Genomic DNA, 56,134 nt, shown 5'->3' on the forward strand with positions numbered 1-56,134 from the left:
TGTAGCTTCGCAATTTTTTTTGCAAATTTTCGCATGATTTTTGGCAAAAAAGCAGACTCATATTTTCGAGCCTGCTTTTCTCTATTTTACTGGTTTTCTTCTTGATGTGCAAGGTGTTCAGCCACTGGTATTTGATAACTTTCAGGAATACCCTCAATTTCTCTTTTCCCAGCTTTAATGAGAAAACTGTAAATTTTTACCATATATTGTTTAATCATCTTTATTCCCTCCTTTATTTAGATTCTAAAGTTGCAACTTTCTCCTCAAGAACTAGAACTCTCTCGAACAAATCAGCCATTCCTTCGTACAACTCTGAAAGCATTTGTATTTGTTTTTCTTCTTCTTCTTGCCTTATTTCCATAATAGATTTTCTATTTATCATTTTCATTACTCAAAAGCACCTCCAAATCCTCTAATTGAAACCTCATTTTCATTATCTGGATTTTTATCAATAGTGATTTTGATATTGACTCCCCATTTTTCGGCAGTTTTTACTTCGTTAGTAAAGTTAAAATGTCTATTTTGTGCCACTTGAGAAGTTATATCTTCCCATGTGGGGATTTCATCAAAACCATTATTACAAGCTTCAACTGTTGCTGTAGCACCTTCGATATTCCATGAAGGCGTAACAAGTATTTTACTCGCTTTAGCGTCTGTCTCAAAAGGTTCTTTAAGAGCAAGTTTTATCTTTGTTTCGCTTTTCATAAAATTGAAGTTTCTTATAGAAGTAGAACCATTGGAGTCAGTAGCTTCAACTTTAAGTGTATGGGAGCCATTTGTAAGCTTTAGCCATTCTTCTTTTGGTATTGTAACAGTGTTTGAAGCCCCTAAAGTAGCCACAAAGCTCTTGATTACTATATCGTCTATTTTTTCTGTGATTACTACGGTATCACCTTCAGCATCAGTCACGATATAATCCCTTGTCATAGGAGCCGCTATCTCTCCAAGTTCTTCATCTGTTCCAGAAATTAAGGGTGCTGTGTTTGTTCTTCTGAAGGTGTAAGTCCTATAAGATACCCCTCCATTGCCATCATCAGCCTCAATTGTAACTGTATTAGAGGATAGAAGAGGCAAAGCATATAAAGTGTCATTGTCTATATCTATTGTTATATCCTGACCCTTTGGAGCGTTACTTAAAATTCTTATGATATCACCATTAAGCTTTTCTTTAACTGTAATTGAGTCATTATCACTGTCTGTTACTTGATAAACAACTTGAAAACCAATATTTTTGTCACCAAGATTTTGGTCTTGACCGCTTATAGTTGGAGCTGCATTTGTTCTTTTGAAAGTGTAAGTCCTTGTTGCTGAAGCTCCTTTTCCATCTGATACCTCAATTGATACAGTGTGAGTTCCAAGGCTCAACGAATCAATATCAACATCAATGGTATACTGGAAATTTCTTTGTGCTGGACTAATAACTTTTTGTTCAACTCCGTCAAGTTTTTCCCTAATCGTCAATACATCCTCAGAATCAGTGTCATTGACTTGGTACGTTATTTGAAAGTCTGAATTTTTATCCCCAAAGTTGGTGTCTGAGCCAGAAAGCAGAGGGGCAGAGTTCAGAATTTCAAGGACGGGACGCCAGCCGAGGTCACCGGTACGACCCGACGCAGTACCGTAGAACCACCACCGAGCCGAACTGCCGCCACGAATAGCACGATAGGACGTGTTGGAAGAATAAACCTCTTGACACCAAGTATATACTCCCATCCAATTCCAAAATTGATTATGCGTACTATTTTTATCCGTCATATCTCTTGTAGTATCTAAATCGCTAGAAGTAGGAGAGGGAAGCCCTGAAATTGATTCTTCCCTAGTAATAAATCTATCCCATTCGTTATCTATTGGTGTTCCTCCTGCATAATAATTATCATTCCTTTTGTTGCTTCCACCAGTCAAAAGCCTTACTTTGCACTGCTGTCCATCTATAGTTATTGTTTTCCCAGTAATATAGTTCTCACTATTGAGGTCATTCCATGAAACATTCACAAGAATTACCCTGTCACAAATAAGGAGAGTTTTGTCTCCGTCCTTAATTTTAACCCACTTCAGTTTTTTAGCAGAGTCAGAGGGAGTATCTCCTAAAGTCCATTTTGACATATCAATTAATGACTCAAAATCGGAGATGTCGCCAACGCCAATACCGCTGACTGGCTCACTGCTTATTCTCCATGGTTTAGAGGGTCTGTTTTGAGCTATGCCATTTTTATAAAGAGCTCCCAGTTCAACAACTCCTAAATATTCTGCCAAAGTATTCACCTTCCTTTTCAATTTTTACATAAGGATATTTCTTAAATATCTTTTTACAAAGATTAAAGCTATTTGAATGTCTTGCGTGTCCAAGCCAACTATTAACAGCTTGAACAACTTCCTTTTCAGTCATTTTTCCATTTCTCAGCTTTTTATCCATTGCCTTGATTCTTCTTTTCATAGCTCTTTTAGACTGATTTCTAAGAAGCTTGTGAGTAGTCCATATCTTGTAACCATACGCATTTACACCTTGACTTATAGGAAAAATTTTAGTCTTTCTATTAGTTTCAAGGTCAAGCTTTTCCTTCAGGAACCACTTAATCTTTCCAAGATACTCCTGAGCTTCATGTTTTGTTTTTGTAACAATGATAATGTCATCCATATATCTCGTATACCACTTGATTCCCAAGTATCGCTTTGCGAACTGGTCTACCTCATTGAGGTAAATGTTAGCAAAATCCTGACTCGTAACATTCCCAAGCGGAATGCCTTTTTCTCCTTCTGGAGAAGAATCTATGATTTTATCCAAGAGCCAAAGCATATCAGTATCTTTGATTTTCTTCCTCAAGATATTTTTCAGGATATCTCTATTGATTGAATAAAAGAACTTTCTGACATCCATTTTAAGAACCCATCCATCTCCATATTTCCACTTGCAAAGCCTCATGTTGTGCTGCACATTTTCAACAGCCTTATGAGTTCCTCTTCCTTCTAAACATGCATATGACGTATTAATAAATACTGGCATGTAAACCTCTTGAAGTATGTTATGGACTGCAAATTGGACTATCTTATCTTTGATTCTTGGGGCACTCACCATTCTTTCTTTTGGCTCATATACTTTAAATCTAATGTATGAGCCCATTTCATACCTCTTGTGTTTCAGCTCTCGCCAGAGCCTGACTAAGTTTCTTTCTCTGCACATATCAAAGAGAATAGTATCTTTTCTAAATTTGCGACAACCTTTCTTGGTGTTCTTATAGCTAACTTCAAGGTTTTTATAATCAATTACTTTATTAAATAACTTCGTCATTATGGCATCCTCTTTCTAGGCTTGGCAAAAATGACTTGTTCATGTGTTTACACCTGAAGGTGAAGGATTGGCTCTCCCCTGAAATTCTAGGGTCATGCTGGTGAATCCGTAAACGCACCAGTCAAACGGTATTTACAGGGCGGGACGCCAGCCGATGTCATCGTTACGATTCGACGCAGTATTGTAGTTCCACCTCCGAGCCGAATTGTTGCCACGAATAGCACGATAGGACGTCAAACAGAGCCAACCCTGCATATATTAAGCTTTCTTCATTAAGCCGCCAGTAATTCTTCCAAGCTCTGATATTTTATCTTGTAGCTCCATAGCTTTCTTTTTGCTGATATACTTTTGTTCTCTGGCTATACCGAATAATACAAGAAGCAGCTTAAGGTCTGCATCCACTTCATGTAAATATTTAAGTCTATATTTCTTTAAAGCATTTGCCATCATAACATTTCGTATAACTCTGTAACAAGCTTGCTTTATCTCTTGACATAAACAAAACTTTTCAGCCTTTGGAAACCTTTGTAATACTGGATAGATAGAATTTAAAAAGACCTCAGCTTTTTTCTGTAATATTAAAGGCTGCATGATTGTAAACACCTTTTTTCTCTAATGTTTTCTATAGCTGCAATATCGCCATAGTAGTTGCATCCATAGTCAGTTATTTCAATAGATGCCACTTTATCAGTCCCAGCCACTATACCCTTTATCCTGATAGTATCATTCTTGCAATTATCACATATAGGAAGCAGCTCCTGAAATAAGTTTGATATAATACAGCTTAGCTCACTCTTGCTGCAAGCAACTTTATACATAAATCTTTTTTTCAACTGGGTCATATATTCCATTTTCAATCTCTACGCTATCCAGATTATCAAAGTTTTCAAAGAATACATTATTTGTTAAATTATTCAGCGAAGCATTTTTTAAAATTGCAACCTCTACAGCAAGACTTGTTATGTTGTTAGAATTATTAATTGTTTCATCTGTTACATTGTATATACCATCCTCAATGTGATTCATCCTTCTAGCACTTATTGGAGTGCCTTCTTGAATTACTTCTTCTGTATCAATATCAACAATATGATCTTTCCAATAATTTTTATCATACCTATCCATCTTCTATCCCTCCACTTCTACAAACCTATACTTAAAAACAGTATATAAGCCTTTTTGGGAAGGCTTAATAAAAACTCTAGATGCATGAGCTATAGCATCGCCATCTATATCAATAAGTTTTATATTATCAATTTCACCTTCTACAGAATCATCAAGATACACATATATCTTGACAGTATTATCATCTATAGATGATTTGAAAATATCAATTTGTTTTTCATCTCCATTCAACTCATAGGTAGCATGAGATAGAGAATTTATAAATCTTTGGGCCTGCTTCCTGATACCTATATTAGTCAACGTCTTCATTAAAATCACTTCCTTCACATCTCGCTATACCGCATAAGGGGTATTCGCTCAAACCATCTTTATTGTAATTATCTATTTCTAGATAGCTTTCAAATATTTTAGCAATGGTTTGTTTATCTGGATAAACCCCTGACAAAATTTGATTACACCTTATATATTCAATTATTCTTGTTTGTAAGTTTTCAAAAGTTTTAAACCCTGATTTAAAATCACAATATTGAGCATATATTTCCTTTATATACTTTTCATTAGAAGCATTTGTAAAGCCTGCTTTTGGATATTTTACTTGAACATTCTTGCTAAAGGATTCTACATTTAACATGCTATTAAACGCTTTACCTTGATTGTTAGGTTGTGGCCACATTCCGCATGATATTGTATTGCATAAAGGTAATCTTGAATATCCAGACCGGAAGCTTGATCCAATTCTTATATTTGAACTTTCTTCTATCCCGTAGGATGGTAAACTACTTGCGGATTTAACCTTCATAATTTCTTTATTTATGACACCGATATCATCTATATCGCTAGCCTTAACGCTTCCAAGATAAATAATAAACTCAGCCCATCTTTCAGGATCGTGTACGTAAAAGGGTTCTATATAGGATTGTTCATAACCAAGAGCTTTTAAAGTTAGTAAAATAGCTTTCTTGCTTCCTGCCATAATAGCTATTTCCCATTTTGCCAATAGCCTTTTTTTGTAACTCTCATCGGTTTCCCCTGCAAACCTTTTTAATTTTCTTCCTTCTCCATGTTTATCAAGAGCCTTTCCAGAAGCGGTGTAAATAAGAGCCTGTCTTCTTATTAGAAATATTTTTTCTTTTACTTGGTCTAAAACATTCCCTAATACTTTAAATAGTTTATATGCATCACTTTCACTAGGTTCTGATAATTTTAATGGTCTGTGAGCTAGATACCATAAATATTCAGTAAACTTCATGATTAACTACTCTCCTTGACCACATTTACCGTAACATCCCTTAGTATAATAAGATTTTTAATCTCCAAAGATACGTCCTCCAAGGGATTATTAACTATCACATTAATTACATTTTCTATACTCATAAGTTTATGGCTTATCTTAGCTCTATATAGTTTGTTTCCTGAATTCTCATCATTTATGGTAAATAAACTTTTTATAATATTTTCTGCTTCTAATTTTATTTGTGTTTCATCTCCATATATATCATCTATATAAACAGTTACATCAATATCCTGATAAATCGCTTCAGGCCCATAAACCAAGACATCATCATATGGTCCTTTAATCTCTTCAATCTTTTCTCTAACTGATTGAAGAAGTGCTTCAGTGGGAAGGCCTGCAACTCCAGTAACAATTATATCGATGGTTCCTTGTCCCCTTGGATGCTGGTCATCAACAAATACAGTAAGTACCCCATTAACATTATTTACATAAGACCTATAGGTGTCTCCAATAGGAAAGGCAGCAAGTTCAGCCCAAGTGTTTTCACATCTTTTCCTTAAGGAATCATCACTCTCTTCATCAGTTCCTTCCTTGATTAGCCAATTGATTTCATTGGTTATATAATCAATGCCTGGAATATGCTGAACCGAATATTTTATCATACCAGAAGACACGTTATATATAGACCCAGGGAATTCAGCTTTAACAGGAATATATGCCTTTAGATCATCCGCTTGCATAACTACAGTTTTCGTCGATATAAACCGTAGAATTTTATCATTTTGGTAGACATCAGTTTTAAATATAGTTCCTTTAGGAATCTGTTTAGACATCCCATCACTTGTGTTTCTGCCTACTGTTATGCTTCCCTCAGTTTTGATTGCTTGTTTTCTTTCCTTCCCAAATTCCCTTGCCTTTAAATCCAGCCAAACGCCTTTAGCATCTGGTAAAAAAACCATAGATACTACTTGTAACAGCAACTTGTAGAGTTCATTTACCGACTTAAGAAATATCATTTCCAATGCTTTAAATATCTTGCCAGCTCTAAAATTCTTAATCTTAAAATCATTGGCATCAAGCTCTTTTTCTACTTGATTGCTCATTTCATCTAGGTTAGGTATAGGAAGAATTGAATTAAGATCCTTTTCATCCATTACACGTTCACCACCTCAACATTAACTCTATCTGCCACAGTGAGTGCTAACTCAATTTCTTTATCCAAAATCCTAAATTTTACACTTGTTGTAATTGCTTTTAAATCCCAATTAGAAATATTTACTTTTATAGAGTCAGGACTTATAAATTCATTCCTTGAAAGCTTAGTTTTTATTCTTTGGGTAAATTCCAGTCTATTTATTTCATTGTTTTGTTTTTGTATAAATTCTAAAAGCCCATAACCATATTCTTTGTCATAGAAAAGATCGCCAGGCTGTGTATTCATTTCATTTCTAATTTCCTGAATTAGGCAATCATATTCAGTTACAATTTCAGCATCACCATCAGGAGCCCTAACAAAATTCCCTTGATCATCAATTAAGATGTCAGACCCAATTAATTCTTCAATTGTACTCACAGTCAATCAACCTTTCCATCTACATAAGGCATACCTAAATCATTGTAATAAAATCCGACTCTTACCACATCCCCAACCATGTAACTATTTCTCACTTTTACTTTTGGTATTTCAGGGTACTCATCATTAGCCTTTCCATACTTATCAAGGAGCCTTATATCAACAAAAACTTCATAAGATTTTGTGACAACTGCTTTTACTGGATAATGGATAGAATAAAGGTCAGGATGTTTCTCCTTTAAAAACTTTCTAATTGTTCTAACGATTAAATTGTATAGATCCATTTTTCCTCCATGCTCTATATGAAATAAATCTCAGTCCTTGGAAAGCCTTTTTCGTTAACAGAATAATGCACTCTATAGACTTCAAAAATCCCCGATATACTTGGGTGGGTTACATTAATTTTGTGAGAATGCCTTACAAAAGGAGCTGATATCGTTTCAAAAACCCAAAATCCATTTTTGAAAGTCATATTAATAATGTTTTCGCCATATATAAACTCGTAAATTTCATCTTGATCTGGAATTTCTCCCCAGTAAAATATTTTATCTAAAAAGAAGAATCTTTCATTTATTCCCCATATTCTATTTACTTCACCCATCAGTTCAACAATATTTTTTCGTGCAACTACAAGCGTAGGCTTTTTTACAAAGGTTTGAGATTTTATTTTATAGTTTTTTATTCCAGCCTTATCTAGGCCATATTGTATTATTTCTTGAGGGGATACATTTAGAAAAGTTTCTGTAATTCGTGTCTCCTCAAGCTTTATCATTTCATCCTTTGCCACAATTTCGTTATCTAATGTCATCCCAGTATTTACAGTTCTTTTCACATAACCATCAAATATAGCTTCATTATTTCCGGAATATCCTAAATAAATTTTCACATCATCCATTTTGTTAAAACTTACTTTATCAACAAATTCTTTCGTAAACCTTACCTTCGCCCAGTCAAAATGCTTCTCCTTTGATGAAAAGACATCAAAAGTTACACCAGTATCAAAAAAGTATGAACCTATCTTAACACTTACAGTGGGGTAAAAGAACTCTTCATTTAACATAGTAAGGCCTCCAAACAATATCATCATCTATAGCTGCTGTTGCTTTGCTTTTATCTATTGGGCTGTTTCTTTCCTCTAAATAGGTTTCGTACTCATTAATAAGATTTAATTTAGGGCTAATACTAGACTCATTATTATTTGATACTGAAGATGTTTTTGTTGATCTTATAGTAATAGGAATGTATTCCCAAAACTCGCATACAACCTTTATGATATTGCTATTATTATCTTCCCTTGAGGTAAGCTTTTTGAAGATAACCCTGGTAATGCCTCTAGTATTCAAATGCTTGTTGAATATTTCATAGACCTTCGGTTTTTCTTGTCCAGGTCTTTTAAAAATGTTTTGAATCCTTGAAAGCTGCTCAAACTCATCCTCCTGGTTATTAGGTCTAAGTCCTATGACAAGCTTTATTTTTGCATCCTCATAGCCCGTGGCCTGCTTTGGCTTGACTGACTTTCCCTTAACATCAACCTCATCAACCTTTACATCTGAATCTATTTCTAGCTTTTGAAAGATTCCAGGGAGGATTACACCTCCAACCTTAACAATATCAGTATCTACTATAATCATTAAATATCATCTCCATCATCATCTGTATCAGACTCAACTTGATCCTCAAGCTCCTTGATAATATCCATCAACTGGGCGATATCCTTGATATTTTCCACCTTCAGTTCAAGCTTTTCTATAATTATTTTCTTATCATCTTCCTTGTAATAAATTTTTTCTCTGCTTTGGCTATCCTTTTCCTTGATAATTTCCTTTAAATCAATCTTCTCAATCCTTCGATCCCTTCCAAAAGAAGCCTTTTCAAATTGGGGCATTGCTGGATTTATCATTCCTGCAAAGGCAAGCTCTGTTGTTCTTTTTAATATAGGAGCTTCAATTTCCATTCCCGCTGATAAAGTCTGAAATATTTTTCTACCACTAAGAGTAAGCTGAGACAAGGGGCCCTCCTTTGCATCGGAAAAGGGGAGAAGATTTCTTATTTTTGCAAGCCCCTTCTTAACAGCGTTTATAGGAGCCATAACTCCATCGGTAATCCCTTTTCCTAAAGTCTCCATTATCTTTTTTCCTGACTCCTTAAAGATGTTAAGCTTCTGAAGAACAGCTTCTTTAATTTTTATTGGAAGCCCCCTAAACAAGCTTGTAAGGTTGCTAAAAAGGTTGTTAAAGAAGGAAATTATCTTATCCCAATTCCTGATTATAAGAGCCGGAATACCTATAACTGGAAATATAGCTGAAAGTAGTAAAACAAACCCTTGAGGAAGACTGTCCACCTTTTCTTTAACCCAGCCAAAGGCATTTCCTATTAAATTTAAAGCTCCGTTAAATACTCCTGAAACAAAGCTTGATACCTTATCAAAATGTTTCCAAAGTAGATATAAAGCAGCAATAAGGGCGATAACCCCAATCACAATCCATGTAATAGGGTTTGCTAATAGGGCTGTTGTAAAAGACCACACGCTTCCTATCAAACCCGGAAGAGCCTTAGCTCCTGCTATTACAGCCTGCTTAGTCATGTTGAAGATGCCTAGAGCAAAGTTTTTAATCCCTACACCAGCAGTCTTAACCATTTCCAGTCCCATTTTAGCAACCCTCAGGGTGAGGCTGCCTACTCCTTTGGCGGCTTTTAACGTATTAGAGCCTAATTTACCAATAACGCCTTTAAATATTACCATGTTTTTAATCGCAGTAGTAACTACCATTCCTCCTATGCCGAAAACTGCAAGCATTCCTCCGAATATGGTAATCAATATACCTACAGCTAAAACTACCTTCATAATAATAGAGGTAAGTTCCTTGTTTTTATTTACCCACTTGGTTATATTTTCTATGTGCTGACTTCCAGTTTTTATAAGGCTTAGGACAGTTGGTATAAGGGACTTGCCCATCTCTTCTTTAAGATTGTGGGCCTGCTGCTTCAAAAGCTCATATTGGCTTCCAGGGTCTTTGTTCATAACTCCCGCCATTTCCTCGGCTATTTCAGTTCCCTTACCCATTGATTTATGCATATCTACAATATTTCTTTGAAGATCCCCAGTTTTGTTGTAAAGGAGATCAACAAGGGCCACAGCTTCTTGTCTTCCAAAGGCCTTTTGAAGCTCCAACTTTTCAGCAGCATCCATGGTTTCTCCAAACTTGCCCTTTAAGGTTTCTAATATTTCAGGAAGGGATAAAAGCTCATTATTTGTATCCACAAAGGTAAGGCCTAATTCCTTGCCGGCCTTTGCAGCATTTTTTATAAAGGAATTGTACTTTGTGCCAGCTTCACTGCCCGACATTGTAGCTTGGAGCATCCCCATAATTGCAAGCTGCTCCTCTAGGGGTACCTTGGCAGTGGTCGCCGATGCCCCCAGGGTTTCTATTGCCTGGGCCATTTGTGATCCAGTTGTCTTAAACTGCTTTACTGATCTTGATATGCCCGCTGAAAACATTTCTCCAAATTCTATATCGCTCATATTTGAATAAAAGTCCTTATACACACCGTATCCAGTGGCAAATAAGGAGGTCATTTCATCAACCGATGACTTTGTAGCCTTTGCTGTAAGGCCTGAGAGCTTTGTGTACTGAGCAACTCCTTCATCTGCAAGGGAGGAAATTCCTGATTTGATATCATAGGCGGAGCTAATGAATTCAGCCTTTGTGGTTCCAGACCAGGTGTTGGAAAATTCTACAGCAGCCTTTTCAAGGGCTTCCATGTTTTCAATTCCTACAGATGAAAGCTCCCCAAGGGCTTTTTGTGTTTCAAAGGTGGCTTCAACGGGGGATAAGACCCCCTTTGTTATCCCGACTCCGGCAGCACTGACTATAGCTCCGGTCTGGGCTGTCTCAGCATAGCTTCGTCTTAAATTGTCAAGTCGTTTTGTTGTTGAATCTACCGCTGAGTTAATTTGCCTTGATGGCCCGGTAAGGTTATCTATCATATTTACAAAGACTGAAAGCTTAAAAATAGTATCTAGGCCACCCATTTTCCCACCACCTTATTGTTAAATTTTGCTAAATAGGGTATACTAAAAATATAATAAGTTTTTATAGGAGGTTAAAGATATGCTTACCTTTACTCTATATCTGCTTTTAGGAATATTATGTATTTGCGTCGGGGTTATAGTTCCTTTTTTTATCTTGATGGCAATTTTTTGTACTCCATATTGGTTTTATCTTGGCATGTATAAAGAACAACATAATCTATCAAAGGATTTCAGAAAAACTAATTCTGTCTTCAAAGAAATAAAATATGCTGCTATATTCTATGGACAGATAATTCGATTCAAGAAACCGACATTTGATTAATAGTCGGTTTCTTTTATTCTTCTTCACCGAATACATCTGATATAGCGTTTGCTATTATATTTTCTTCTATTTCCTGAAGACATTTAGCCTTGGCAACCCCTTTTAAAAACTCATCTATATCCATATCTTTTATTTCTCTTACGCCTAGGAATCTATAGAGCAGAAGACCCCCATAGGAAATAAAGTTTTCCTTTATTTCACATATCTTCTGATCTATAATATCTTCAAATTTGTGATATCACTTAGTCCCATCAGTCTAAGATATTCCTTGGCAATAGATGAAGCTGCTGCTGGAAATTCCTCTAGGATTTTTTCTAACCTTTCTCTATCTTCATCAATTATTCCTGATATTACTAGATTCTTAAATGCTTGAGCAGGCTTTTTAGAAGCATCCTTGATAAACCTGTTGTAGGTTAGAACACTTGGCTTTTTGAATATGAATTCAACTTCTTTATCTTCACCATCTTCATCAACTACAGTAGTGGTTATAAGGTATATCTTTCCGTGCTTAGCCTTTAATTCATCAATTCTATTTTTATCCATTTTAATTTCCTCCTTTTGCAATTTTATTTGCGAATTTTTATATAGCCTTAACGCCATTTCTTACTATTACACCGGATACAAGTAAATCCAAATCAACCTTTAGACTTTTATCTCCCTGGGCTGCTTTATTGGATGTTTTTGTTATTGATACCTGGGGCAGTACATCGGTTTGAGTAGGGTAGTTATCGTTAGCATAGGATACTACTATTTTAGGTATTTCAAGCATATATAAAGAAATCTTCTTTTTGTTGCAGTATGCTAAAAGAATGTTAAATTCTTCTCTGGATAAGGATATTTTGGCAGTGGGCTTATAGTTTCCAGTTCCATAGCCCTTAGGCTTAGATCCTTTTCCATATTGCAGCTCCTTTTCAAGTTCATCATCATAGCTTATTTCCAAAAGCTCTATGTTTAAGCCTGTCAGATGTATATCTACATCTGACCAATCGTATCTTTTTCCATTTACCTTCATGTTTCCACCTCATTCCTATTTAAATGGGTTTTCCATTCCAAACTCAATTTCAATTTCCCTCATTATAGCCATGGGAACTGCCTTTACCTTCACCTTGAGTTTTGATGTACCTAGTACGTTTTGCCCCTTTGGAATAATGACTTCCCCAGATGCAATTTCTTTATCATCTGTCATGTTTTCAAGGGGAATTTGAAGAAATTCCTTAAGTAGATTGATGCTTCCTTCTATATTTATAGGATCAAGCTGCATTTGGATGTTAAAAAGGGCTTGTTTTCTTATTTCCCTTACAGCTTTATTTATAGTTCTGACAGTTTCTGCATATTGATAATCAGAGCCATCGGGAGCAAACATTCTTCCGTTAGTTACGTAAAAGCCCTCAAGACCTATATATCTTCTAAAGGTTACGAATTTTGCTTGATCAAGAATAGATATATAAGGCTCTATTCCTTCTGGTAAAAGCTTTATAACATTATTTAAGGGAAACTCTGAAACCTCTCCAATGGATTGAGAGACATTGGATTTTGAGTATAATCCAGCAACATCCCCAGCCCCATTGCTGTTTCGTATTTTCCCATCCAGTGAAACTATTTCAGCCCTTGCAGCAACTACTTGAAGTCTATAGTTATTTACGCTATTCCTTGCAGTAATAAGGCTTTCCACGTATTCGCTTATAGATTCTTCCTTTTTTTTATTTCTTGCCTCACATATTATGAATACTGGCTTAAAGTAAGTGCTAAATAAAATATCAGCTTGAGTTGCCACAGCCGCCCACATAGGGGCATCTGATTCCCCAACTATATGGATGTATTCAAATTCAAAAACTGCATCCTCAGTAGTAGATATAGCATCTAAAACTTCTTGATTTGACATTTTGGGAGCAGTTGTTTTGAAGCTGTATACATCTCCTATCTTAAAGGAGTTTTCTGGATCAGCAGCTTCAGTAAAGGTTATTTTGATTCCAGTGTTTTCTATAGTTACTTCTCCATCTGTAGGGATAGTTTTTTCGCCAGTGAAGCTGTTTCCACCATCAATTGAATATCTATAGGTGGCTCCGTTTAAACCTCCATCTTTTAAGACTTCAATAATTATTTCATAGCTGTTTTTCGGTGTGCCAGATACAGTATAGGTCGCCTCACCTGTACCACTATGTATTACATCGCCAATGCTTCCTGCCTCAGTTCCTTGTGTAGGAATACAATAAATGGTAGATGCTCCAGTCCCTATACTATCCATTACAGCGTCTGCTAGGGGGCTGTGGCCAAGTACATCCTTTATTTCATTAACCTTCATTGAACTATTTATTACTATAAGCTTGTTTTTTTCGGCCTTTGATACACCGATTTTGACATGTATGCCATCACCGCCAGCAGATGATATTCCAAGGCCACCATCGGCAATTTTAATCTTCACATCATTCAATGACATCTTTATTCACCGCCTTTATCAATAGAAGATTCTAGAAATTTCTTAGCTGCATCAAGAAACTCTTTTTCACTTACTTTTTTCCCATCGGCCCATTTTTTATAGATTTTAAGACCTATATAAACTGGCTGGGATATTTTATGCTTTTTCTTTAATTCTTCAATTGAAGTCAAATTAGTTTTAGCTTTCACAGAATCACTTCCTTTATGTTCCAATTTCAGTACCGGTTATTTCTATTTCATTAATCTTTACAAATGGTACATCTACATAAACGCCACCTATAAATTCGATGAGAATTTGTACAGCTATTTTGCTTTTTAGTATGCTGTCCTTTTCATCTACCCAATAGCTTTTTAAAATATTTATTTCCACATAGTTTCCATTCCCATCATCAATTCCAGCACCTATACCCTTTAAAAATTCACTAAATATTGCTTCGCATTTTTCTTCGCTGTAGTCTCCTATTATTACTGTCATTTGTGTTTTTCTGGTAAGTTTTTTGATTCTTTTAACCTTAGTTCCATTTTCTAAGGTATACATTTTTTTTGACCCGTCCTTTTGAAATTTCTCATCTTCAAACAAAACAGCTCCAATATGAACAGCTCCTGAAGCTTTAAGCTCCTTCATACTTCTATAGACTTTTCTTTTAATGCCAGCACTTACAAGTTTCTTTTCAAGGTAATCCTTGTATTTGCTAATCATCTATATGATCCCTTACTTTCTCTTCTAAAGTTGCCTTTATTTCTGCCATATCTTCTTTAGATATGCCAAGGAATTCTCTTTTAGGCATATTGACATTGACTTCCTTTTTAGTTATCCATTTACCATTTATTTTGAATCTAAGACCTTTTTTGTTTTTAGCCCTTATGGTGAATTTGCCTCCTAATTGATGGGTTCCAGCATAAATCTTGTTTGTACCTACAGCAAAACCTTCAGGAGTTGCTTTACTTTTAATTGAATTTTTAAGCTCAGATTCATCTGTAAGAGTTTGGCCTCCTTCTTCCTTTGCCCTTATAGAGGGCTGCCATCTCTTTCCCTTTGGATCCTTTTCATCTTTAAATCTTTGCTTTGTACTAGACAGTAGGGCTTCTCCTAAAATAGTATTTAGTCCTTGGTAATCAAAATCTTCTAAGTTTTTAATCGTATTTATAAGCCCATCAATATTTCCTTCAAGTTTTATTCCTGGCATTTTACATTCCTTTCATACTACTTCTTGAAAAGAGCCTTTTATTTGAATTAATTTTAAAGCCACTTGCAGCTCTTTTTTCTGGTCTTTGGATACCAATGTCAATTAATCCTTTGGCAACATTTTCAAGGAATTTTACAGCACTTTTATATCTAATAAGCAGTATGTTTTCTCTTTCATCTTCATCAATTCCAATCCTTGAATAAACATTGTAAACAGCTATATCCTTTGAAAACTTGTTTATTATTTTGGGAGTAGGGGAGGGAAGGGGAGTGGAGTACCTTTTATTAAGGTATCCATCAATTTCCCCATCAGCATCCTTTATTGCTTCATTAATTATTTCACTTATCTTTATTTCACGCTGAGCTTCATCCTCAATATATTCATCTCCAATGATGGAATTAACAGCATCATCCTTAATCATTTCTCGTACTTCACCCATGCTAGAATAGCCCATTTAATCACATCCTATAATGGTTTGTCTTCTTCACCAGTAGAACCAAAGGCAAGCTGCCACAATCCATAGCCAGCATTATCCCTGGAGTCAGCTCCATAGATATACTTTTTATTCATAAATACATTGGTGTCACTTTCTTTGGTCATTGATACAAATTTAGGCTTCTTTCTCTGCTGGAATATCGTTGGCCTTACTGGCCTTGATACATCTAGTAGGAACCAAGCAGTAGGATTGATTGAAAGTTCAGGAGCAATTAAAAGCTCAGCTGATCCTTTATATATATTTGTTGTGCCTTCAATTTGCTCAGAATATAATATTCTTCTAGCTTGGCTCTCAAGCTGTGGTGGCACCACTAAAAGATTTGGAGTTACCTTTAAAGGTTTCCCTCGGTCGTCCTTAAAACTCATCATTGAAGCTCTGGCATCGCCATAGGTTTCAAGAGTAAGCTTATATGTGCTTTTGTTACTTTGAGAACCGCTTTTACCTTCCTTATGATCATCAGCAAAAAAAGCTTTCTTATCGTAACATTTGTTAGTAAATCCATTTATTAATAAGGGAAAAACCAGCTCATCAGGATGCATAGCAGCAGAATTACCCATCTCTTGAATTATTGGTCTGTATACTCCGATGCTGTCATCTTCAATGTCATTTCTATCTACTGATACAGTTACTTCAAAATCCTTGTTCTTGATTTCATAATCGTAGGCTGATAAATTTTGAATAACTCTATCGCTTATCCACTCCTTCATGCGTGGAACCTTTCCAAGCCATTTATAGCTTTCCTTGGCTGTACTAGATGGAATCACAGTGGCAATTTTTGTATATAATGGCTTCGCATTTTCAAAAGCCTTGTTATAAATCACCCTGAAATTTGTGTATATACTTTGTAAAACCTGTTGATTAACAAGCATTTTTCATTCCTCCTAAATTATAAATTTATTCTATTTCAACCCATACGCCATAGGTATCAACTGCAATTACTTTTCCTGCTATAGACCTTGAAGAAGATCCATCCGATGATGATACTGTCTCATCATCAACAATATAGCAGTTTGAAAGCACATGAGACTGTAAAACTGGATCATTTTGATCATTCTCAAACCTAAAGCAGCCCCTTTTAACTTTTACAGTGGCATCTCCATCTTGCCCTTCGGTATTATCAACATATTCTTCAGCCCTTCCTGCTGCTGTGAGTCCCACGCTTTCTGACCCTGGAACAGCATATCCTGAGGCTAAGGTTATAAGTGACCCTTCAAATATTCTGATTCCTGCCTTTACTGGAAGTACCAAGCAGCTTACTTGTCTTTCTGGAGTATTTCTTCCTGCTGCAAGTGCCATTATTTATCATCCTTTCCATACTTTTCAATGTCCTCTTGGCTGACTCCAAGCATTTTGTTGACACTTATCTCTTCAGCACTACTTTTTATTTTTGTTTTATCGTCATCGCCTCCACCAATTTCATCAAGGGGAACTACCTGTGGGGCTGTATCGATAAACTTTTTGAATCCAGAAGGATCTTTAAGGGCTATTTCTTCAGCCCATTCTTTTTGTGCCGGTGTGATCTTTCCTGTGCTTAAAGCCATCTTTACTAATTCATCACTTTCATTTTTTTCAATCTTTTCCTTCAGCTTGTTGAACTCACTAACTGAAACATACCCAGCAGGATTTTTCAATGCAATGATTTTGCCTTTTACATCATCAAGAGTGGATCCTTCATTAAGATCTAAAGCTTCAAGGACTTCCTTGCTTGCAATTGTTTCTGTTTCTTCCTTTTCATTTGAAGCTTCGCTAAGCTTTTTAATAGCTTCAAATATTTGTTCTTCTGTTGAATCTTCTGATAATCCTAATAGCTGTGCTAATTTCTTTAAAAATTCCATTTCTTTATTTCCTCCTTCTAGATCAATATCTAAACTATTTATAATAGGCTCCATGCCATCTATAGCCGGAGTATTGGTCAGTGCAATAGAGTGTAGCACCGTGGCTCTATCATCGGTTTTCCTCTTAAAAATCACTGGAGAAAGATATCTATATTCCTTATTAGCAAGGTACCCTTTAGCCTTATCAGTCCACTTCACCCTTGCCATAATACCTTTTTCTGTGTACTCTATATCCTTTACCCAACCAGCAGCAGGAGCTTGAACTCCTTCAAGGGTTTGATGCTCATAATCCACTACAACATCAATCTTTCTATCCTTGAAATAGTTGTACATACACTTAAAGCTTTCTTTATCAACCTTAAAGGGCCCTTTTCTAGACTTAACTAGCCCCAATGGAAGTATTTTGATTTTTTCAGGAATCCCATCTATATCTATACTATTTGCTATTATGAAAAAACCTCTGTTTTTCATTTTCATCTATAATCACCTGTAAATTATATTTTTGTATAGCGTTACAACCCCGTTACCTTGCGTTATTTTGCGTTACCAGTATAGGAAAGGTGTATTACTATTATTTGGTAACTTTTTCTTTAAATAAGGGCCTTTAAACGGATGATTTATGTATATTTCTATTTCTATTTGGAAATACTATCAAGTTACGCTTAAATTTATTAGTATTTTCAACCGTTACAAGCTTTTATCCATTCTTTTTTTATAGGCCTTTTCTAAAGCCATAGGATATTTTGAAAGTTCAGGCTCAAAAACTGTTTTTGCTGGATTAGTCTCAAAACCTTTATCGGGGATTAGGTTTCTTAAAACACCACCCTTAGGCTCTACCATAACTGGAATTTCAGTTTCAATCTTAAGACCTTTCAATTCAACCTGTCTTTTAGATAATGTTGATACACTACATCTGCATCTATAGCCATTTGGAGGATACCATGTGTCCCATATTTCATGATCAGCGGGATACACTTTTCCATCCATTGCTAAATGTGTAGGTCTGCTTCTTCTGTCATTTACCGCATCATATATCCAGTAGGGCCTCGCCTTTAAAGTTTCAGGCTTTGTCATCTGCTTATAGTGGCCAACATTATATGCAGTCTGAATATTTGTTCTGAAGATATTATCTGCTTGATAGGGGGTTATTCCCTCATAACCCTTCCTAGCAAGAAAATCATTCATCCTGTTTTTAAATTCCCCTGAAGTTATTCCATCCTTAAGGGCTTTCACTAATTCATCCTTAAACTTTTTGAGAATTTCTAAGGATGTATAACCTGATACAGTAAAGGCTTTTGTTTTATAATCTTCTTTTATCGAATAGAATTCCCCTGAAGTTACTGGTATCTTCTCTTTAAAATATTCTATAGCTTCTTCAAAGTTCAGGGGCTTATTAATTATCTTTTGGATGTTCAGCATTCTCTCTCATCCTTCCAAGAATATCAGCTGCAAACATTACCCTGTGAAGAAGCTCCTCGAGCTCTTGATTATCCATTTCCTTATATAGCTTCTCAACAATTTTAAAATCTTCTAATTTCTTTTTCATGCCCTCAAGGGAATCAGATTCATCCATAAGCTTTTCTAGGGGCTTAAATATTTCCCTAAATATTTTGATGCTTTCTATAGTGGCACCATCTGCGAGGGCATCAATTTTTTTTTGATATTCTACAGATATGGGATTTTTATTAACCTTAGTTTTATTAGCTATTATTTGACCAGGAATTTCTTTCATAGCTAAACTATTATTAGGCTTTGCTATTATCTGTCCTGGCTCTGGCTTAGGTATCCCAAATTTTTCATATATATGCTCTATGGATATTGGAAGCCCTATATCATTTATCAGTTTCGCATAGGTGTTTGCATTTTTTTCTTGATCCTCTGGAGGTTCGCAGTGAAATTTAATATAGGGTAAGCGTTCTGCTGTACCAAAATTAAATAAACAAAGAGGCTTTATTAAATCTCTTTTTAAGGTTTGAGCTAAAGCCTTGCAGTCAGCCTCTATAAGATCTTGTCGTACCTCTCCGTGGGTTTTGGATGCAGCATAGGAGCCACTACTTCCAACTTCACTTGTCAGTGTTTGCCCTAGTATAGCCTTTGACATTTCAGCATTACAAAATTTAGCCAATCTTTCATAAATGTCCGCAGAAGCTGTTTTATTTGATTCGATAAATTCTATAAGTGTGCTATCTGGGATTATTCCAGCAGCATCACTGCCAAGCATCATAAGAGCTTCCATCAGAGCGTTTTTGTCTTCTTCAGTTGTTGAAGAATTATATTTACCTAGTCTAAGGGGCATCCCAAAGACTTCGCAAAAAGCAACCCAATCCTTTATGTCATAGTTCTTAAATAGATACATCCATGCTGCAACTCTTAAAATTCCCGCCTTACTCGGATGACCAGAACGGGCTTTATATCTATGAATTATAAATTTATTTTTAGGAAGCTTTATTCCGCTGGGTTCTTTATCGGTTCTGACCTTCATTGCGTCATGTTCATCCCAGAAGAATTTTTTTTGATGTCTCCACTTTATCTCATCAACCAATACATTGTTATTCTTAAGTTTCCACATTATTTCACCAACAGCAAAGCCTTTGCCTATTGCATCAAGCAGATCTATAAATACATCCTCTAGTGACTCTATATTCGATATAGCATCTGTAATGAATTCGGCAATCTTTTTGTCTCTCTCATCATCAGAGAAGGGGAGTATATCATAATCTATGCCAATTACTGCGTTTTTCCTTGTCTGAAGCTGTGAGAATAAATGCAAGTCTTTACCTTCAATTTCTTCAAATAGCTCCATTTGTCTATAGACATCACCAGTATCAGCTTCTTTAAATATTTGAGCTAATCTAACTGGAGTAAGACCATCTGAAGGGTATTCACTGTATTTATCGTAAATTCCAGCCACTGCTATTTCTCTTTGTATTGGTTTTTTAGAGCTTATTCTTTTTCCGTATTGATCTAATATCATATTTGCACCTCTAATAAGCACCTTTTTTGAATCTTAAAGCTCTTTTAATAACTGTTTTATAATCAGTTTTAGTTATTCCAGATATTTTTTCAGCTAACTTAATACACATTTCCAAGCCATCTGGGCCATCATCATTGGCTCCCATTGGATACTCCTTAAGTTGTTTAAGAAGGGTTTTAAGTCTTGGATTGAATTTTACATATTTGTTTTTAATATATGGTTGTATGCTTCGTATTCTCATATCTTTATTAGATACACTTTGTATTTCTTCTATCGGGAAATATTCCCCCGATTTAGCACTTTCCTTTGCAAGGACATCCTTAAAAAAGTGTTGGAATTGATTTGTTTCAACTCCAAATTTGGTATATCCTTTACCAAAGTCACGTTTATATCTTTTTTGACTTTCTATAGCATCACTTATGATTACATCAGGATGTCTTTTTTCTATACTCGCTTCAAATACATACATGTATCCAGTTCTTATGTTCTTGGCTATGGCTATAATAGCTGAAGTATCACTTCTTTTGTTTTTGCCTAAGGATGGATCTATACATCCAACTATTATAAAATCTTTGTCTGAAAAATCTATCTCGACTTCGTTATAGTAATCAAACCATTCATCATTGAATATTTTATTATCAGGATCAATAGGTTCGTTTTGAATTTCAGAATTAAAGCTTGCTTCACCCTCTGAAATTTTCATGATCATAAGATCATAATAGCTAAGTTTTTCTTCCCAGAGTACCTGAACTCCCTCAAGCATTTCTTCTTTATTAGCTTTAAAGAACTGTTTAGCATCTTTTTTTCTGTTGGGATTTTCTAGGTTTACATAGATTTTTTCCCATTCATCCCAAAGGCTTTGATTTTTAGCAAAGGATAAAACACCCTTGTATTTTATACATTCATATTCTGGGTTTTCTAATACCTTTGCTAGTAAACTGTCGTAGTGGAGAAGGGTTCCAATGTAAACTATATCTGTATAAGTATCTCCAGCTTTAGATACTGCTTTGTAATACCAATTAGCCAGTTTCCTTCTTTGTTCTGGTGTATTTACATTTTCATCATTTTCTATATCGTCCAGAATAATTAAATCTGGTCTCCAATTTCTATTTTTACGTCCTCTGATTTTTTTGCCAGATCCTATTGCTTCGACTTTTATGTTTGTTTTTGTTTTAAAATGACTGTCAGTCCATTTCTTGCCCTTGAGATTGCCAAAGTCTTCTAGGATAAGGGGGTTTTCTTCAAGTTCTATTTTTATATCCCCAAGAAATCCTTCGGCCTGCTCGCTTGAATCTGAAAGTATTATAATGTAATGCTTATACTCGTAAAGTATGGCATGTATTGAGTTTTTAAATGTAAATGTGGTTGATTTTGCATGACCCCTTGGAGCTGCTATCCCATGTTTACAGCCTTTAGCCCTAGATATTTTTTTCTTGGACTTGGTAGATAGGGGATTATTTTTTTTCAAAACTCCAGTAAGCCATATGTCATTTAGCTCTCTGTGGAACTTTGGGCAAGTTCTTGTAAAATAGTGGCTTAAATAAGCTCTGCCAAAATATTCAAGGTCTATTGCCCCTAGTTTCTTTCTAAGTCCATCTTTTCCTTCTAAGGGTTCGCCTCTTTGATATGCCCTTAAAAGCTTTTGTCTATAGTCCCTAAAACTATCATTAATCACTGTGTATTCTAAAAAAAGCTTTCTTTGGTCTTCTTCAAAATTAATAGCTTCTATATTCTCTTCAATATCTAGTTTCCTTATATAATCATCAATATTAATCATCGCTTATCATCCTAGCTTTAGCTTTTTCAAGAAGCTTTTTAAGCTCTCCAGCAAGCAGTGCATCTCCTTTGATGACTGTCCATATATCTTCTTCTAATTTTTCAAAGGCTAAATCTATTCTTTGTTTCATATCTTGTTTGACTTTTTCCTTGTAAACTTTTGTCCTGCTAAGAGCCACAATTAACCTTCCCGCCTTATCTAAAGGCATTGCATCGAATTCTTCCTGGGCTGTGGCAAGTTTTTCTGTAAGCCCACCCATGAGCATTTGCATTGTCGCTTCAGTATAATCTACATCAGGGTTATTTTTAACTACATTTACCAAAGCCTTCGCTTGCTCTTGGGCCTCAATAAGTCTTTTTGTTGCATTATTGGTTCTAAGGGCGTACCTTCCAACCGCTGACTTTGATATGTCATAACCTTGTTCCTTTAGGAATTGAGATATTTCAAGGTATGTGTATCTTGTATCGGAGATTTGTTCATTTACTTTTTCTTTTAGATTTTCAGGAAGCTCATCAATCTTAGATCTTATTCTAGTTCGCTTTCTTTGCTTTGCCACTAAATATCAACCCCTGGATCATTAGTAGTTCCTTCTACAAGGTCTACTCCTTTCGATGTAAGTTTTATCATTGCATCATTCATGTAAGCTGTATAGGATGTGATTTTTTCATCGGTATATTCAATATACTTTTTCTCATGCAAGTAATCTAAATAGCCGGATATGTCAGGGGAAATTATAATAGCATCCCTCATCATTAGGTTTACAAGTTGTCTGCATAATAGTCGATTGTGATGTCCCTTTACTAAAGATCGAATTATATATCCTCTTATAGCTTTGTTTTTGTCAGCGATTTGCTTTTCCTGTTCAATCATTTTTTTGCCCTCCTTTGCTGATTGTGAAATCAAGTATTTTGTCTAATTTTCTATCTATACCTGTCATTTTTTTATCTACTGCATTCATGGCTGCCGCATGATCCTCCCTTGTTGTGTAAATGAAGGGTAAATCACTTTTTAAATTATTGAATTCCTTATTCATTAGGTCAACTCTTTCCATGAGATCATTTTCTATGTTTTCAATTTTAGATTCGTTTTTCTCTATTTTCTTGTTTAAGTCAGTTAGGGTTTTTTTTAGGAAAAATATTATTATCCCAACACCAGCTGTAGTTACACCTTGTAAAAAGGTATTAAAGGTCATGGGGTACCTCTTTTAAATCTTTAACTTTCTTTACTTTTTCTTCAATAGTATTCAATATATATGTTTCTGCATCTCCAAGTGTACTTTCTAAGGCATCTAAGTATTCTGGTTCAAGGATGTCTATTATCTCGTTATATGCAACTACAGCTAAGTCTTCAAGTTTTTCTTTGTCGATTTTCCCTCCCTTTACCAACTGCCTTAGATTTTTTGCACTGACTTCTTCAATTTTATTTACTGTCTTAAAAGCCACATCTTCAAGTCTATCAAGGGCAGTCCAAAGAATATCTCTTTGCTTTTCCTCTTCTATTCTTTGCGTTTCTATTTTTACTTTTTTTGTTGCTCTTTGGATGTACAATGTTGCATAGGCACCCCCTAAAGTAACCAGTCCTAACACCACATTCAATAATACATTTGTTATAGTTCCTTGCATTTCACTTAACATTCCTTTCACCCCTTAATTTTGGAAAATAAAAAAATCATAGCACAAGGAATAATCTTCCTTATACTATGATTCTATTGGTTTTTCTCAAAATAGTCGTCCAAAACTATTTGTCAAATTATTTAATCAAACATACTTATTTGGCCTTTAAGGGGCTTGTTTCTAATTTGTTTCATTTTTTCTTTGCAAATCTGCCTAATACGTTCTTCAGATAACATGTATTGCTTGGCTAACTCTCTTTGATTATACCCATTAAATTTTTCTCTTATTTCCTTATCTCTGCGATCTAGCACCAGGGATTTAATTATTGGAAAATATATTCTACTTCCTCCAAAAATCTTCGCAAGCTTTATTGTATTTTCCAGTCCAATTTCATCAACAATGCTAGAATATGGCTCTCCAAGGTCATTAATTTGTATTTGGTTTATTAGTTTTTTATTCAATGACCCCACCACCTTTACAATACATCAAATTGATTTATTTTTCAAGCCTTTCTATTCTTTCTAAAATTCTACATATCACCGCTGCCATTTCATCCCATGTAACTTCTTCGCTGCTATCATGACTGCTGTCGATGATTTTTTTTTGAGAAAGCTCATTTATATATATCTCTCCCCAACGTTCGGTCCAGGGATTTTTAAATTCTATATCAAAGTATTCACAAGCAGTTTTCCCTATCGCTAAGGCACACTTTTTTTGAAACTCAAGTGATTTTAATAGGTTTTCCCTTTCATGCTTATTTGTAAAATACCCATGTTCCATAAGGATAAAAGGGCAATTAGTTCTTCTGACTATATGGAAATCAGTCCATGTTCTAGGAATGCATGCCCGAATCCCTCTGCTTTTGTTTGGTAGTGTTTCATCGGCATATTTAAGCCACTTCAATGCAAGAACTTTTCCTTTTGGTGAAGTGTGCCAGTAAAAGGCATGATGTCCAGCAACATCTTCGTCGGAGGCTGCATCTGCATGAATGCTGAAGCCGATATCACATTTTTCTTTATTTATATTACTGCTCCTTATTTTTAAAGGAACTTCTTTTGAGTCAAAGGGCTGTGATAGGTATACCTCAAATCCATTATGCTCAAGTATTTCCTTAGCGAGTTTCCCTACTTCATTGTTAAAACTAAACTCTGCAAAATCTCCTATACCTTTGCTTGGGGGGTAAGTGTCTATTCCATGTCCCACATCAATAGCTATTTTCATTTTATATCTCCTTCCTATAGTTTTATTATAGGTGCAATTATCTTTTCATACATGTCCATAGGTTTATACTTGGTTTCTCCTTTATCTTTTAAATCTTGGTGGAATTTCTTTATTTCAAGTGCCAATTTTAAAGCTTTCAAGACACCCACCTGCTCAGGTGATACCTTTGGCTTTACTTCAGATTCAACCATCGGTAGCATCCAGCTAATAGCTTCAAACAAGTGAGGTATATCTGAGTAGGCTTTGAAATCTTTTTGAAATTCTTCAACAGTTTCTTTGGCAAATTTGCTTCGGTTGAGTCTCGGCTTTGTTGGAGGAATCGCTCCTTCTTCTCTTAGTTTTTTGCGAATTTTAGCCCGTTCATTTTTTTCTTTTTGAGTCATTTTTTTATACTTTTTCTTTTTTGCCATATATCCACCTTCTTAATTTTGTTAAATTTCTTTGTTTAACTTCTCTAATAAGTGTTTAGCTTTTTTAAGCTGTTGGTGTCTTCGATGTTTCAGTTTCTCTTTCACAGCATTTATAAGCATATTGCAGTCATAGTAGGTTGACCAAAAATTGATTTCGAAATTTTTATCTAAAAAGTAACTGCAATTCATGGAATTAGGTCTTCCATCAACCACAACATTCTCGTTTTCGCATACACATTGATTTTCAAAATGCCAATTACATTTTTGATTATCACATCTCATTTTTCTACCCTCTTTCTTAGGCTTTTTAATTGCTATACCTTAATCCTCCTAAGTCTGTTGTAGTTTTTAAAGCACAAACCGTACAAACGCCAGCCACATTCTTGTTTTTCAATACTTTTCTTGCAATATCACTTTCCCAACAGGATTTACCACATATAGGGCATGTAACAAGTTTCCAATCATCACGTGGATTAGTATTATCTTTTAGAGGTAGACAAATATATCTTTCAATTCTTTTGACTTCGCCTGATTCTTCGGCTAGGGCGTGCTTCAAAATAAGATCACTTGACCATTTGCTAGTGCTGGAAAAATTCCTTGTATTTTTGTAATCGGTTCTAATTATTCGGGGCTTTCTTTTTCTTATAAAGCTTTCTATTGCATATCCAATACCTGTCCTAAAAACTTTAACATATGCATCTTTACCTTTTCTTACCCAGATTAATTCCTTCATACAAAACCTCCTAGCTTTGTTTTTTATCCTTACAAACACCATCTTCGCTTATATAAACAACTTCCAAAGTGCAAAATCCATTTTTATTGTTTTTGCAATTTCTTTTGTCACACCTTGTAACTCTCATTCTTTGCCTCCTTGTCTATCTAAAACTTTTTTAAGGCCTTCTATAAGATTTGAGGCCTGATCAAACTTAAGCCACTGAAGCTTTTCGACTTTATAAAATTTTCTTGTAAATCCTAGCAGTCTTTTAGGATTGTCATTCCAGCCCAGCTGCTTTTCAAGGGCTCGTATTTTTCTTATTTGTTTGTCTGTGGCCATACCTGGTCTAGCTCTCGCTTTTTCCTTCATATTGATTAACACAGCTATAACTCTGTTAAGTTGTCTTGTTGTAAGCTCTCTCATGCTATCCTTACCAGTTTCTCTTATTATGATGGAGTAAAGGGTTTCATCATCCAAGCCTAGCTCCTTTGATTTAGCAAGACCCCAGATACTTCTAATCTGAGGTCTACTTTTTTTAGTCCTTGCCATATTATCACGTCCTACGCCTTGAGCTTTTCTTTGTCAACTTCGTACCAGAATACATCTTCTACCTTTTTGCTCGCTCCAATCTTCGCTATATCTGCATCAGTATATTTCTTAAGCACATCCTTGTTTACGCTTTCCTTGATCTTGATGCAATCTACCATGCCAAAACTTTTAAGATTTCTTATAATGTTGTCAACCTTTCTTAAAACAATCTTTGTGCTTTTCCTAAATCCAGTTTTGCCAAAATTCAGGAACTTTGTTTTACCCTTTAGGTCAGCTCTGTTGGATTCAACAAAATTCTTAACCTGCTTTTCAAGGGTTTTAATACTCTCTTTGTAGGGTTTTGCATCCATTTCTGCTTCAAGCTTTACATCTGAAATCCTTCGATTCATTTCACCCTGGATCTTTTCAATCTCAATTTCACATTCAGCTATTTCTTTGAGATTTAAATTTACATCATCCCAGCTTTTAAGAACTGGTTCATCTGGTATTCTTACTCTTGCCATTTTCTCATCCCCCTTTAGCTTCATTTAATTTTCTATGCTTGGAAATATTGCACGTCCATTTTCGCAGTGTATGTATATATCATAGTTTGTATAGTTTTCATAAGCTTCTTCTAGCTTCATTTTGTCAAGATCCTTCTTGACCTCGTAATTCTTACTTATAAAATTAAGAACTATTTCAATAGCTTCTCTCTTACTTTCAACGCCTGCTTCAAAGGAGTTGAAGGCAAGATTCAATGTTTCGGTTAGGCCCATTAAACCGCCTCCTTCTTGTTTTTCAAGGTCACATTTTCTATAACTACGTTTTCCCTTTCCCAATATTTTCTTATGTTGCAGTATCCTTCACCTGTTTCAAGGTTCACTTCAACCAATGGATCTTTAAACTCAAGTCTTTTGTCTTTGCTGAGACTTGAGTTTATTATAAATAAGCCTTTATCAAGATCATATGCCATTTAGATTTCCTCCCTTTAATAAAGAAGCTTATAATTTTTAGCATCTTTTACTATATCCCTAGTGATTTCTCCATCTTCAGCAGATTCAAGACATAATTCTAGTATTTCAATAAAGTTTCCAAGTCCTCCATGTTTAACATCAATAGCCAGTGCAACAAGCAGATTCTCGGCTTCTTTAGTTACTTTATATTGCTTTAAAAGACTTCTGACCTCTTTTTCTTTAATGCCTATAAGCTTCATCATGTATTTTCTACGGTAAAGCTGGGCTAAATTGTCTTTTCCATTTCCTCTTGTTAATATGTCTTCAAGCTCATGGGTGCCACATAAAATTATAGGCACCTTAGTGTTATCCCATATTTTTCTAAGTATTTCAAATTTGTCTACATCCCATTTTTTGAGATATTCTGCCTCATCAATTATGAACATAAGCTTTTTATTCTTCAATGCCCTTATGAGCTGCTGAATCCTTTTATAATTTGAGCCTCGTTTAAGCTCTATGCCACACTCTTCAGCCATTATTTCAAGAAGATCCTTCATCCTCATGCTTGAAAAGGCTTCTATATATACAGCACCTGGCGTTCTCTCAACATACTCTTTAACAGCTGTTGTCTTGCCAGTACCAGGATATCCAATTATCACTCCCATTTTCCTTCTCATTCTCATATCTTCGCAAAAGCCGAGTATTCCTTTGAATTCTGTAGTAGGGAAGAGCTGTATTTCTTGGCTGTATTCAACAGCTTCGCTAGCCTTGTAATATCCAGTCAAAAAGCTTCTAAGCTTTTTTTCTAGTTCATCGCTTGTTTTTCCATGATTTACAAATTGGGATACTAAGGACCTACTTACTCCTATTTGCTCTGCAATTTCCGAAAATGGTATCCCTTCAACTTCTTTGATTCTTTTTATCTGTTCAATTATTTCTTCTTTGTTTGCATTGAAAATGTCACTTTCTGGTTGAAGTTTTAAAACTGTATTCATAAAATTTCCTCCCTTTGCAAATTAAATTGCGAATTTCTATATAACATTTGGACGTTTAAGTACCGATTCACCGGTTTTAATAAATCTTTTCTTTGCAGGGTTTTTCTTGTTTTCTTTATTTTCATCTTTTTTAAGGGCTTTTAGCTCTTTATCATAATCCTTCATAGCCTTCTCATATTCCAACACAGTTATATTTCCCTTTAGGCCTTCAACTATTTCTCCTGTCAGGGTATTAGCACTTGATTTTTTAGGCTTAGGCTTACTTTTACCTGTAAGCTCTGCAATTCTTTCTTTAACTTCTCGTTCTTGTTTTCTTTGATTCGATACATGGTTAGATACTTTTTCTTCATCTTCAAATACCATTTTAAGCTTTTCCTTTACTGAAGCTGCACAGATATATTTTCCTTCATGGGTTACGATAATAACGTCTTTATTCTCTCTATTGAATTTTATTTTGACCCACTGACCAATTAAATGTTTTAGCTCAATATTCCAATAAATCTTGTTATCAAACCTTATACCTTGAGTAGATATCTTACGTTTTTCACTTTCCATTTTGCATATACCAAGGACTGCCCAGCTAGGTTTGTCGTATCTTGCTTTTTCCTTCTCCATATAAAGCTCCATTGGCGTTTTTCCTCCATAGCCGCCATGGGGTGTATTATGATATTCTTTTAAGACTATATTTACAAACCATTCCTTCAACTCGTCTAAAGTCCACAGTTTATTATGCTTTATCAGCCTTTTTAAATCCTTTGCAAAGGTTTCAGGTCTTTCTTCAGGATCAGTTCCGCACCACCCTGGTATTTCTCTAACATATTTGTCAGAAAAAGTGCCAAAGAACCTTTCGACGGGCTTCACCCAGCCGTGATAGGCTTTAGCGTGTATATTGCCAACCTTTAGCTGTTTTAATAATCCTTCTGTTTCTAGGTTATATTCTATAGCGTTAGCATATTTTTTCTCTATTATTTTCCCGCCCTCGAAGGCATGGGATCTATAATCCTTACCATTATCGGTATACACTACCTTTGGAACTCCCCAAAAGGGAAAGTCCTTTTTTTCTTGTATGCCATATATAAAGGCTTCAGCTATGGTTCTACTATTTGGCTGCATCGTGATGCACCACCCCACCATGCACCCTGTGGCTATATCGTACCAAGCGGTAAGCCAGGGTCTAGCCACATTGCCATCTTTATCAACCGCAAAGGCGTTGAATCTATAATGATCTCCAAACCAACACTCGTTTACAATTTCTGGCTTTTTTCTATCAGCTTTATGCATAAAGTTTGCTTCCCAATATTTTTTGCCACGTCTTGCATAGGCCACTATTTCTTCAGGTATGGAATTCAAAATTCTACTTGCAGACTTAGAACATTTTGAATACTTCATTCCCTTTTTATTTTCTTTCTTGCAAGTTTCTATAACATAGCCCTGGGCCTCAAGTTTTTTTCTAAGTTTTGACCCTTGATTAAATCTACATTTATCGCATGCTTCACTTCCAAGCCTTTCAGCTTCCTTAACCATTTTTTCATAGGAGGCTGTCTTGGTTCTTCTTATAGGTGTTAGGTAATAGGATTTCATTAGCATTTCTGCTTCTAGACAAAAGCTCATGCTTTTACCTTTGTTGCTTTTTTCCTTTTTCATAAGGCCAGCCAAACCATTTTTTTCATAATCCTTTATCCAGTTGTAAAGGGTTCTAAAGCCTATTTCATTTTCCTTTGCCAGCTTTTTTCTAAGCTTTGTAACATTTTCATCAATACTTAAAGCTCTTTGCACAAGCTCGTATTTTTTAAGCAGTTTATGCATCCCTTCTTCGCCATGCTTTTCTCTATATGAAGCCAAATCAGCATCTATATTGATTTCCTCTGTGCATCCTATTTCCCTTGCCCCACTTATTTTTTCAAAATATTTTATTTGGGCTTCGGGTGGAAGGGAAGAGAGGTCTACTAAATATATCTTTAGGTTTTTTTCATTTATTACTTCTTTAACTTCAATCCTTCCAAGGCTTATTCTCCTCCTAATTGTGCTTTCGTCTACGCCGCAAATTTCAGCAGCGTTTTGTGTTGATATCCAATGCTTCACTCTATCCCTCCTTAGAAATTTATGATATAATGAGGGGAGAGAATATATCTAAAAGGCTTTTAGAGAGTCGCTTTGGGGTGCTCCCTTTTTATTTGCCCTTAGGATATATTCTTCTTTCGTTTTATGCTGTTTTCTCAGCTTCACTTGAATTTCCCTCAGTAAGACTTGTATATTTCTTTGCACATTCTTCTCTTTCATGCATGATTTTCATTTTAAGATCCTTTATGGCACTGATTTTACTGCTCATTTCAAGGAGGGTATTCCTTATTTCCTTAAGAAGCTTTTCTTCCTTTTCTTCTATTAGCTTAAAGGTTTCTCCCAGCTCTCTTTCCTTGCTTGCCAAAAACTTTATTTCCATTTCCTTATCCATGTCCAGTGAGCTTATTTTATTCAGATAGTCAGCTATATCTCTAATTTGACTTTCAAAGCTAAATCCAGTCATTTTCCCCAATTATACTACCTCCTTAAGATTTTCTATTTTGGTTTCAAGCTTAAGTATGCTTCCTATTTCATCTAAATATTTAAGTCCTTGTTTTTCTCCTCTTAGTACATCTGCTAAATAGCTTTCACTTACTCCTAAGTCATTAGCAAGCTCTTTTTGAGTCATATTTAGCTCTATTAATCTTTTTTTAACCTTGATACCAAAGCTTGTAAGTTTTCTTTTGCACTTCATGATGTCGCCCCCTTATTGTTACAAAAGTGATATGTTTTCTTTAGTTTTTATTGCTTTTTATTGTGCATTTCTTATTACTAATACAACAGCTGGTCCCCATTCCTTTATATGTTTATTGTCTCCTCTAAATTTAAATTGCTGTTCCTTTTTCATTTTTGCTATGGTTACATGCTTTCTGGATTGCAGCTCCTTGATAAGCTCAGTTGTTTTGTAATCCTTTAGCTTTTTACCAAAACCAAGCATAGTTTTATCGTCCTCCTTTTTATCTTTTGGCTTCTTAAAGGCTTTGGCCTTGCAGAGAAATGTTTTCCCTTCATATACATTGATAAAGCTATTGTCCTGGGAAGTCATCACATAAACTTGCTCCCCTATATATGTCTTTAGTAAATCATTCCAATACATCTTGCCTTTGTACCTGATCCCTTTATAAGTGACATTTCTTCTATCCATGCAATTCCTCCAATAAATATATTTACCTTTTCCTTTCTCTAGTGTTAAAATATAGATGCGAGTATTTTCCTAACACTTAAAAAAGGAGGTGAGCTTGTGGATGATGTTCAAGTTTGCAGAGAAATTTTGAAATTATTAAACCAATTTGCCAATGAACATGGGCTTAATCGATATGGATTTGGCCCTAAGTACTTCTTAGAAAATTTAAATATTCCAGAAAATCAATTGAAAGTAAATATTGATTTTTTAGAAGAAGAAGGCTATATTAAACTTCTCAAAGCTTTAGGTTCACATTTTAAAGCAGCACGACTAACAAGTCGTGGAAAAAAATTGTTTATGAATCCTTCTGAGTTTAATAGAGCTTTTCCAGCAACATCTATTACTTATATAAATGGCAACAACAATATCACAGGTAATAATGTGAGTGTAAATAATAGCTTTAATAAAATAGACAAAGCAATTGAAGCATCTGATTTAGATGATAATTTAAAAAATGAAATCAAAGATTTAGTAATCGATTTAATTAACGACATAAATAGTAAGAAGTTAGACGATAACAAACTTAAAAATTTTTTCTCAAATATTATTGCCAAAACAAGTCAAAAAGCTGTTCCTGAAATTGCCACAAGCATTATAAAGAGTTTATTAGCTTATTTTAATATTTCTTCCTAGAATATTGCTGAATCTTCTGCATATAATTTATATTTTTCAAGATTTTTTAAAATTTTTTCTATCTTAAATTTGCAGTCTTCAACTTCAAGATACAGTCTTGGCACACTTTCAATCTTGCAGTAAGATTCAGTCTCTTTTTTCTCCAATCTTATAATTCGTGATTCTAGCTCTGCTCTAAGCTTTGAAGCAAGTCTTTTATATTCTAACAATTCACTTTTCAAAACAAATTTATCAGTATTAATAGAGTCTTCTCCTCCAGCTGTTTCATTCATGACATTATAGAAGATATCTAAGGCTTCGTCATAGGCCAATCCATAACTATCCCCAAAAGACTTTATTGTATAAAAAACTTCTTTTCTCAAAGCTTCTTTAGTAAGTGTCATCTGACTTACCACCTTTCTTTATTTACTTTTCAAAGAACAATTCTCTGACACATGGGGAATTCATAAGACCCAGTACGGTTTTTACTGTTTTTACCGCCAAACATAACCAGTATTTTGTAATTACCTTCCTATAGTGTTAAAATATAGTTGTTAACACTTTTAAAACACCACAGAAAGGGGGATTTCACTATGCCAACAACTGGCGAAAAACCAGGTATAGGTACATATACTTGTACAAATTGTGGACAAACTGTTCACTTAGATGACAACTCTGATACTTTGCCACCATGTCCTAGCTGTGACGGTACTGACTTTAGATAGTAGTTCTCCGTCACAAATTCTTTAATCGCTTCATCTGTGTAGCCAAAGACTTTACCTAAAACCCAATGATCAAAAACTGTCTTTGGCTTCTCAGGTAAGCTCTTAATAACTTCCACTAAATACTCATCTTTGTATATCCATAAAGTAGCCCATTCATCAGTCAAGCATTTAGCATAGGTTCTTAAATTAAAACTTTCTTCAATATACTTTGCAGCAGCAGTAATTTGAGATGTTTTTATTGGAATTATAGCTGCTGGCTTACCTCGCATTACCATGTAACAATATGCAATTATTTCTCCTTTTAGCAAATCGTTTAAACTTTTCAAAACATCACCTTTGCCATCCTAATCCCTAACCAATTTTGATACAGGCTCCTACTGTCTCATATCCCTATGGGCTGGTTCTAGGATTAAACGATTGTTTATTTTTATCAGCAGCACCACCGACAATGAACTTGTCCTTGAAGAGAATGCTATGTATAGATAATTCCGATGGAGGGAATTATTAGATTAGAGTTTTTTATATGTCAAATTATTTTTGACACAATACATATGTTTGGTTAACTACACCTATGAAATTATGATAAACTTAAGGTGTAGAAATTCACTTGATAATTATATTATATGTTCATATAAGAACATTGTCAATAGTATTATGTTCTTATACGAGAAAAAATATTAAAATATTTCTTATAAGAACATATTTTGGTTCTTATAAGAACTTAAAGGAAAGGAGATTTCATTTGAACACTCTTGGAGATAGATTGAAATACCTTAGAAAACTTCATAATATTAAGCAGCAAGATTTATCCAATGCAACTAATATTTCAAGAAGTAATATAAGTAAAATAGAAAACAATTCATTGAGCCCTACAGCGACTGCAATTATAGCACTTTCAAATTTTTTTAGAGTGTCAACGGATTGGCTTTTAATCGGAAAAGAAGATACGTTTAATAAGGCTAAAGAGGGTAGTGCAGAATATTTTATAGAAAACTATACAATAGATGGTAAGCCAGCTGATCCTTCAAATATATTTAATCCCCAAAGGAAAACTTTATTAAAGCAAATATGGGAAACTTTTGTTACTCTAATTAAAGAAGAGTCAAATGTAAATATGAATAAAAATACCCCAGACCAAACATATGGCGTATTTGCTATAAAAAATGATTTTCCCGATCTTTACAAAGAAATAAAAGCTATCAAAGAATTAGGAGCAGTAGATAATATATATATAAAAGAAATAGTGGAACTTTTAAAAGAGTTACCTCCATCTGAGCTGAAGGAAATTAAAAATTACGTAAATTATAGGCTTCAAAGTTACAATGAAGCGAATAAAAAGGGAGAGTCATCGACTTTCACGCATGGCGAAGAAACCGCTACTCTAGATGATGCTACAGCTTGATTTTTTTATCCTCAAAAAGTGAAGAACTTCACTAATATTTTTTATCTTGCAATAGTGAAGTTCTTCACTAAATAAACATAAAAAAAACAAGCACCGGTTTGATATGCTCAAAATGATAAATGTTAATTGTCATTTGATATCAGGTTCTTGTAAAAATTGTGGTTATTTTCCAAATTTAAATCTTGAATTATTTCCACTTTTTTATTTAAATTTAATGCACGCTTAAAAAAATTCTTTCAATCTATAAAACTCAGTATTTTCAATACTTATACCTATGCACGCTTAACCCTTAAAAAATGCACGCTTAAAATTCCAATTTTTATGATATACTATAGCCAAGGTAAAAAACTTGTTAACACACTTTAACGCTGATTAGTTCTAATACTGACGGTACACGTTACAAAGCGTTTTATTGTAACGTTAAATTCGTTAACAGCAGCATGTCTCGTTCAAAAACTGCCGATCAGCTAGATGGTTTTGCAATTATTCGTGTCCATCGCCTCTTAAATCCTATCTCTAGCTAAATCGTTCTTTCTCTTGTAATCCCAATATATCCCACGGTTTATTATTTTATCTTTTCCCTTCGGGGGTTTTGCAGTTTAACTTGTCTCTCTACAATCTCCATGGTTGTATATTGTTACCTGATGGAGCCCAATTAGCCGCTGTCAATAATTGCATAATAGTATCTTCACTTATTTCTTCTGAAGTATATGCTCGTACACTCCTACGTTCTAATATACATGACATTACTTGATTCATTTTAACTCACCTTTCCATATTTATATTTTATGTAGTTTTTACACTCTATATTATTACGTAATATAATACAACTTTGTCTTACCTATAAGAAAATTATAGCATATCAATTATATTCAGTGTAAAAGTTTTACATAAAATAGTAATACTTCACTTATTTCAATACCGTATTATTCAGTTTTCAAAGAACAATTCTATGTGTACCCATAAATTAATACTTAATCAACTTTTCTATTTTGGGTCGTATATCAATCTTAAAACTATTTTCAATTTTCTCATGTATTATTAATGCTGTTGTAGTAATGGAATCTTTAAAGGTTAAATTCTCCACTTTATCTAGCAAATAATCATAATCTTCGAGTTCTTTTCCCTTTTTTAAAACAAGACAACTATAAGAATCGCAATCTTTTTCAATTACTTGAATAATTTCTTCTTTGTTTTTAGGAGCATACCAATAGAATTGTTCGTCTTCACCTGTTTCATAATATAAATCAAATAATTTTTCTTTAGTTTTTAAAATTGTATTTTCTAAAACTATTTTTTTAATTTCTTCACTCACACCTGTTATTTCACTGTCTAGTTTGGGATAAAGGTTACATTCTAATTCCATAAAAACCAATTGACTGTTTTCTGATAAAAAGCATTCCAAAAATTCAACTTCTTTTTTAACACAATCATCAAAAATTCCAGCAAAATAGAAATTAAAATCAAGTATTATATTATCCACTATCTTCATAATCAACTCTCCCTATTGAAATTATAATGACAAGATATCTATTTACATAATAGCACAACCTTTTCATCACTAATCCTCAAGTTAATATTCTTCCTTATCATTACAATCTCTACATTTACCATTTTTATCTATCCTTGTTGAAAATTCTTTACACTCAGAACAATACTGATTTTCAGATGGATAGCAGTTTATAAATTCTAATTCTTTGTCACTTAGTTTTTCAGCAGCATTTTTTAAATCATACGTTCCTTCTATTTGATGTCTTACTACATGTATTCAATCGCTTCTTTTTCTCCTAACAATTCCTACCCATAATTCTTTTTTCTTACAATCTTCCCATTTTGGCAATTCCTTTTTATTATTGATTTCTAATACATTTATTTTAACTTCGGGATATTTCCACTAGCTTAATATAATTTTTTCACTTAAATTCATTTTAAAATCCCTCGCTTTTCGTTAACATTCTATTTAGTATATTTTATAATGCTTATCTATGCTATAATGGTAATATATTAGTTTAAAGGAGTTCTCTTATGCACTTATTGTTAAAAATTTTATTTGCCATTGTTGGATTAGCTACAAAACAGCTTTGTTGTAAGGCTTTAAATGAAAAATATGGAGCTAAATCTGTTAAAAACTTTTATATTTTTAGTCTTTTTATAGGTGGTTATATTTTGTACTGCATTTGGGGAATTTCTTCAGAAGATTTATTGTTTTCCATTCCAAATAGTTTTGCCTGGGGCTTTATGTTTGGCAGTATAGATATCAATCCTTTAAAGTGTAACAAGGACTAATCCTAGCCATTTTAAAACTTTCATAATGTCTCTTCCTTCATTAGTTTTGTAGTCCTCAATATGGTTTTAATTAATAAGTATTATCATCCTCATACATATCTCCCTTTATCTTGATTGTTACATCCTCACAAATATTTAATATTCCACCAGGGGTAGATGCTCCACCCAGTGCCACCATTATTTTATAGTCTCCATCGGAGGTATGTACCGGTATGTAATGAACCTTGCTTTCTATTACACTTTCGGGATTTACTGGAAGCTCAAATCTTCCATTGGACCCTTCCATTTCTATTATTTCACTTGGTGTATATAAATAGGCTCTTTGTATATTCTTTATTTGGCTCTGCTTATCGTAATTTGATACTATATCAGCCTTTGCCTTTACTTCTATTCCATAGCCAGATTTTATAAAGCCCTGATCCTTGTTTCTCCAGTCAACCTCCACTTTAACATTTCTAAGCTTTGCATAAAATCTAACTGTATAGCCATCAACAATGGTTACTGTTTCGCACTTTCTATTTTCTCCTGATCCGCTACAGCGCTCCTCGGTATGAGTCCAAGTTTTTATTCTGTCCCCTGATTTATATTCTCCCCTATCTCTGTATTCTGTCCAGGTAACATATGAAGGACTGCATATTTTCTCCTGCTTTCTTATAGTTCTTGAATTTATGGTTTTTGTATTATTCTTTTCATTAGTTTCTTTAATTTTATTGTTATAATCAACCTTTGCTGTTATTTTAAATCTAGTTTCTACATTTGGAGTTTGAAGTCCAAATGTTACATTTCCTGTTTTACCTGCCGGTATAAAAACCTTATCCCTGGTTATTGTATTTCCTTCTACATCAAGCTTCAAATTCGTTACTAAATTAGTTGTTCCATTATTTCTAACCGTAACTATAACCGGTGAATAGGAACCTGCCATATATTCCTTATATTTAATATCCACTACCTCAAGGTCGAAGGATTCCTTATCCTTTATTGGTATAAGAATCGATACTTCATTATCGGCCATTGTACTTTCCTCTATGATTGTTCCATCTGCAAACTTTGCGGGGTGTTTATCATTCATATTTAATTTGGCCACAAGCTCAAAGGTATCTCTTTTGTAGTCTTCGGGGATATTATAATTTAGTCCTCCAATTGACTTCCCTAGAGCAGCCACTTCATTGCCAGCATCAGTAAACATATATTTTAGCTCATTAGGATACTGTAAATAGTAATCTACTGTGACATCATAGGCATCCCGAAGACACATGTTATATACATCGAATTTCAAATCATACATCTCGTCGTACTCTATCTCGCTTGTTTCATTTCTAATATCCTTTATGGCCAGATTGTCGGTTTTTGCTTCTACCCAATATTCAATTATTAGTGGGACAAATATTATGTAGGCTTCAGTTTGCTTAAAATTTTTACGTGGAGGAATATTAAAGGTTTGATATAAAATTCTTTTATTACCATTTTCATCAATATATTCATGCCAGCCTACAAAACTGCCTTGTGCATAATCGGTTTGGGGCGATTGAATCATAAAATGGTCTATGAGCTTTTCTCCTGTCCAGCCGTTTTTGCCTGCCCATTTTAATTGATTGAGCCATGTAATGGCTTCTGGATTATCATTATAGTCATTATCTTTAGGTTGTTTCTGATTATCTATATCCTTCAACCAAGGATTTTTAATCCAAATTTTTTCCCAAGGTTCCAGTCCCGTCTCAACATCAGGAGGAAAAGATTCATTTGTAAAAGGGTTTTTATTAAGATCATAACCTAGATATCTATATTGACCTTTTTCATAATCATTAGGTTTAATGCTTGAATGATCACCATATACTAAATACCCTTTTTCATTAAGTATTTTTTCATTTAAATTATAATTTTTCCCATTTATATTTAAAGGTTCTTTTAAATCCTCAGGAACTTTACCTTCTACTGGTTGAAGTTTTCTAATAGATTTTAATTCTGTTTTTAATTTAGGGTCTGGATTATTGGGATTTTGTCCAAGAAAAATATAAATATCTTCATCGGTATAATCTGAAACCTTCAAGGGCTCAATCTGAGGTGTAAGCTCTGTATTGTATTTAAGCTTAAAAACTCCATCGGTTAAATACCTTTCCTTTATTTCAATTTTATCGGTGCCATGATTATAATAATTCTTAATAAAGTCATCTTTAGTCTGAGAAAATTTATTTATACTCCTTGAAAAATCTTCTGTCGAGAACATGAATCCTAAATCATAGGGGTAAGCTATTACATTTAAAATTTTATCAATAGTTTCCTGATCCTCAAATTCCTTAATGTCTATTTCCTGCTCTATATCAATTTTTTCCCCTAGTTTTCCATTTATCCAGTTTCCATCCTGATCTTTGTATATTAAGATTCCTTTTTGCACTAATCTATAATGAGGTACATAAGCCACTAAATCCTTTTCCTGAGCTGTTGATCTTATAGGAAAGATAAAAAAGGATATTAGTAGCGATACTATTAATATCCTTGATATTGCTTTATTCATTATCCTTACCTCCTATATATATACTTACCACGCCTTCAAGCTTCTTGCTACTAAAAGTTCTTCCGTCATAAAAAAATTGCTTTGATTTTTTTGTTGTCGGCTTTTCATTATCTATTACATTCCTTACATAATCATAAACCGTTTCAAATTTTGTTGGATAATATACTTTAAGCATATCCTTAAGAACTGCATAATCTTTATCATAGAATCTTGAATACACAGTGATTAAAGTTAATTTTTCATCTTCTACCGTTGAACTAAGTATTCTTATATCTGCGGTATTCCACTTAAAATCATTCCCTTGGTCATATTCCAGTCTATTATTATCTCTACCAAGTTGAATATTGGGAACTGTTTTAACAATTTCCTTCAATTCCTCATCCTCGAGCTTAGCAATCATTTCTTCAACATCCTTCGATACCTCTACCTGTTCTTCTTTTTCTTTACTCTTAGTATCAATAGTAACCGTTCTAGTATCTCCATTCCACCCCACAACAGCTCCTAGGGCTTCAGACACAAATCTTAAGGGTACAAAGGTTCTATCAAAGTAAATCTCAGCCTTTGTATCAAACTTTATTGTTTCTGAGTTAACTGTAGCCTCCATAGCACCTACTTTAAGCTCAATATGTTTTTCATTTTGGTCTATAATTACCGTTCTTGTTTCTCCGTCCCAGTCAACCTTTGCTCCTAGGGCTTCTGCTATGAATCTTACTGGTACAACTGTCCTGTTTTGTTTATTTATAAAGGGTTTAGCATCCTTGAATTTAATTTTAACTCCATCAACTTCTACATCTACGGTATTATCAAAGTTTTCATCAACCTTTATAAGTTTTCCTTCTTCGTCAAATTTGTAATTACCTTCTGCAAATACATTAATGTTTAACGCAAGTATTAAAGTCAATGTTAAAATAAGAATAAATGCCTTTTTCATATCTCTATCTCCTTTCAATCTTCAAATTTTGAGAATTTTTTATAAGTCACTTTTTATATGTGAATTTTCACTACTTATAGTTTCATTATATCACCAAATTTTTCTATTTTTAACACTATTTATATACATTTATAGTTTTATTGTCAAATTGTTATTTTTTATTTACTGTTAATTTTAAATTCTAATTTTAGACACACTTTTCCCCCAGTTATTTATTCACCTTCCTTTGTTATTTTCTCCTTTACGGAAATTGCTTTTTTTCCAGTTTACTAAAAGCTTCTTGAAATTTATTTAGATTATATTGAAACTGCTTCCATCTGGCTCTAATCTTGGTTAAATCCACCATGTATCACCTAAGCCTCTAGATATTTTTATACCTGAACTTATGGTTCAACTTGAAAAATTATCCTATTTATTGATGCCGATATCATCGACCCCTAATAGTGATATGCTTTCCTTAGAATAGACAGATGAAATAAAAAAATCTGTTTATGAAAAAGGGAGCATATCATAGTGCAAAAACCCCCGGAGGTCGACGAAAATTATTCTTTCATAATTTACAAGTCTTTTAATCATTTTTGCTTTTAAAGAAGGGTTTTTCATGAAAATGTAGAATTATAAATAAGGTAGTAATTGCAATGTATAAATGGGTTTTTATAGTACCTATTAGGAATTATGAAATAAAAAACTGTCTGATTTATATTAGTTTTAAATTAGACAGTTTTTTTGCAGTCTTACTTGTATATTCTTAATATACTTTATACATTTTCTTCTATTCAATAAATTTACACTAGAAAAAATATGGCTGAGAGTAGATTCTGACAATAATAGAGCTAAAAAATGTTATGAGAAAAATGGATTTGTTTTTGAAGGTGTCATGAGGAAAGATAGGCTAAGAAAAGGAATATTTATCGACCGTTGTAGATACAGCATATTGAAAGATGAATTTAAAAAAATGAAAAATAGAGTTGGATTTGAGAATAACTATGAAGCTGAGTGACCTAACATCTTCTAACAACATGTTCACAGAACGACGTGGTAGGGGCTCCAATAGGGCGAGTCAGAAGGAGTCAACTTAAAAGAAAGCCACGCTTAGCAACCAAGTCGATGACTGCATTATGCAACCCATAACTATAAGTAGTCACCTGTAAGCTTCAACGGCATCGTGAACACAAACCCTTATATGAAATATACACTGCAATAAAGGAAGAATGATTAGAAAAAGGAAAATCCAGCCAAAGTACTATTTCCCACCTACAGCTAAAAATTTAACAGCCTAATAAAATATTATTAGCTAATATCAATAAATGGCTTAATTATACATCTGTTAGTAAAAATTTTGATATTGAATTAGCTAATGTATAAATTATTCTAGGTAAAACGTTGTGGCTGAGTGATAAACTGAAGATAATAAATAATATGTCAAGTTACAGTTCTAACTGTCATACATTCTTTATAATTACAACTACCGAGGTGAATATTATGTCAATCCCAGATTACAAAACACTTATGCTTCCTTTATTGAAATTTGCAAATGATAAAAAAGAACATTCTTTAAGGGACGCTATCAATTATCTTGCAGATAAATTTGAATTAACAGAAGATGAGAAAAATAAGTTGCTTCCAAGTGGTAAACAAGCTATTTTCAATAATAGGGTTGGATGGGCTCGTACATATCTTAAAAAAGCTGGGCTAATAGAATATATTAAAAGGGGAATATTTAAAATTACAGACCGTGGCTTAGAAGTTCTTTCCGAAAACCCTAAGAAGCTTACTAATGCATATTTAAAAAAATTCCCTGAATTCAAAAACTTCAAAGAAAAATCTAGTAGCAAAAAAGATGATGTGCAAATTTCCAGTGATACTAATATTGAAGAAACACCTGAAGAAAGATTAGAAAATGCTTATCATATAATCAGAGATGAATTATCTCAAAGCTTAATTAGTCAGGTAATGGATTGTTCCCCTTCTTTTTTTGAAAAACTAGTTGTAGACCTTTTATTAAAAATGGGATATGGTGGCTCTCGTCAAGACGCTGGTAAAGCTATAGGACAAACCAATGATGGTGGAATTGATGGAATAATCAAAGAAGATCGTTTAGGTTTAGATATTATCTACATTCAAGCCAAAAGATGGAGTAATTCAGTAGGCCGCCCTGAGATTCAAAAGTTTGTTGGGGCTTTGGCAGGACAGAAAGCAAAGAAAGGTGTATTTATTACTACTTCTGGATTTACAAAGGGTGCTAAAGATTATGTATCCACTATCGCCAATAAAATAATATTGATTAATGGTAAACAATTAGCTCAATTCATGATTGATTTTAACATTGGGGTTTCTATTGAAAATACTTATGAGATAAAGAAAATTGATACTGATTATTTTGTCGATGAGTGATTTATGTTTTTATATTTTTGTCATTATTTATTTTCCTTAAAGGTAACGGGTACCGCCCGATTCTTTAATTACAGATTCAAGGGTAATTCCAGCAATTTCCTGGGGAATATGTAATCTAGCTTTACCTATATCAAGTTTAATTGCGGCCTTATCAATATTACTATCTGCTATATAATTTTTAACATCCTTAATATCAATAGAATGGAATCTTGTTTCATTTGTAGATGAGTATTTTCTTTTGTAATAATAGAATTGGCCTTTACTTATTTTGTTCATTTATGCCTTCTAACTACTTTTTATAGTTAGGATTATATCATCCTATATTGGCCTAGACTAGGTGTCAATTTTTTTACGGATAGGTAATTTTTAGAGTAAAGTATATTATTAAAAACCAATATTATATAATTTATCAATTTTTATATCTTCTTCATCCTCAAACATAAATACATAGCAGCCTTCTCCTATTTCCTCTAAAGAATACTTTTCTGCTTGATCTATGTCTAATTCACAATTGCTAACACCAAAATAGATGCCTTTAGATTCAATAATCCCATAAGGACTAGTAAGCTTCCATCCTTTCACAACTATCCCAGACGATAACAGATCATCCTTTAGTGTATATTTAGTTCCATCAAATTTATATGTGGATTTTTGAGGTTCCCTTAGATCATATACTAATTTTGTGGATATAAATGGTACTCTAGAAAAACCAAACAAGCCTATATTAGCATCCTTTATCTCAACAAAATTTACAGTTTCTTTTTCTAAATAAACCATATAATTATTGCCTTCAAAGGATTTAAATATTATGCTATTATTCCCGATAACCCTATCTATAATCAAGTTATAAGATAAACTGATTATGATAGATAGTATCACATATAGTGTTACCAAATATTTTACTATTTTTTTTACATAGGATTTATCCATTTTAAAATAGCTTTCCCCCTTATGTTTATTATGAAAATAATATAACAAAAACTGCTATAAGCTCTTTTGTTTCTTCAAGATTTAGTAATTCAAGTCCGCCGTTAATTAGAAACTTTATATTTTTCAAGCTGCATTTTCTTTAAAGACTCAAATTAATCAGAATCATATTAATTTAGCCATATAATACTCATCAACATATTTTCCATCCACTATCAATGATTTTGCTTTTACCCCTTCTATTTCATAACCCATTTTTTTATACAGATTTACTCCACCTTTATTATGTTTCATAACTGTCAGCTCTAGTCTAGTGATTGAATTGTCTTTTGCCCATCTTTCAACTTCTTGAAATAAGCGACTTCCTATTTTTTTACCTCTATACTCTTTTAGAATTCCAATTACAATGTATGCACTATGTTTTATGCGATTTGCAAAGCCCCTGTCTGCAGATAAAAATCCAACCAATTTATCATCCATTTCAGATATCAATATTAAAGAATTGCTCTCAAGGATATCTTTTATTTGTGTTCTCATCTCATCTTCAGTTGTTTTGCGCTCATTTTCTTCGTACAACATATTTTTTGTCTCTCTGTCTAACTGTTTTAGCATATCTAAAAACTCTTTTGCATCATCTATGTTAATCTTCCTTATAATCACTAGTTTACCTCCTCAGCCATTGCCATTATCTAATTCTTTTCAGTACTACTTTAAGTTTTTTTCAGTAATTTCTTTCCCCTAATACATTGTTAAGCGTCATAATTAACTGGCATCAGTCGACTTTCCTGACCATTTTGTATATATTGCCTATTGAATCCTCTAAGACAATCTCTATTGTTACTTTAGATTTATCAAATTTTTCAATATTACTGAAATCCACTTCTTCAATAATAAACCAATAATCTCCGTCTAAATGTTCTAGTTGGACTCTAGGTTCTTTTCTACCACTTACTTCATTAGCTTTTAAAATATCAATGGCTTTCACTATATCATTATCATAATATACATTACATGCTGCACTTAAAAGTTTTGTATCAATACTAGACTTGAACTTTGCAATCTGCACGTCAAATTCAAGTTTGGATTTATTAACCCTATAAATATTAATACCTTTCATGAAAACTTGTTCTGACTTCGAGTACAAATCTAAATTGGGTAATTGCTCATAATCTATATTCTTATTATCCTCATAAGCAATCTTCAACTCATAATTACAAGAAAAAGGGACTATAAAATCAGCAAAATATTTCCCATTATTATTTTTAACCTCAGTATAGTGCCAACTCTCATTAGAATAATCATAGTTTTCTGCTTTTGTAAAATCATAAGTTGTACGGTATAAAAGTTTTAAATCTGTATAGGACCCCAACTTATTTGAGCTTAATTCAACCATAATCTTTGCAAAAATCTTATCATTTTTCACTTGCTTTTCAACCCTATATTCTGAATCTGATACAATACTATTCATTTCTATTATTGTATTGAGTTGTTGTGATACCTTGTTAAAATCATTTTGTAATTCATTAACATCTTGTTGCAACCGTTGAAATTGATTGTTTAATGAAAAATTACGCATTAACAGGATAAAAATAGCTGCAATGACTACTCCTACTATAATATTATTTGAACTTTGCTTATTGCTTTTCATTTAATATCTCCTCTCATTACAATGTTAATTATGTCTCTTAACTTTTCGTGTTTGCAGCATATTTGAAAAAGATGTGGTGCAATGGCTTGACTATAAAAATTTTCCTCAGCACCCCTTTGCAAACATTTTGTTATATAATTGTGCTAGACCTAATTGAATCTAGCTGTCCCTCTTTTAATCATCTTCTTTTGCAAATGATAATTCGCTAATTCAACAGCTTCTGCTCTATTTTGGGCAGGAGCCGTAACCATCAAACCATTCTCTGGATTCCAGCCGTAACTATTAAGTCCTTTTTTCTCATATAAAGTAATTGTAAAACTTTCATAAGCTTTATCAAAATATATATAACCTAAACTAAATGATGCTCCTGAGTCCTTCAAGCCATTAATAGAAGCACTATTAAATTCATCAAATTTTAATTCAAAAACATTATATTTTACTCCATCAATTGTAATTGTACCACTAAAGCTATTCCCACCAAATATAGGCTTAATCAAAACCCCTTCAAAAACCACTCTAGTTTCTTTGATTATTTTATCACTATTCAGTCTGTACTTCACTCCATCAAATGAATGATTAAATTCTTTAGGTACCCAAGTTAAAAAATATGCTAATATTAAAAAATATATAATAATAATATTTCGATATTTATTTATATATTTCAATACTCTTAAAACCATACTAGATATCCTTTTTAAACTTATTTTTTAAAGAAAGTTATCATTGCTTTTAGTACATAATATAAGTATATCCCATAACTTAGGGGTTACCAGCCACACCTATGTCGCTAATACTCTCCTATATATGAAATATTCTTTACTTATTATATCATATTAAGGTAGTATTTTACTTAGTGATGGCTTTCTTCTTCAACTAAAGATAAAACAAAAACAGGAACAAATTTACCATCTTTACGTCTTATTTAATATAAAACGAAGGAGTGATAAATTTGAAGAAATATTTATTTGTATTTATTAGCATATGTATTGTAGTTGTAATTCTTGTAAGCTGTTCTAAAAAAGATAGTTATGAGTTTAATATTGATACTATTGACTCTAAAGTAACAGATGGCAATTTAGATTTCGCCTTTAATCTATTTAAAGAACTTTATAAAGAACAGGAGCAAAAAGAAAATATTGTTATTTCACCTATGAGCATTTCAACAGCTTTATCTATGACTTATAATGGAGCAAAAGGAACAACGAGGGAAGGAATGGATAAGACTTTATCCTACAATGGCATAAAAAAAGATGCCTTAAATGAGTCTTATAAAAATCTGCTTAATTATTTTCAAAGTACTGAAGGTGTAGAATTAAATATTGCAAATTCTATTTGGATTCGAGAGGGTGTAACAGTTAAAGATGATTTTATAACAACCAATAGGGATAACTATTTTGCAAAGATCGAAAATTTAGATTTTAGTCAAGAGGATGCTACAAATATAATTAACAATTGGATATCTCAATCAACAAAAGGTAAAATTAATAAAATGTTAGAATCACCTATTTCTAATAATGTTATGATGTATTTAATTAATGCTGTTTATTTTAAAGGGCAGTGGTATGATAAATTCGATAAAAATAGAACATATGAAGATGTTTTTTACAATAATTCCAATAACACATCAAAGGTATTGATGATGTCAAAGACCAGTGATATTCAATATGCCTCAACTGGAAATTATAAAGCTATAAAATTACCCTATAAAGATACAAGCAAATCCATGTATTTATTATTACCAAATGAAAATGTAACTATGGATGAATTTATAAATAACCTCAATAAAGATACATGGCACGAAATGAAGGAAAGTTTACAAGAAACTAAGGATGTATACGTGAAAATTCCACGATTTAAAGTGGAATATGGTATAAAAGATTTAAAGAATGTTTTACGTCAATTAGGTATGGAGGAAGCTTTTTCTGAATCCGCTGATTTTTCCGGTATTAAAGAAGGCATATTTATTAACAAGGTTTTACATAAGGCAGTGATAGAAGTCAATGAAGAAGGTAGCGAAGCTTCAGGTGTTACAGTAGTTGAAATGACAGAAAGTGCACAAATAGAGCCAGATGAATTTATAGCTAATCGCCCATTTATCTATGCTATTGAAGATGATAAGACATATACCCTATTATTTATGGGGGTAATGTCTCATATGTAAGGGGAAAAAAACTGTCTGATTTATATTAGTTTTAAATTAGACAGTTTTTTGTAGTTTTACTTGTATATTCTTAATATACTTTATATATTTTCTTTTATTCAATAGATTTGTTTGGTTATTGTTCTATAAAATTATTTTATTATATAAACAGTTCGCTATTATTTTAATATTCGACCTGTTTTGCTTGGTTTCGACAGTGGGGCTGTATTATACTAGTCTTGTTTAGGGAAAAATTTATTTTTTATACAAATGTAATAAATACCTTGGTTAGCTGAAATTCAAAAAATAATATAAATCTATTAGGAGATGAATTAATGAGTGGAAAAAATGTAGATTACAAAAAATTTTTAAATATATTTTATCAGTTGTTTTCAGTAGATTATAGTGATAATTTTAAACAATCCGGAAAATTTTTAATACAGATTTGTATCATTTATTACTTGTTTAGATTACCTTTTATAACAGTTCAAGAGGTCAGCGTTTTGGGAATAGTATTAAATCTAAATAATGAAATAATTCTTGATATAATCTTCTTAGTGCTGGTAGCAATATTAACGTATTCACATTTTCTTAGATATAAGATTGAAAAAGAAATTATTCGTGCTCACAGACTCCCCATTGGTCTTGGAATAGATGAAATGATAAATAATATACGCAAATTAACTGTACAGGAATTTTTAGAAACACAGGAAAAATTGTTAAAAGATGCAATGATTAATGAAGTTAGAGAAAAATTTTATAGAGAAAAAAATAAAATTGATGACTATTTTTTTGACGAGAATAATAGAATAAATCAAGAATATCTTAAATCTACGTCATTAGGTGAAAAATCAAGACTTTCAATTGAACAAACAATGTTAGAAAATAAAAGAAGATTGAAATATGCTGAACTAACAGAAAAGTATAAAAAATTTGATGATTTAGAGAAAATAAATCAATTCAAAATTGAAAATATAATAATGAAGGAATACAAAAGTGAAAAAAAACTTAATTTTGAGAAAAATAGGATTAATATGTATCTTAAAATTGATAAAAAGAGAGATTGGCTAGATTTTCTTTTACCTATGTCAAATGGAGTAGTTACTATTTTGATTTCATTGTATTTAATAATAAAATCAATCTTTCAATGAAAGGTACCGGGTATCACCCGATTCTTCTTGTCCTTTATTCTTTTCACTAAAATGCCCATCTAAATATCATGATTTACTGTATCGAAGAATTTTTCTAAGTCCATATCTACTACTATTTTGTATCCTTCTTCTATATATGCCTTTGATTGTTTAAGAGCCATATGTGCACTACGATTGGGTCTGAATCCATAGTTATATTTAGAGAACTCTTTATCAAATACTTTATTTAATACCTGAGCGGTAGCTTGCTGAATTAATCGATCAATACCTGTAGGAATGCCTAATAGCCTTATTCCTCCATTTGGTTTAGGAATTTCCTTTCTCCGAACAGGAGAAGGTTTATAATTACCATTTAGGAGATTTTGTGCTAAAAAAGAGTAATGATTTTGGAAAGGTAAGGCACCGCGTACCGCCCGATTCTACGCGAATCTTGTCGTGTCGAAAATGAAATAGAAACACGGAAAACCATTTTTAGATTTTTCATTAAAGTCTGTGGATACGTTGTAACGTTCTCACAACTAACAACGTCCCCATATCTAAGCTCTACAATATCACCATAGTAGAGTAGACCTTTTATTACTGTGCGTATTCTAATAATCATGGAGATGTTGTTAGTTACAGTGTTAGGTGTATTGGGCTGCTCACCCCAATCCAGACATTGACAAAACATTAATTTCTCAAGATATTATTTATTAGAAATAACAACCTCATGAAAAAACTTAATTCCACTGTTCTTCTTCTCAAGCTCTTTCCTTCTTTTAATAACATCATTGAGGATAGAAATGCTATCTATAGCTTTTTTATGTTCATCAATTCTCATAACGCCAATACTAATTTCATTATGCGAAAACTTATTATAATACTTCTCAATTGTCTCGTTATAAACATTTTCACATTTCTCTAAATCTCTTCGCAATTTCTTTTTCATATCATCATGTATTTTAGTTATTGAACTTAAATAACTTCTTATATAAGGTCTAATATCAACAAAACCATCTTCAGTCTTTAATTCTGATAAAACCTTTTTCTTTAATGCATTATCATTTTTTAATTTATCTACTGCCATATAAATTGCTGCTGAATTCAAAAGTTCATTATCTTTTTTTAAATCTTTACTTCGCCTACTATAAAGCAACTTATGTATTGATAAATTATTATGTTGAATATGGTTTCTTAACCCTTCCATCATCCTATAAGCTAAGTTATTATCATATTCATAATTACGACTTATTTGAAACTTTTGATACTTATCTGATTGTTTTCCATATAACTTACTTAGACTATTTGATGTGTGATCAAAGTACAGCCTACAGACAGATAATAAATTAATAATTCTCCTATCCATTATTCGAATATCATTAGCCAAGTTATCCCACTCATAATTATCATAAATAACTGCCTTTAAAGCTATCGTTAATAACTCACTTTCAAATTCTTCATAACTGGTCAATATAAAATCGAATTTCTCTTCAATATAAAGTACTTCAAATAGTTTCTCTTTCGATTTTATAATTTGCTCATATTCATCTTTATCAATATTGATAAAATCTTTGCCAGGACAATGTATTTTATCTATTCGATAGATCATATTTTTCAATCCTTCTCTTTTAAGTTATTAGGAACAGGTAGTCGCTTCTGTTTTGCAGCCCATTTCACCTAACATCTTGGCTTGCCAACGTGCCTGAACTGGACCTGTGTGAAAGGTAGCGGCTACCGCCCGATTCTTGTCGAAGAAACTGAAAATCCTTTTTTAGATTTTCCATTAAAGTCTTTTTTAGCGAAAATATAAAGAATATAACCTAAGCTTTATCCAAATTTCTATTTTAGCTTATGTAAATTTTCACTTATTTTCATGTTTTGAACTAATAGCTTTATCGATATCATGAATATTTGATCTTACCTTTCATCAGCACGTTTCCTAAAAGAACGTACTAATAGAATACCTCCTAATATACTTAGTGCAGTGCGAATATACGCAGAAAGATAAAAGGCTGCTTTAAGTTCAAATATATTTAGCATAATTTGCCATGGGATCATGGGAAATATTATAAGAATTACAGAAGCAATTAAATAGCTCCATCTGAAGCAAAAACCTTTAGTAATAATCCTAATAATTTCTCTCCATTCAATTAATACACCAAATAATGTAAATAGAAAAGCTATTATTAATTTATACTTATCGTAATCACTTATTTCAATCCTATTTGATGCAATCTCTATTTTTACAATAAAATTCCCTATTAGTTTCAGTAACAGTATACCAATACATATTACAATTAAAATTTTTACAATATCGTTTTTATTCTTTATATACAATTCACTCCTTTCATTCTTTTATTCACTAAAAATCTTATATTTATTTGCATAAGATTATTGTTATATTATAACATATTAAAATATTATTTCCATTTCATTTATTTGCTTAAAGGTACCGGTTACCTTACCCTGCAAATTTTTATAAAAATAGCCAGAAGATTGAGTAGTACTTAGTGGCTTTAATCTGAGATTCGTTAGTACCAGGTACCTTTCACTTTTAGATTTATATTTACCATAATCAAAATCAAGAATTTTTCCTTTTACTATACATGAATTATCAATCTGTAAATCTACGTTTATAGTGTTTTTATCAGAGTTATATGCTTACAAAACTATATCAACTTTATTAATATCAGTTACTTCGAATAATATAGTGTAGTCTGTAAAGCCTTCATTTTTATGTATCTTTATCAATTTATTAATAATATCTTTATCGGCAATATCAATTAGCTTTCCACCTTTAGATGATCCTATGTGTCCTTTTATGCAAACATGTTACTAGATAACATTTCGGAAAATTTTTTATTCAAAGTCTAGTTTAAATTGGACCATTTTCTTTTTCTTTAAAGCTTGTCTTGCTTTAGAAACTTCAATCTCTACTAAAACTTGATTAGCTTTGCTTATAATGGATATAGTACTATTAATATATATTATTAAGCAAAATATAAAAGTAATTAAAATTAGTAACTGTTTTACAATACTATACACAAATTCTAATACTTCTAAATTTTTCTTGATAATATATTTTTCAAATTTTAATAAATCAATTTCTCCAAAATCTTTTGTTATATTTTTAAATTCTTTATGAAGTTTTGTTTTACCACGAAGACTATTTGAAATAGTTGTCATTTTTTTATAAGCTTCCTTAAACTCATTTTCTCCTTTAATAATAAATAATTTATTGTTTTTAAGATATAATACAATATTTTCTATTTCATCTAAATATTTAAAGCTCAAATTTTTTTCATTTTGAAGTTTTTTTATAAATTTCTCTGTATTATAAACTGTATTATCAAAAATAGTACAGTTTTCAGAATACGACATTGTTCTTGAATTTACTCTTTCTATTTCCATCATAAATGAATATGAAAAAGAAGTAAAAAGGATTAATACAGATATAAGTATTGAAATAAAATTCATGATATCATTTCTATATGATTGAAAAATATAATTATATTTTTCAGTTTTTATAATATTTTCCAATTCTTCATTACTCTTTAATATATAATTTGTATTTTCAATCTTTCTTATTTTAGAATCAATTACTTTACAGAAGTGTTTTTTTGACATAGCTGACAATTTTTCTTTCCACGTAAAATATTTTTTCAGTTGTCTCACCTCTTTACATGTTTTTTTCATTTCAATATACTAAAATAATTTTTATAACGTTTCGCATTTGAGATGTCTCTGAATCGGACTCACAAAATCATTCTTCTTGGGAGAGGATTCTTATCTCCCCCCCCAAAAGTTAGACATTAGTGTCTAACTTTTGGGGGTACACTTTATAGTAGAAAGCCTTTAGCGGTCGACAACAACTATTTTAACAAAGGGGGCCTTACATAAAAATATATAAGCGTCAAAATACCCCCATCTATTCAAGATGAGGACCTTATATTACATATTACACTAATCTTTATTATATAAAAGGTACTAGATATCGCCCGTTAAAGGTCCCGAGTACTGCTCGATTCTTGTCCAAGAAACTGAAAATCCTTTTTTAGATTTTTCATTAAAGTCTGTTTTAGTGATGTAACTTTCCCACAGTTCCCTATGCGACTTCTATAACTTCCTTTTGATAATAAGTCGTGTCGGAAACTGCTGTGTTAGGTGATGTTTTTGCTATTAATCAATAACTTTATTCTTCGTAATATGGTTGATATGATTTTCATAACATATGAATTAGTTATACGAGTTATTTGGAAACAAATCCTCGTTATCATAGAAGAGTTTACAATAAGTATTTCCTACGACCTAAAAAATCGTTCCTTTTATATCATAATTTCTCTTTAGCAAAATAGTAATCGCTATGAATTGAACAGTCAAAAAAATCAACTTTTGTACTACATGCTAAATGCTAGACGTAGTTATTTTCGAACTATCGAAGTCTATACTCTTCACTTAGAATATTAGGAATAGAATTCATTTTATCAAAACTAAATTCCTTTTGCGCTATTCCTAACGCATCTTGAATTGGATCAGACGATTCTAAAAAAATAGTCATCTTGGCAATTTCTTTTAGCTTTGGATTATTTATTACTTCTTCATTGAGAGATTTGCTCATATATATATCTTCAGAATAACTAAAAATCATGTAATTTATTGCTTCTAATTTCTTATATCTATCAAGTTTATTAAATTGTCTATAAAATTTTCTATATCTTTTGCTATTTTTCTCAACAAATAAGGCAATTACAGTTTCATCTTTCAGTGGTAAAACACATATATGTAAATCTCGTATTCTATATTTATGTGATAAATAGTAAACATCATTGATTATATTCCCCTCAAAATCTGTAATCAAAGCAATACTACTTTGAAAAGCAACTGGAACTACATAATCTAGCTTCTCATAATAGAAAAGGTAATAGTATTCATCAAGTGGTTTTTTTGTGGCTCTTTTAGCTCTTAAAAATCCATTTGTATATTCTTCCAAATCCATCAAATTAATAAATTGCCTATATTGTAAATAATCTTCCATCATGGGATTTAACTTCATAGCATTATTATAAATTGCAATTTCATACTCTCGTTTACTTATGTCCTTTAAGTAATTCTTCATTGCCATTTGACTAATCATTATATTTGAAGGTTTCTGATTATAATTATCAGGATCTTCATATTCACTAAAAATTTTACTATCACAATCTCTACATATAAGCTGAAAAGTTCCCTTTTTTTAATTCCAACTTCTTCATCTAAAATAGGATTTGAAATTAATTTATTGGTATTATAAACTTCTCCATCAATAGAAATGTTCTTCAGTGCAAGAGCTGGCACAGAATGTGAATTGCAAAAGCTTTGACATTCTCTCTCTCAATAATAACAGATAGTATTTTTCGCATCTTTTTTACTTTTGCTAAGGAACGTATTCAGTTTTTTTCGATATTTAATTCTATCATCATCCGTCATATTCGAATCGAATATTTCTTCCATTTCAATTTTCATGGCATTTACTTTTTCAATCACTCTATTCCCCCCCTTCATACCTTCGAAAATAATTACACCTAATGTTATCGCAGTCCGCGATCGTGCCTTTTAGATACTTTACTTACAATAACTTAATACCGACAAGTCAATCTCACGGAACACTTAATCAAATACCTAGCATATCGTTAACTGGCGTGTTAGGCGTAGTTATTCTTGTGGATATATAGAGTTTATATATCCACAGTAAATATTATGTCGAGACTCTGCCTTTTGTTGATCTATAATTTTTTCTTTTTCACTTCATTATCATCGGTGAAAATAAGCAATTTTTCATATTCTTCTTTTAACCATACATATTTCTCATATACATTTGGGGTATTGAAACTGCTATCCAAACCTTTAATAATAACATCACGTATTAAATCTAAATGTTCTGTAAGTTGTTTATCAGTTATCACTGTTGAGTTCTGAACAACTTGAAGAACTATCATTTGATGAAATCCAACAGTTCCATCTGAAAGTCTATCTATGTATTGATGATATGGGTAACTAGCAGACTTGCTATAAATTGGATAATTCAATTTCTCAATCAACTTATCAGATAACACTATTCTAGGGTATTTAGCAAGGCTAGATTCGATTTGATAGACTTCAATTAATCCGCTACCAAATACCACATTCCCTAAATCATGATATAAATTCCCTACTGTTACCCCGCCTCTTATTAAAACACCATTTGTAAGTATATACTCACCCATGTCTGCTATATTCGCCACAAGAGTAGAAAAGACTTCATTTATGTTTCCATCATCGACTTCAACTGATATCACGATAGAATCTGAGAAACATGTACACCTTGTTTTTTCTGTAATATCAAATCTATCTAAATGTTTCTTCTGAGCAGATTCCTCAATTTCTGTATTTTTTAATCCCCAACGTGTAGGACTTTCCCATTTCTTAAAATATTTTAAAGATGTCTTTATAACTCTCTTAAGATCTATATTGCTCTCAGATTTATAAACCATACTTTTAAATCCTAAAATATCTATAAACACTAATTAATTAATTTTAAAAATTTTTCAAATTCAGTTTTAGAAAACCCATCTTTATAAAGTTCATTTACTAGCCATAATCCTGACTGACGTATTTTATTTTTAGGTGAATAATTTCCTAGCCAATTACTTGAACTTATACATTTACTACAATTTGATACTTCTGAAATCAATTTACTTTCTATATTCAGTCTACTGTCTTTATTTTCTATACTAATTACAGCAAAGCTAAAATTCTCTCTAATGTATTTACTTACCTTTTTCTCTATTGACATTTGATATTCTAAATCTACTAAGTGCATATACTTTTCTCTATTTTTTCTAGAAGTAAGGTCCCACTCCCATCTTTCTAAATAATTATCTTTATTTTTGTTTAATATACTTCTCCCAATATTTTTTCTAAAAATACTTCTATCTTTATTCTCTTTAATAAAATGTTGCTTCAATCTCGAAACTAATTGATTATCACCAGTGTGTGTACCAATTCTAACTATTCTATCAACACCATGTCCAGTTTCTCCTTTTTCAAACAGTATGTATATACCATTTTTAGGTATTGGATTTTTATCAAACGGAAATGAATATCTCTGCAAATTGGACAGTTGCTTATGTAATATTTCACAATATCTACTCATTAATAACTTTCTCCTTTAAGTATGATAATTGTTGTCCTATTTTTAGTCCTTCCATAGGAACTTCCACATGTTTCATATTTCTTACTAAATATTTTCTATAATTGTTACCTGCTAAAATAATAAATTTATCTTCATCAAAACTAATATTTTTATTTTTAAGTTGGTTAATAACTTTTTCTGACCAAGTTTTTCTATCCTTCTCACTCATATTATTTAACGTCACGTTATAAGGTCGTATAACTTGTTCAAGTTCAACGACTCCATGTAATGCTGATAATATAAATATTTTGTCTGGCTTTATT

75 protein-coding genes (1 of these 75 cut by a window edge) are annotated in these 56,134 nt (G+C 32.7%); 9 read left to right on the top strand and 66 right to left on the bottom strand.

Features of this window, described 5'->3' with window-relative positions; all coding sequences use genetic code 11:
- Window positions 1-86: 86 nt before the first annotated feature.
- From B5X81_RS28410 to B5X81_RS10260, 15 genes are all read right to left on the bottom strand, one after another.
- On the bottom strand, window positions 87-218 hold the full coding sequence (locus B5X81_RS28410; protein ID WP_280175263.1) for a CD1375 family protein: 132 nt from the start codon (window positions 216-218) through the stop codon (window positions 87-89).
- Window positions 219-232: 14 nt separating this feature from the next.
- Complete coding sequence (locus tag B5X81_RS27380; RefSeq protein WP_170917362.1) at window positions 233-388, bottom strand: hypothetical protein; 156 nt, start codon at window positions 386-388, stop codon at window positions 233-235.
- Window positions 388-2,253, bottom strand: coding sequence for an Ig-like domain-containing protein (locus B5X81_RS10200; RefSeq protein WP_330397369.1), 1,866 nt, complete (start codon window positions 2,251-2,253; stop codon window positions 388-390). Before B5X81_RS10200 ends, B5X81_RS27380 begins: the two co-directional genes overlap by 1 nt.
- On the bottom strand, window positions 2,228-3,286 hold the full coding sequence (locus B5X81_RS10205; RefSeq protein ID WP_079491498.1) for a reverse transcriptase domain-containing protein: 1,059 nt from the start codon (window positions 3,284-3,286) through the stop codon (window positions 2,228-2,230). The genes B5X81_RS10200 and B5X81_RS10205 overlap by 26 nt, the downstream gene beginning before the upstream one ends.
- A 258-nt stretch (window positions 3,287-3,544) precedes the next feature.
- Window positions 3,545-3,877, bottom strand: coding sequence for a diversity-generating retroelement protein Avd (gene avd, locus B5X81_RS10210; RefSeq protein ID WP_079491500.1), 333 nt, complete (start codon window positions 3,875-3,877; stop codon window positions 3,545-3,547).
- Window positions 3,865-4,119, bottom strand: coding sequence for a hypothetical protein (locus B5X81_RS10215; protein WP_170917363.1), 255 nt, complete (start codon window positions 4,117-4,119; stop codon window positions 3,865-3,867). Before B5X81_RS10215 ends, avd begins: the two co-directional genes overlap by 13 nt.
- Window positions 4,097-4,408, bottom strand: coding sequence for an inorganic polyphosphate kinase (locus B5X81_RS10220; RefSeq protein WP_079491504.1), 312 nt, complete (start codon window positions 4,406-4,408; stop codon window positions 4,097-4,099). The genes B5X81_RS10215 and B5X81_RS10220 overlap by 23 nt, the downstream gene beginning before the upstream one ends.
- A gap of 3 nt (window positions 4,409-4,411) precedes the next feature.
- Window positions 4,412-4,717 (bottom strand): hypothetical protein, encoded by a 306-nt coding sequence (locus B5X81_RS10225; protein ID WP_079491506.1) that lies wholly within the window; start codon window positions 4,715-4,717, stop codon window positions 4,412-4,414.
- On the bottom strand, window positions 4,701-5,657 hold the full coding sequence (locus B5X81_RS27790) for a serine/arginine repetitive matrix protein 2 (RefSeq protein ID WP_208985034.1): 957 nt from the start codon (window positions 5,655-5,657) through the stop codon (window positions 4,701-4,703). Before B5X81_RS27790 ends, B5X81_RS10225 begins: the two co-directional genes overlap by 17 nt.
- A 2-nt stretch (window positions 5,658-5,659) precedes the next feature.
- The gene (locus B5X81_RS10235) at window positions 5,660-6,796 is read right to left on the bottom strand and encodes a baseplate J/gp47 family protein (protein ID WP_079491508.1); all 1,137 of its coding nucleotides are present in this window, start codon (window positions 6,794-6,796) and stop codon (window positions 5,660-5,662) included.
- The gene (locus tag B5X81_RS10240) at window positions 6,796-7,215 is read right to left on the bottom strand and encodes a contractile injection system sheath initiator (protein WP_170917364.1); all 420 of its coding nucleotides are present in this window, start codon (window positions 7,213-7,215) and stop codon (window positions 6,796-6,798) included. Before B5X81_RS10240 ends, B5X81_RS10235 begins: the two co-directional genes overlap by 1 nt.
- A 2-nt stretch (window positions 7,216-7,217) precedes the next feature.
- Complete coding sequence (locus tag B5X81_RS10245) at window positions 7,218-7,499, bottom strand: hypothetical protein (RefSeq protein ID WP_079491512.1); 282 nt, start codon at window positions 7,497-7,499, stop codon at window positions 7,218-7,220.
- A 14-nt stretch (window positions 7,500-7,513) separates the two neighbouring features.
- Window positions 7,514-8,275, bottom strand: a complete 762-nt coding sequence (locus B5X81_RS10250) for a hypothetical protein (RefSeq protein ID WP_079491514.1) — start codon at window positions 8,273-8,275, stop codon at window positions 7,514-7,516.
- Window positions 8,265-8,846 carry a hypothetical protein gene (locus tag B5X81_RS10255; protein WP_079491516.1) on the bottom strand — a complete coding sequence of 194 codons (582 nt, stop codon included), beginning with the start codon at window positions 8,844-8,846 and terminating at the stop codon, window positions 8,265-8,267. Before B5X81_RS10255 ends, B5X81_RS10250 begins: the two co-directional genes overlap by 11 nt.
- On the bottom strand, window positions 8,846-11,248 hold the full coding sequence (locus tag B5X81_RS10260) for a phage tail tape measure protein (protein ID WP_079491518.1): 2,403 nt from the start codon (window positions 11,246-11,248) through the stop codon (window positions 8,846-8,848). The genes B5X81_RS10255 and B5X81_RS10260 overlap by 1 nt, the downstream gene beginning before the upstream one ends.
- A 79-nt stretch (window positions 11,249-11,327) precedes the next feature.
- On the opposite strand from B5X81_RS10260, the gene B5X81_RS10265 reads away from it, so the two are divergent.
- Window positions 11,328-11,570: a hypothetical protein gene (locus B5X81_RS10265; protein ID WP_079491520.1), complete on the top strand. Its 243-nt coding sequence runs from the start codon at window positions 11,328-11,330 to the stop codon at window positions 11,568-11,570.
- Between the two features lie 213 nt (window positions 11,571-11,783).
- Here the strand turns inward: B5X81_RS10265 and B5X81_RS10275 are convergent, their stop codons facing one another.
- The 31 genes from B5X81_RS10275 to B5X81_RS10425 form a co-directional block, all read right to left on the bottom strand.
- On the bottom strand, window positions 11,784-12,113 hold the full coding sequence (locus B5X81_RS10275) for a DUF6848 family protein (RefSeq protein WP_079491523.1): 330 nt from the start codon (window positions 12,111-12,113) through the stop codon (window positions 11,784-11,786).
- Window positions 12,114-12,150: 37 nt separating this feature from the next.
- On the bottom strand, window positions 12,151-12,582 hold the full coding sequence (locus B5X81_RS10280; protein ID WP_079491525.1) for a hypothetical protein: 432 nt from the start codon (window positions 12,580-12,582) through the stop codon (window positions 12,151-12,153).
- Window positions 12,583-12,597: 15 nt separating this feature from the next.
- On the bottom strand, window positions 12,598-14,007 hold the full coding sequence (locus B5X81_RS10285; RefSeq protein WP_079491527.1) for a DUF2586 family protein: 1,410 nt from the start codon (window positions 14,005-14,007) through the stop codon (window positions 12,598-12,600).
- A 2-nt stretch (window positions 14,008-14,009) separates the two neighbouring features.
- Window positions 14,010-14,195, bottom strand: a complete 186-nt coding sequence (locus B5X81_RS10290) for a hypothetical protein (RefSeq protein WP_079491529.1) — start codon at window positions 14,193-14,195, stop codon at window positions 14,010-14,012.
- A 13-nt stretch (window positions 14,196-14,208) separates the two neighbouring features.
- A complete protein-coding gene (locus B5X81_RS10295; protein ID WP_079491531.1) occupies window positions 14,209-14,706 on the bottom strand; it encodes a hypothetical protein in 498 nt (165 codons plus the stop codon).
- The gene (locus B5X81_RS10300) at window positions 14,699-15,193 is read right to left on the bottom strand and encodes a phage virion morphogenesis protein (RefSeq protein ID WP_079491533.1); all 495 of its coding nucleotides are present in this window, start codon (window positions 15,191-15,193) and stop codon (window positions 14,699-14,701) included. The genes B5X81_RS10295 and B5X81_RS10300 overlap by 8 nt, the downstream gene beginning before the upstream one ends.
- Window position 15,194: 1 nt before the next feature.
- On the bottom strand, window positions 15,195-15,647 hold the full coding sequence (locus tag B5X81_RS10305) for a gp436 family protein (RefSeq protein ID WP_079491535.1): 453 nt from the start codon (window positions 15,645-15,647) through the stop codon (window positions 15,195-15,197).
- Window positions 15,648-15,658: 11 nt separating this feature from the next.
- The gene (locus tag B5X81_RS10310) at window positions 15,659-16,558 is read right to left on the bottom strand and encodes a Mu-like prophage major head subunit gpT family protein (RefSeq protein ID WP_079491537.1); all 900 of its coding nucleotides are present in this window, start codon (window positions 16,556-16,558) and stop codon (window positions 15,659-15,661) included.
- 25 nt (window positions 16,559-16,583) lie between these two features.
- Window positions 16,584-16,985 carry a hypothetical protein gene (locus tag B5X81_RS10315; protein WP_079491539.1) on the bottom strand — a complete coding sequence of 134 codons (402 nt, stop codon included), beginning with the start codon at window positions 16,983-16,985 and terminating at the stop codon, window positions 16,584-16,586.
- Window positions 16,985-18,001 (bottom strand): phage protease, encoded by a 1,017-nt coding sequence (locus B5X81_RS10320; RefSeq protein ID WP_244282056.1) that lies wholly within the window; start codon window positions 17,999-18,001, stop codon window positions 16,985-16,987. Before B5X81_RS10320 ends, B5X81_RS10315 begins: the two co-directional genes overlap by 1 nt.
- Before the next feature lie 210 nt (window positions 18,002-18,211).
- Window positions 18,212-18,943, bottom strand: coding sequence for a phage head morphogenesis protein (locus B5X81_RS10325; protein ID WP_079491541.1), 732 nt, complete (start codon window positions 18,941-18,943; stop codon window positions 18,212-18,214).
- Window positions 18,918-20,498, bottom strand: a complete 1,581-nt coding sequence (locus B5X81_RS10330) for a DUF935 domain-containing protein (protein WP_079491543.1) — start codon at window positions 20,496-20,498, stop codon at window positions 18,918-18,920. Before B5X81_RS10330 ends, B5X81_RS10325 begins: the two co-directional genes overlap by 26 nt.
- Before the next feature lie 10 nt (window positions 20,499-20,508).
- Window positions 20,509-22,275, bottom strand: coding sequence for a phage terminase large subunit (gene terL, locus B5X81_RS10335; protein WP_079491545.1), 1,767 nt, complete (start codon window positions 22,273-22,275; stop codon window positions 20,509-20,511).
- Window positions 22,268-22,831: a phage protein Gp27 family protein gene (locus tag B5X81_RS10340; protein ID WP_079491547.1), complete on the bottom strand. Its 564-nt coding sequence runs from the start codon at window positions 22,829-22,831 to the stop codon at window positions 22,268-22,270. The genes terL and B5X81_RS10340 overlap by 8 nt, the downstream gene beginning before the upstream one ends.
- A complete protein-coding gene (locus B5X81_RS10345) occupies window positions 22,831-23,145 on the bottom strand; it encodes a hypothetical protein (RefSeq protein ID WP_079491549.1) in 315 nt (104 codons plus the stop codon). Before B5X81_RS10345 ends, B5X81_RS10340 begins: the two co-directional genes overlap by 1 nt.
- Window positions 23,138-23,467 carry a hypothetical protein gene (locus B5X81_RS10350; protein WP_079491551.1) on the bottom strand — a complete coding sequence of 110 codons (330 nt, stop codon included), beginning with the start codon at window positions 23,465-23,467 and terminating at the stop codon, window positions 23,138-23,140. Before B5X81_RS10350 ends, B5X81_RS10345 begins: the two co-directional genes overlap by 8 nt.
- Window positions 23,457-23,909: a hypothetical protein gene (locus B5X81_RS10355; RefSeq protein ID WP_079491553.1), complete on the bottom strand. Its 453-nt coding sequence runs from the start codon at window positions 23,907-23,909 to the stop codon at window positions 23,457-23,459. The genes B5X81_RS10350 and B5X81_RS10355 overlap by 11 nt, the downstream gene beginning before the upstream one ends.
- Window positions 23,910-24,028: 119 nt before the next feature.
- Window positions 24,029-24,349 (bottom strand): Mor transcription activator family protein, encoded by a 321-nt coding sequence (locus B5X81_RS10360; RefSeq protein ID WP_170917365.1) that lies wholly within the window; start codon window positions 24,347-24,349, stop codon window positions 24,029-24,031.
- A 34-nt stretch (window positions 24,350-24,383) separates the two neighbouring features.
- Window positions 24,384-25,109, bottom strand: coding sequence for an N-acetylmuramoyl-L-alanine amidase (locus tag B5X81_RS10365; protein WP_079491557.1), 726 nt, complete (start codon window positions 25,107-25,109; stop codon window positions 24,384-24,386).
- A gap of 14 nt (window positions 25,110-25,123) precedes the next feature.
- Window positions 25,124-25,519: a hypothetical protein gene (locus tag B5X81_RS10370; RefSeq protein ID WP_079491559.1), complete on the bottom strand. Its 396-nt coding sequence runs from the start codon at window positions 25,517-25,519 to the stop codon at window positions 25,124-25,126.
- Between the two features lie 21 nt (window positions 25,520-25,540).
- Window positions 25,541-25,801, bottom strand: a complete 261-nt coding sequence (locus tag B5X81_RS10375) for a hypothetical protein (protein WP_079491560.1) — start codon at window positions 25,799-25,801, stop codon at window positions 25,541-25,543.
- Between the two features lie 25 nt (window positions 25,802-25,826).
- On the bottom strand, window positions 25,827-26,252 hold the full coding sequence (locus B5X81_RS28095; RefSeq protein ID WP_244282057.1) for a hypothetical protein: 426 nt from the start codon (window positions 26,250-26,252) through the stop codon (window positions 25,827-25,829).
- Between the two features lie 123 nt (window positions 26,253-26,375).
- A complete protein-coding gene (locus B5X81_RS10385) occupies window positions 26,376-26,783 on the bottom strand; it encodes a regulatory protein GemA (RefSeq protein ID WP_079491562.1) in 408 nt (135 codons plus the stop codon).
- A gap of 11 nt (window positions 26,784-26,794) precedes the next feature.
- Window positions 26,795-27,286: a host-nuclease inhibitor Gam family protein gene (locus B5X81_RS10390; RefSeq protein ID WP_079491563.1), complete on the bottom strand. Its 492-nt coding sequence runs from the start codon at window positions 27,284-27,286 to the stop codon at window positions 26,795-26,797.
- A 24-nt stretch (window positions 27,287-27,310) separates the two neighbouring features.
- Complete coding sequence (locus B5X81_RS10395; RefSeq protein WP_079491565.1) at window positions 27,311-27,538, bottom strand: hypothetical protein; 228 nt, start codon at window positions 27,536-27,538, stop codon at window positions 27,311-27,313.
- Window positions 27,538-27,735, bottom strand: coding sequence for a hypothetical protein (locus B5X81_RS10400; RefSeq protein ID WP_079491566.1), 198 nt, complete (start codon window positions 27,733-27,735; stop codon window positions 27,538-27,540). Before B5X81_RS10400 ends, B5X81_RS10395 begins: the two co-directional genes overlap by 1 nt.
- Window positions 27,736-27,750: 15 nt before the next feature.
- A complete protein-coding gene (locus B5X81_RS10405) occupies window positions 27,751-28,710 on the bottom strand; it encodes an AAA family ATPase (protein WP_079491568.1) in 960 nt (319 codons plus the stop codon).
- A gap of 36 nt (window positions 28,711-28,746) precedes the next feature.
- On the bottom strand, window positions 28,747-30,792 hold the full coding sequence (locus B5X81_RS10410; protein WP_079491569.1) for a Mu transposase C-terminal domain-containing protein: 2,046 nt from the start codon (window positions 30,790-30,792) through the stop codon (window positions 28,747-28,749).
- 121 nt (window positions 30,793-30,913) lie between these two features.
- A complete protein-coding gene (locus tag B5X81_RS10415; protein ID WP_079491571.1) occupies window positions 30,914-31,243 on the bottom strand; it encodes a hypothetical protein in 330 nt (109 codons plus the stop codon).
- The gene (locus B5X81_RS10420; RefSeq protein WP_079491572.1) at window positions 31,244-31,465 is read right to left on the bottom strand and encodes a helix-turn-helix domain-containing protein; all 222 of its coding nucleotides are present in this window, start codon (window positions 31,463-31,465) and stop codon (window positions 31,244-31,246) included.
- Window positions 31,466-31,522: 57 nt separating this feature from the next.
- Window positions 31,523-31,915: a BC1881 family protein gene (locus tag B5X81_RS10425; protein WP_079491574.1), complete on the bottom strand. Its 393-nt coding sequence runs from the start codon at window positions 31,913-31,915 to the stop codon at window positions 31,523-31,525.
- Window positions 31,916-32,011: 96 nt separating this feature from the next.
- Here B5X81_RS10425 and B5X81_RS10430 point away from each other — a divergent pair, with 96 nt between their 5' ends.
- Window positions 32,012-32,587, top strand: coding sequence for a hypothetical protein (locus B5X81_RS10430; RefSeq protein ID WP_079491575.1), 576 nt, complete (start codon window positions 32,012-32,014; stop codon window positions 32,585-32,587).
- Here B5X81_RS10430 and B5X81_RS10435 read toward each other — a convergent pair.
- Window positions 32,584-32,970 carry a hypothetical protein gene (locus B5X81_RS10435; protein ID WP_079491577.1) on the bottom strand — a complete coding sequence of 129 codons (387 nt, stop codon included), beginning with the start codon at window positions 32,968-32,970 and terminating at the stop codon, window positions 32,584-32,586. The genes B5X81_RS10430 and B5X81_RS10435 overlap by 4 nt on opposite strands.
- A 189-nt stretch (window positions 32,971-33,159) precedes the next feature.
- On the opposite strand from B5X81_RS10435, the gene B5X81_RS28745 reads away from it, so the two are divergent.
- Together B5X81_RS28745 and B5X81_RS10450 are read left to right on the top strand one after the other, a co-directional pair.
- Window positions 33,160-33,291: a zinc ribbon-containing protein gene (locus B5X81_RS28745; protein WP_079491578.1), complete on the top strand. Its 132-nt coding sequence runs from the start codon at window positions 33,160-33,162 to the stop codon at window positions 33,289-33,291.
- A 742-nt stretch (window positions 33,292-34,033) separates the two neighbouring features.
- Entirely contained in the window at window positions 34,034-34,693 is a 660-nt protein-coding gene (locus B5X81_RS10450) for a helix-turn-helix domain-containing protein (protein WP_170917366.1), read from the top strand.
- Window positions 34,694-35,305: 612 nt separating this feature from the next.
- Here B5X81_RS10450 and B5X81_RS10455 read toward each other — a convergent pair.
- Entirely contained in the window at window positions 35,306-35,452 is a 147-nt protein-coding gene (locus tag B5X81_RS10455) for a nitroreductase family protein (RefSeq protein ID WP_208985035.1), read from the bottom strand.
- A 208-nt stretch (window positions 35,453-35,660) separates the two neighbouring features.
- Window positions 35,661-36,185 carry a hypothetical protein gene (locus tag B5X81_RS10460; RefSeq protein WP_079491581.1) on the bottom strand — a complete coding sequence of 175 codons (525 nt, stop codon included), beginning with the start codon at window positions 36,183-36,185 and terminating at the stop codon, window positions 35,661-35,663.
- Window positions 36,186-36,718: 533 nt separating this feature from the next.
- Between B5X81_RS10460 and B5X81_RS10465 the strand changes: the two genes are divergently transcribed.
- On the top strand, window positions 36,719-36,979 hold the full coding sequence (locus B5X81_RS10465) for a hypothetical protein (protein ID WP_079491583.1): 261 nt from the start codon (window positions 36,719-36,721) through the stop codon (window positions 36,977-36,979).
- Window positions 36,980-37,049: 70 nt separating this feature from the next.
- Here B5X81_RS10465 and B5X81_RS10470 read toward each other — a convergent pair whose 3' ends face one another.
- The gene (locus B5X81_RS10470) at window positions 37,050-39,491 is read right to left on the bottom strand and encodes an Athe_2463 domain-containing protein (protein ID WP_079491584.1); all 2,442 of its coding nucleotides are present in this window, start codon (window positions 39,489-39,491) and stop codon (window positions 37,050-37,052) included.
- The gene (locus tag B5X81_RS10475) at window positions 39,484-40,422 is read right to left on the bottom strand and encodes a copper amine oxidase N-terminal domain-containing protein (protein ID WP_079491586.1); all 939 of its coding nucleotides are present in this window, start codon (window positions 40,420-40,422) and stop codon (window positions 39,484-39,486) included. The genes B5X81_RS10470 and B5X81_RS10475 overlap by 8 nt, the downstream gene beginning before the upstream one ends.
- 877 nt (window positions 40,423-41,299) lie before the next feature.
- On the opposite strand from B5X81_RS10475, the gene B5X81_RS28425 reads away from it, so the two are divergent.
- Together B5X81_RS28425 and B5X81_RS10480 are read left to right on the top strand one after the other, a co-directional pair.
- A complete protein-coding gene (locus B5X81_RS28425) occupies window positions 41,300-41,422 on the top strand; it encodes a hypothetical protein (RefSeq protein ID WP_280175265.1) in 123 nt (40 codons plus the stop codon).
- A gap of 419 nt (window positions 41,423-41,841) precedes the next feature.
- Complete coding sequence (locus B5X81_RS10480; protein WP_244282058.1) at window positions 41,842-42,816, top strand: restriction endonuclease; 975 nt, start codon at window positions 41,842-41,844, stop codon at window positions 42,814-42,816.
- Window positions 42,817-42,852: 36 nt separating this feature from the next.
- On the opposite strand, the gene B5X81_RS10485 is transcribed toward B5X81_RS10480, so the two are convergent.
- From B5X81_RS10485 to B5X81_RS10505, 5 genes are all read right to left on the bottom strand, one after another.
- Window positions 42,853-43,092, bottom strand: coding sequence for a hypothetical protein (locus B5X81_RS10485; protein ID WP_079491589.1), 240 nt, complete (start codon window positions 43,090-43,092; stop codon window positions 42,853-42,855).
- A gap of 108 nt (window positions 43,093-43,200) precedes the next feature.
- On the bottom strand, window positions 43,201-43,746 hold the full coding sequence (locus B5X81_RS10490) for a hypothetical protein (protein ID WP_079491591.1): 546 nt from the start codon (window positions 43,744-43,746) through the stop codon (window positions 43,201-43,203).
- Window positions 43,747-43,908: 162 nt separating this feature from the next.
- A complete protein-coding gene (locus B5X81_RS10495) occupies window positions 43,909-44,403 on the bottom strand; it encodes a GNAT family N-acetyltransferase (protein WP_079491593.1) in 495 nt (164 codons plus the stop codon).
- Between the two features lie 112 nt (window positions 44,404-44,515).
- Window positions 44,516-45,391 (bottom strand): hypothetical protein, encoded by an 876-nt coding sequence (locus tag B5X81_RS10500; protein ID WP_079491595.1) that lies wholly within the window; start codon window positions 45,389-45,391, stop codon window positions 44,516-44,518.
- A gap of 149 nt (window positions 45,392-45,540) precedes the next feature.
- A complete protein-coding gene (locus B5X81_RS10505; RefSeq protein WP_079491597.1) occupies window positions 45,541-46,071 on the bottom strand; it encodes a hypothetical protein in 531 nt (176 codons plus the stop codon).
- A 269-nt stretch (window positions 46,072-46,340) separates the two neighbouring features.
- Between B5X81_RS10505 and B5X81_RS10510 the strand changes: the two genes are divergently transcribed.
- Window positions 46,341-47,552 carry a serpin family protein gene (locus B5X81_RS10510; protein ID WP_170917367.1) on the top strand — a complete coding sequence of 404 codons (1,212 nt, stop codon included), beginning with the start codon at window positions 46,341-46,343 and terminating at the stop codon, window positions 47,550-47,552.
- 314 nt (window positions 47,553-47,866) lie between these two features.
- On the top strand, window positions 47,867-48,682 hold the full coding sequence (locus B5X81_RS10515; RefSeq protein ID WP_079491601.1) for a hypothetical protein: 816 nt from the start codon (window positions 47,867-47,869) through the stop codon (window positions 48,680-48,682).
- A 59-nt stretch (window positions 48,683-48,741) separates the two neighbouring features.
- Here the strand turns inward: B5X81_RS10515 and B5X81_RS10520 are convergent, their stop codons facing one another.
- The 10 genes from B5X81_RS10520 to B5X81_RS10560 form a co-directional block, all read right to left on the bottom strand.
- Entirely contained in the window at window positions 48,742-48,996 is a 255-nt protein-coding gene (locus B5X81_RS10520; protein ID WP_079491603.1) for a reverse transcriptase domain-containing protein, read from the bottom strand.
- A 371-nt stretch (window positions 48,997-49,367) separates the two neighbouring features.
- Window positions 49,368-50,270: a hypothetical protein gene (locus tag B5X81_RS10525; protein WP_079491605.1), complete on the bottom strand. Its 903-nt coding sequence runs from the start codon at window positions 50,268-50,270 to the stop codon at window positions 49,368-49,370.
- A 308-nt stretch (window positions 50,271-50,578) separates the two neighbouring features.
- Complete coding sequence (locus B5X81_RS10530; RefSeq protein WP_079491606.1) at window positions 50,579-50,998, bottom strand: hypothetical protein; 420 nt, start codon at window positions 50,996-50,998, stop codon at window positions 50,579-50,581.
- A gap of 522 nt (window positions 50,999-51,520) precedes the next feature.
- Entirely contained in the window at window positions 51,521-52,357 is an 837-nt protein-coding gene (locus B5X81_RS10535) for a hypothetical protein (protein ID WP_208985036.1), read from the bottom strand.
- A 736-nt stretch (window positions 52,358-53,093) separates the two neighbouring features.
- Window positions 53,094-53,795 (bottom strand): hypothetical protein, encoded by a 702-nt coding sequence (locus B5X81_RS10540; protein WP_079491609.1) that lies wholly within the window; start codon window positions 53,793-53,795, stop codon window positions 53,094-53,096.
- Complete coding sequence (locus tag B5X81_RS27795) at window positions 53,795-53,995, bottom strand: hypothetical protein (protein WP_079491611.1); 201 nt, start codon at window positions 53,993-53,995, stop codon at window positions 53,795-53,797. Before B5X81_RS27795 ends, B5X81_RS10540 begins: the two co-directional genes overlap by 1 nt.
- Window positions 53,996-54,031: 36 nt before the next feature.
- Window positions 54,032-54,202 carry a hypothetical protein gene (locus tag B5X81_RS27385; RefSeq protein ID WP_208985037.1) on the bottom strand — a complete coding sequence of 57 codons (171 nt, stop codon included), beginning with the start codon at window positions 54,200-54,202 and terminating at the stop codon, window positions 54,032-54,034.
- 221 nt (window positions 54,203-54,423) lie between these two features.
- Window positions 54,424-55,170 (bottom strand): hypothetical protein, encoded by a 747-nt coding sequence (locus B5X81_RS10550; RefSeq protein WP_079491613.1) that lies wholly within the window; start codon window positions 55,168-55,170, stop codon window positions 54,424-54,426.
- Between the two features lie 29 nt (window positions 55,171-55,199).
- Window positions 55,200-55,832 (bottom strand): hypothetical protein, encoded by a 633-nt coding sequence (locus B5X81_RS10555; protein ID WP_079491614.1) that lies wholly within the window; start codon window positions 55,830-55,832, stop codon window positions 55,200-55,202.
- On the bottom strand, window positions 55,825-56,134 hold the 3' portion of the coding sequence (locus B5X81_RS10560) for a DUF6884 domain-containing protein (RefSeq protein WP_079491616.1). 113 nt of this gene lie beyond the right edge of the window; 310 of the gene's 423 nt are visible here — the last part of the coding sequence; its start codon lies off the right edge, out of view; it ends in the stop codon at window positions 55,825-55,827. Before B5X81_RS10560 ends, B5X81_RS10555 begins: the two co-directional genes overlap by 8 nt.

Origin of the sequence: Maledivibacter halophilus (assembly GCF_900167445.1) — a bacterium.
Classification (GTDB): domain Bacteria; phylum Bacillota; class Clostridia; order Peptostreptococcales; family Caminicellaceae; genus Maledivibacter; species Maledivibacter halophilus.

Coding starts and splice junctions, on each gene's coding strand:
- B5X81_RS28410 (WP_280175263.1), bottom strand. CDS start 218: ATGATTAAACAATATATGGTAAAAATTTACAGTTTTCTCATTAAAGCT.
- B5X81_RS27380 (WP_170917362.1), bottom strand. CDS start 388: ATGAAAATGATAAATAGAAAATCTATTATGGAAATAAGGCAAGAAGAA.
- B5X81_RS10205 (WP_079491498.1), bottom strand. CDS start 3,286: ATGACGAAGTTATTTAATAAAGTAATTGATTATAAAAACCTTGAAGTT.
- avd (WP_079491500.1), bottom strand. CDS start 3,877: ATGCAGCCTTTAATATTACAGAAAAAAGCTGAGGTCTTTTTAAATTCT.
- B5X81_RS10220 (WP_079491504.1), bottom strand. CDS start 4,408: ATGGATAGGTATGATAAAAATTATTGGAAAGATCATATTGTTGATATT.
- B5X81_RS10225 (WP_079491506.1), bottom strand. CDS start 4,717: ATGAAGACGTTGACTAATATAGGTATCAGGAAGCAGGCCCAAAGATTT.
- B5X81_RS27790 (WP_208985034.1), bottom strand. CDS start 5,657: ATGAAGTTTACTGAATATTTATGGTATCTAGCTCACAGACCATTAAAA.
- B5X81_RS10235 (WP_079491508.1), bottom strand. CDS start 6,796: ATGGATGAAAAGGATCTTAATTCAATTCTTCCTATACCTAACCTAGAT.
- B5X81_RS10245 (WP_079491512.1), bottom strand. CDS start 7,499: ATGGATCTATACAATTTAATCGTTAGAACAATTAGAAAGTTTTTAAAG.
- B5X81_RS10250 (WP_079491514.1), bottom strand. CDS start 8,275: ATGTTAAATGAAGAGTTCTTTTACCCCACTGTAAGTGTTAAGATAGGT.
- B5X81_RS10255 (WP_079491516.1), bottom strand. CDS start 8,846: ATGATTATAGTAGATACTGATATTGTTAAGGTTGGAGGTGTAATCCTC.
- B5X81_RS10260 (WP_079491518.1), bottom strand. CDS start 11,248: ATGGGTGGCCTAGATACTATTTTTAAGCTTTCAGTCTTTGTAAATATG.
- B5X81_RS10265 (WP_079491520.1), top strand. CDS start 11,328: ATGCTTACCTTTACTCTATATCTGCTTTTAGGAATATTATGTATTTGC.
- B5X81_RS10275 (WP_079491523.1), bottom strand. CDS start 12,113: ATGGATAAAAATAGAATTGATGAATTAAAGGCTAAGCACGGAAAGATA.
- B5X81_RS10280 (WP_079491525.1), bottom strand. CDS start 12,582: ATGAAGGTAAATGGAAAAAGATACGATTGGTCAGATGTAGATATACAT.
- B5X81_RS10285 (WP_079491527.1), bottom strand. CDS start 14,007: ATGTCATTGAATGATGTGAAGATTAAAATTGCCGATGGTGGCCTTGGA.
- B5X81_RS10295 (WP_079491531.1), bottom strand. CDS start 14,706: ATGATTAGCAAATACAAGGATTACCTTGAAAAGAAACTTGTAAGTGCT.
- B5X81_RS10300 (WP_079491533.1), bottom strand. CDS start 15,193: ATGCCAGGAATAAAACTTGAAGGAAATATTGATGGGCTTATAAATACG.
- B5X81_RS10305 (WP_079491535.1), bottom strand. CDS start 15,647: ATGGGCTATTCTAGCATGGGTGAAGTACGAGAAATGATTAAGGATGAT.
- B5X81_RS10310 (WP_079491537.1), bottom strand. CDS start 16,558: ATGCTTGTTAATCAACAGGTTTTACAAAGTATATACACAAATTTCAGG.
- B5X81_RS10315 (WP_079491539.1), bottom strand. CDS start 16,985: ATGGCACTTGCAGCAGGAAGAAATACTCCAGAAAGACAAGTAAGCTGC.
- B5X81_RS10320 (WP_244282056.1), bottom strand. CDS start 18,001: ATGAAAATGAAAAACAGAGGTTTTTTCATAATAGCAAATAGTATAGAT.
- B5X81_RS10325 (WP_079491541.1), bottom strand. CDS start 18,943: ATGCTGAACATCCAAAAGATAATTAATAAGCCCCTGAACTTTGAAGAA.
- B5X81_RS10330 (WP_079491543.1), bottom strand. CDS start 20,498: ATGATATTAGATCAATACGGAAAAAGAATAAGCTCTAAAAAACCAATA.
- terL (WP_079491545.1), bottom strand. CDS start 22,275: ATGATTAATATTGATGATTATATAAGGAAACTAGATATTGAAGAGAAT.
- B5X81_RS10345 (WP_079491549.1), bottom strand. CDS start 23,145: ATGATTGAACAGGAAAAGCAAATCGCTGACAAAAACAAAGCTATAAGA.
- B5X81_RS10350 (WP_079491551.1), bottom strand. CDS start 23,467: ATGACCTTTAATACCTTTTTACAAGGTGTAACTACAGCTGGTGTTGGG.
- B5X81_RS10355 (WP_079491553.1), bottom strand. CDS start 23,909: ATGTTAAGTGAAATGCAAGGAACTATAACAAATGTATTATTGAATGTG.
- B5X81_RS10365 (WP_079491557.1), bottom strand. CDS start 25,109: ATGAAAATAGCTATTGATGTGGGACATGGAATAGACACTTACCCCCCA.
- B5X81_RS10370 (WP_079491559.1), bottom strand. CDS start 25,519: ATGGCAAAAAAGAAAAAGTATAAAAAAATGACTCAAAAAGAAAAAAAT.
- B5X81_RS10375 (WP_079491560.1), bottom strand. CDS start 25,801: ATGAGATGTGATAATCAAAAATGTAATTGGCATTTTGAAAATCAATGT.
- B5X81_RS28095 (WP_244282057.1), bottom strand. CDS start 26,252: ATGAAGGAATTAATCTGGGTAAGAAAAGGTAAAGATGCATATGTTAAA.
- B5X81_RS10385 (WP_079491562.1), bottom strand. CDS start 26,783: ATGGCAAGGACTAAAAAAAGTAGACCTCAGATTAGAAGTATCTGGGGT.
- B5X81_RS10390 (WP_079491563.1), bottom strand. CDS start 27,286: ATGGCAAGAGTAAGAATACCAGATGAACCAGTTCTTAAAAGCTGGGAT.
- B5X81_RS10395 (WP_079491565.1), bottom strand. CDS start 27,538: ATGGGCCTAACCGAAACATTGAATCTTGCCTTCAACTCCTTTGAAGCA.
- B5X81_RS10400 (WP_079491566.1), bottom strand. CDS start 27,735: ATGGCATATGATCTTGATAAAGGCTTATTTATAATAAACTCAAGTCTC.
- B5X81_RS10405 (WP_079491568.1), bottom strand. CDS start 28,710: ATGAATACAGTTTTAAAACTTCAACCAGAAAGTGACATTTTCAATGCA.
- B5X81_RS10420 (WP_079491572.1), bottom strand. CDS start 31,465: ATGAAGTGCAAAAGAAAACTTACAAGCTTTGGTATCAAGGTTAAAAAA.
- B5X81_RS10425 (WP_079491574.1), bottom strand. CDS start 31,915: ATGGATAGAAGAAATGTCACTTATAAAGGGATCAGGTACAAAGGCAAG.
- B5X81_RS10435 (WP_079491577.1), bottom strand. CDS start 32,970: ATGACACTTACTAAAGAAGCTTTGAGAAAAGAAGTTTTTTATACAATA.
- B5X81_RS28745 (WP_079491578.1), top strand. CDS start 33,160: ATGCCAACAACTGGCGAAAAACCAGGTATAGGTACATATACTTGTACA.
- B5X81_RS10455 (WP_208985035.1), bottom strand. CDS start 35,452: ATGAATCAAGTAATGTCATGTATATTAGAACGTAGGAGTGTACGAGCA.
- B5X81_RS10460 (WP_079491581.1), bottom strand. CDS start 36,185: ATGAAGATAGTGGATAATATAATACTTGATTTTAATTTCTATTTTGCT.
- B5X81_RS10465 (WP_079491583.1), top strand. CDS start 36,719: ATGCACTTATTGTTAAAAATTTTATTTGCCATTGTTGGATTAGCTACA.
- B5X81_RS10470 (WP_079491584.1), bottom strand. CDS start 39,491: ATGAATAAAGCAATATCAAGGATATTAATAGTATCGCTACTAATATCC.
- B5X81_RS10475 (WP_079491586.1), bottom strand. CDS start 40,422: ATGAAAAAGGCATTTATTCTTATTTTAACATTGACTTTAATACTTGCG.
- B5X81_RS28425 (WP_280175265.1), top strand. CDS start 41,300: ATGAGGAAAGATAGGCTAAGAAAAGGAATATTTATCGACCGTTGTAGA.
- B5X81_RS10480 (WP_244282058.1), top strand. CDS start 41,842: ATGTCAAGTTACAGTTCTAACTGTCATACATTCTTTATAATTACAACT.
- B5X81_RS10485 (WP_079491589.1), bottom strand. CDS start 43,092: ATGAACAAAATAAGTAAAGGCCAATTCTATTATTACAAAAGAAAATAC.
- B5X81_RS10490 (WP_079491591.1), bottom strand. CDS start 43,746: ATGGATAAATCCTATGTAAAAAAAATAGTAAAATATTTGGTAACACTA.
- B5X81_RS10500 (WP_079491595.1), bottom strand. CDS start 45,391: ATGAAAAGCAATAAGCAAAGTTCAAATAATATTATAGTAGGAGTAGTC.
- B5X81_RS10505 (WP_079491597.1), bottom strand. CDS start 46,071: ATGGTTTTAAGAGTATTGAAATATATAAATAAATATCGAAATATTATT.
- B5X81_RS10515 (WP_079491601.1), top strand. CDS start 47,867: ATGAGTGGAAAAAATGTAGATTACAAAAAATTTTTAAATATATTTTAT.
- B5X81_RS10525 (WP_079491605.1), bottom strand. CDS start 50,270: ATGATCTATCGAATAGATAAAATACATTGTCCTGGCAAAGATTTTATC.
- B5X81_RS10535 (WP_208985036.1), bottom strand. CDS start 52,357: ATGAAAAAAACATGTAAAGAGGTGAGACAACTGAAAAAATATTTTACG.
- B5X81_RS10540 (WP_079491609.1), bottom strand. CDS start 53,795: ATGATTAGTCAAATGGCAATGAAGAATTACTTAAAGGACATAAGTAAA.
- B5X81_RS27385 (WP_208985037.1), bottom strand. CDS start 54,202: ATGAAGGGGGGGAATAGAGTGATTGAAAAAGTAAATGCCATGAAAATT.
- B5X81_RS10550 (WP_079491613.1), bottom strand. CDS start 55,170: ATGGTTTATAAATCTGAGAGCAATATAGATCTTAAGAGAGTTATAAAG.
- B5X81_RS10555 (WP_079491614.1), bottom strand. CDS start 55,832: ATGAGTAGATATTGTGAAATATTACATAAGCAACTGTCCAATTTGCAG.